The sequence below is a fragment of the Campylobacter sp. IFREMER_LSEM_CL1085 genome (assembly GCF_025772235.1).
Lineage (GTDB): Bacteria > Campylobacterota > Campylobacteria > Campylobacterales > Campylobacteraceae > Campylobacter_D > Campylobacter_D lari_D.
In genome coordinates, this window is record NZ_JAKMRU010000001.1 from 1 (window position 1) to 57,671 (window position 57,671).

At 29.2% G+C, this 57,671-nt stretch carries 59 protein-coding genes and 1 pseudogene (1 of these 60 running past the window's edge); 28 read left to right on the forward strand and 32 right to left on the reverse strand.

Features of this window, described 5'->3' with window-relative positions; translation table 11 throughout:
* The 4 genes and pseudogenes from L8W56_RS00005 to argS form a co-directional block, all read left to right on the forward strand.
* Nucleotides 1-358, forward strand: a pseudogene (locus L8W56_RS00005) (highly acidic protein); the annotation flags it as partial.
* Nucleotides 355-969 (forward strand): guanylate kinase, encoded by a 615-nt coding sequence (gene gmk, locus L8W56_RS00010; protein ID WP_220566902.1) that lies wholly within the window; start codon nt 355-357, stop codon nt 967-969. The pseudogene L8W56_RS00005 and the gene gmk, both read left to right, overlap by 4 nt.
* Nucleotide 970: 1 nt before the next feature.
* Complete coding sequence (locus tag L8W56_RS00015) at nt 971-1,210, forward strand: twin-arginine translocase TatA/TatE family subunit (RefSeq protein ID WP_133318671.1); 240 nt, start codon at nt 971-973, stop codon at nt 1,208-1,210.
* 6 nt (nt 1,211-1,216) lie between these two features.
* Nucleotides 1,217-2,815 (forward strand): arginine--tRNA ligase, encoded by a 1,599-nt coding sequence (argS, locus tag L8W56_RS00020; RefSeq protein WP_412175533.1) that lies wholly within the window; start codon nt 1,217-1,219, stop codon nt 2,813-2,815.
* Here the strand turns inward: argS and L8W56_RS00025 are convergent.
* The 6 genes from L8W56_RS00025 to L8W56_RS00050 all read right to left on the reverse strand — a co-directional run bounded on the left by L8W56_RS00025 (nt 2,812) and on the right by L8W56_RS00050 (nt 6,563).
* Nucleotides 2,812-3,330: a threonine/serine exporter family protein gene (locus tag L8W56_RS00025; protein ID WP_133318673.1), complete on the reverse strand. Its 519-nt coding sequence runs from the start codon at nt 3,328-3,330 to the stop codon at nt 2,812-2,814. The two genes, argS and L8W56_RS00025, sit on opposite strands and share 4 nt — an antisense overlap.
* A complete protein-coding gene (locus tag L8W56_RS00030) occupies nt 3,327-4,103 on the reverse strand; it encodes a threonine/serine ThrE exporter family protein (RefSeq protein WP_220566900.1) in 777 nt (258 codons plus the stop codon). Before L8W56_RS00030 ends, L8W56_RS00025 begins: the two co-directional genes overlap by 4 nt.
* A gap of 127 nt (nt 4,104-4,230) precedes the next feature.
* Nucleotides 4,231-4,836, reverse strand: a complete 606-nt coding sequence (locus tag L8W56_RS00035; protein WP_263659019.1) for a DedA family protein — start codon at nt 4,834-4,836, stop codon at nt 4,231-4,233.
* A gap of 50 nt (nt 4,837-4,886) precedes the next feature.
* Complete coding sequence (locus tag L8W56_RS00040; protein WP_263659020.1) at nt 4,887-5,315, reverse strand: trehalose-6-phosphate synthase; 429 nt, start codon at nt 5,313-5,315, stop codon at nt 4,887-4,889.
* Nucleotides 5,316-5,363: 48 nt separating this feature from the next.
* Complete coding sequence (locus tag L8W56_RS00045) at nt 5,364-5,846, reverse strand: peptidylprolyl isomerase (protein WP_133318677.1); 483 nt, start codon at nt 5,844-5,846, stop codon at nt 5,364-5,366.
* A gap of 9 nt (nt 5,847-5,855) precedes the next feature.
* Nucleotides 5,856-6,563, reverse strand: a complete 708-nt coding sequence (locus L8W56_RS00050; RefSeq protein ID WP_263659021.1) for a YebC/PmpR family DNA-binding transcriptional regulator — start codon at nt 6,561-6,563, stop codon at nt 5,856-5,858.
* An 80-nt stretch (nt 6,564-6,643) separates the two neighbouring features.
* Here L8W56_RS00050 and L8W56_RS00055 point away from each other — a divergent pair, with 80 nt between their 5' ends.
* The 4 genes from L8W56_RS00055 (at nt 6,644) to L8W56_RS00070 (ending at nt 10,082) form a co-directional block, all read left to right on the forward strand.
* Nucleotides 6,644-7,189, forward strand: a complete 546-nt coding sequence (locus tag L8W56_RS00055; RefSeq protein WP_263659022.1) for a GNAT family N-acetyltransferase — start codon at nt 6,644-6,646, stop codon at nt 7,187-7,189.
* On the forward strand, nt 7,190-7,381 hold the full coding sequence (locus L8W56_RS00060; RefSeq protein WP_263659023.1) for a cation transporter: 192 nt from the start codon (nt 7,190-7,192) through the stop codon (nt 7,379-7,381).
* The gene (locus L8W56_RS00065) at nt 7,371-9,491 is read left to right on the forward strand and encodes a heavy metal translocating P-type ATPase (RefSeq protein WP_263659024.1); all 2,121 of its coding nucleotides are present in this window, start codon (nt 7,371-7,373) and stop codon (nt 9,489-9,491) included. Before L8W56_RS00060 ends, L8W56_RS00065 begins: the two co-directional genes overlap by 11 nt.
* A gap of 66 nt (nt 9,492-9,557) precedes the next feature.
* A complete protein-coding gene (locus L8W56_RS00070) occupies nt 9,558-10,082 on the forward strand; it encodes a DUF2165 family protein (protein ID WP_263659025.1) in 525 nt (174 codons plus the stop codon).
* A 45-nt stretch (nt 10,083-10,127) separates the two neighbouring features.
* Here L8W56_RS00070 and L8W56_RS00075 read toward each other — a convergent pair whose 3' ends face one another.
* The 5 genes from L8W56_RS00075 to alaS form a co-directional block, all read right to left on the reverse strand.
* Nucleotides 10,128-10,700, reverse strand: coding sequence for a sulfite oxidase heme-binding subunit YedZ (locus L8W56_RS00075; RefSeq protein ID WP_133318682.1), 573 nt, complete (start codon nt 10,698-10,700; stop codon nt 10,128-10,130).
* Nucleotides 10,700-11,593, reverse strand: coding sequence for a protein-methionine-sulfoxide reductase catalytic subunit MsrP (msrP, locus tag L8W56_RS00080; RefSeq protein WP_133318683.1), 894 nt, complete (start codon nt 11,591-11,593; stop codon nt 10,700-10,702). Before msrP ends, L8W56_RS00075 begins: the two co-directional genes overlap by 1 nt.
* 84 nt (nt 11,594-11,677) lie before the next feature.
* On the reverse strand, nt 11,678-13,609 hold the full coding sequence (locus L8W56_RS00085) for a PBP1A family penicillin-binding protein (protein ID WP_263659135.1): 1,932 nt from the start codon (nt 13,607-13,609) through the stop codon (nt 11,678-11,680).
* Nucleotides 13,609-14,151 carry a septum formation inhibitor Maf gene (gene maf, locus L8W56_RS00090; RefSeq protein WP_263659026.1) on the reverse strand — a complete coding sequence of 181 codons (543 nt, stop codon included), beginning with the start codon at nt 14,149-14,151 and terminating at the stop codon, nt 13,609-13,611. The genes L8W56_RS00085 and maf overlap by 1 nt, the downstream gene beginning before the upstream one ends.
* Nucleotides 14,151-16,688, reverse strand: a complete 2,538-nt coding sequence (gene alaS, locus L8W56_RS00095; protein ID WP_263659027.1) for an alanine--tRNA ligase — start codon at nt 16,686-16,688, stop codon at nt 14,151-14,153. Before alaS ends, maf begins: the two co-directional genes overlap by 1 nt.
* A 108-nt stretch (nt 16,689-16,796) precedes the next feature.
* On the opposite strand from alaS, the gene L8W56_RS00100 reads away from it, so the two are divergent.
* The 3 genes from L8W56_RS00100 to hemH are packed head-to-tail and all read left to right on the forward strand — an operon-like array spanning nt 16,797 to nt 19,635.
* The gene (locus L8W56_RS00100; protein ID WP_263659136.1) at nt 16,797-17,873 is read left to right on the forward strand and encodes a DegT/DnrJ/EryC1/StrS family aminotransferase; all 1,077 of its coding nucleotides are present in this window, start codon (nt 16,797-16,799) and stop codon (nt 17,871-17,873) included.
* Nucleotides 17,870-18,727, forward strand: coding sequence for a Gfo/Idh/MocA family protein (locus tag L8W56_RS00105; protein ID WP_220566887.1), 858 nt, complete (start codon nt 17,870-17,872; stop codon nt 18,725-18,727). The genes L8W56_RS00100 and L8W56_RS00105 overlap by 4 nt, the downstream gene beginning before the upstream one ends.
* A gap of 2 nt (nt 18,728-18,729) precedes the next feature.
* A complete protein-coding gene (gene hemH / locus L8W56_RS00110; protein ID WP_220566886.1) occupies nt 18,730-19,635 on the forward strand; it encodes a ferrochelatase in 906 nt (301 codons plus the stop codon).
* Between the two features lie 27 nt (nt 19,636-19,662).
* Here the strand turns inward: hemH and L8W56_RS00115 are convergent, their stop codons facing one another.
* The 18 genes from L8W56_RS00115 to sstT all read right to left on the reverse strand — a co-directional run bounded on the left by L8W56_RS00115 (nt 19,663) and on the right by sstT (nt 35,560).
* A complete protein-coding gene (locus L8W56_RS00115; protein ID WP_263659137.1) occupies nt 19,663-19,896 on the reverse strand; it encodes a BspA family leucine-rich repeat surface protein in 234 nt (77 codons plus the stop codon).
* Between the two features lie 289 nt (nt 19,897-20,185).
* The gene (locus tag L8W56_RS00120) at nt 20,186-21,994 is read right to left on the reverse strand and encodes a peptidoglycan D,D-transpeptidase FtsI family protein (protein WP_220566884.1); all 1,809 of its coding nucleotides are present in this window, start codon (nt 21,992-21,994) and stop codon (nt 20,186-20,188) included.
* A gap of 3 nt (nt 21,995-21,997) precedes the next feature.
* On the reverse strand, nt 21,998-22,294 hold the full coding sequence (gene fliE / locus L8W56_RS00125) for a flagellar hook-basal body complex protein FliE (RefSeq protein WP_133318690.1): 297 nt from the start codon (nt 22,292-22,294) through the stop codon (nt 21,998-22,000).
* Between the two features lie 5 nt (nt 22,295-22,299).
* Nucleotides 22,300-22,794, reverse strand: a complete 495-nt coding sequence (gene flgC / locus L8W56_RS00130) for a flagellar basal body rod protein FlgC (RefSeq protein WP_133318691.1) — start codon at nt 22,792-22,794, stop codon at nt 22,300-22,302.
* A 10-nt stretch (nt 22,795-22,804) separates the two neighbouring features.
* A complete protein-coding gene (gene flgB, locus L8W56_RS00135) occupies nt 22,805-23,236 on the reverse strand; it encodes a flagellar basal body rod protein FlgB (RefSeq protein ID WP_263659028.1) in 432 nt (143 codons plus the stop codon).
* A 92-nt stretch (nt 23,237-23,328) separates the two neighbouring features.
* Nucleotides 23,329-23,970, reverse strand: a complete 642-nt coding sequence (gene aat / locus L8W56_RS00140) for a leucyl/phenylalanyl-tRNA--protein transferase (protein ID WP_263659029.1) — start codon at nt 23,968-23,970, stop codon at nt 23,329-23,331.
* Entirely contained in the window at nt 23,945-26,074 is a 2,130-nt protein-coding gene (locus L8W56_RS00145; protein WP_263659030.1) for an AAA family ATPase, read from the reverse strand. Before L8W56_RS00145 ends, aat begins: the two co-directional genes overlap by 26 nt.
* The gene (locus L8W56_RS00150) at nt 26,071-26,364 is read right to left on the reverse strand and encodes an ATP-dependent Clp protease adaptor ClpS (protein WP_220566880.1); all 294 of its coding nucleotides are present in this window, start codon (nt 26,362-26,364) and stop codon (nt 26,071-26,073) included. Before L8W56_RS00150 ends, L8W56_RS00145 begins: the two co-directional genes overlap by 4 nt.
* Nucleotides 26,348-26,965: a TlpA family protein disulfide reductase gene (locus L8W56_RS00155; RefSeq protein ID WP_263659031.1), complete on the reverse strand. Its 618-nt coding sequence runs from the start codon at nt 26,963-26,965 to the stop codon at nt 26,348-26,350. The genes L8W56_RS00150 and L8W56_RS00155 overlap by 17 nt, the downstream gene beginning before the upstream one ends.
* 12 nt (nt 26,966-26,977) lie before the next feature.
* Nucleotides 26,978-27,433 (reverse strand): SsrA-binding protein SmpB, encoded by a 456-nt coding sequence (gene smpB, locus L8W56_RS00160; RefSeq protein WP_039668585.1) that lies wholly within the window; start codon nt 27,431-27,433, stop codon nt 26,978-26,980.
* On the reverse strand, nt 27,433-28,188 hold the full coding sequence (locus L8W56_RS00165; RefSeq protein WP_263659032.1) for a 4-(cytidine 5'-diphospho)-2-C-methyl-D-erythritol kinase: 756 nt from the start codon (nt 28,186-28,188) through the stop codon (nt 27,433-27,435). The genes smpB and L8W56_RS00165 overlap by 1 nt, the downstream gene beginning before the upstream one ends.
* Nucleotides 28,185-28,412 (reverse strand): carbon storage regulator CsrA, encoded by a 228-nt coding sequence (csrA, locus tag L8W56_RS00170; RefSeq protein WP_012661763.1) that lies wholly within the window; start codon nt 28,410-28,412, stop codon nt 28,185-28,187. Before csrA ends, L8W56_RS00165 begins: the two co-directional genes overlap by 4 nt.
* Nucleotides 28,406-29,224: a tRNA pseudouridine(55) synthase TruB gene (truB, locus tag L8W56_RS00175; RefSeq protein ID WP_263659033.1), complete on the reverse strand. Its 819-nt coding sequence runs from the start codon at nt 29,222-29,224 to the stop codon at nt 28,406-28,408. Before truB ends, csrA begins: the two co-directional genes overlap by 7 nt.
* Nucleotides 29,221-31,284, reverse strand: coding sequence for an ATP-dependent helicase (locus L8W56_RS00180; RefSeq protein ID WP_263659034.1), 2,064 nt, complete (start codon nt 31,282-31,284; stop codon nt 29,221-29,223). The genes truB and L8W56_RS00180 overlap by 4 nt, the downstream gene beginning before the upstream one ends.
* A complete protein-coding gene (locus L8W56_RS00185) occupies nt 31,281-31,727 on the reverse strand; it encodes a hypothetical protein (RefSeq protein WP_133318700.1) in 447 nt (148 codons plus the stop codon). Before L8W56_RS00185 ends, L8W56_RS00180 begins: the two co-directional genes overlap by 4 nt.
* Entirely contained in the window at nt 31,720-33,441 is a 1,722-nt protein-coding gene (locus tag L8W56_RS00190; RefSeq protein ID WP_263659035.1) for a M3 family oligoendopeptidase, read from the reverse strand. The genes L8W56_RS00185 and L8W56_RS00190 overlap by 8 nt, the downstream gene beginning before the upstream one ends.
* A gap of 4 nt (nt 33,442-33,445) precedes the next feature.
* Nucleotides 33,446-34,324 carry an aspartate carbamoyltransferase catalytic subunit gene (locus L8W56_RS00195; RefSeq protein WP_220566872.1) on the reverse strand — a complete coding sequence of 293 codons (879 nt, stop codon included), beginning with the start codon at nt 34,322-34,324 and terminating at the stop codon, nt 33,446-33,448.
* Nucleotides 34,325-34,333: 9 nt separating this feature from the next.
* Nucleotides 34,334-35,560 carry a serine/threonine transporter SstT gene (sstT, locus tag L8W56_RS00200; RefSeq protein WP_263659036.1) on the reverse strand — a complete coding sequence of 409 codons (1,227 nt, stop codon included), beginning with the start codon at nt 35,558-35,560 and terminating at the stop codon, nt 34,334-34,336.
* 129 nt (nt 35,561-35,689) lie between these two features.
* Here sstT and metK point away from each other — a divergent pair, with 129 nt between their 5' ends.
* Nucleotides 35,690-36,883 (forward strand): methionine adenosyltransferase, encoded by a 1,194-nt coding sequence (metK, locus tag L8W56_RS00205; protein ID WP_133318704.1) that lies wholly within the window; start codon nt 35,690-35,692, stop codon nt 36,881-36,883.
* 10 nt (nt 36,884-36,893) lie between these two features.
* Here the strand turns inward: metK and L8W56_RS00210 are convergent, their stop codons facing one another.
* Nucleotides 36,894-38,216 (reverse strand): apolipoprotein N-acyltransferase, encoded by a 1,323-nt coding sequence (locus L8W56_RS00210; RefSeq protein ID WP_263659037.1) that lies wholly within the window; start codon nt 38,214-38,216, stop codon nt 36,894-36,896.
* Here L8W56_RS00210 and yajC point away from each other — a divergent pair.
* From yajC to hpf, 13 genes are all read left to right on the forward strand, one after another.
* The gene (gene yajC, locus L8W56_RS00215) at nt 38,186-38,461 is read left to right on the forward strand and encodes a preprotein translocase subunit YajC (protein ID WP_039618686.1); all 276 of its coding nucleotides are present in this window, start codon (nt 38,186-38,188) and stop codon (nt 38,459-38,461) included. The two genes, L8W56_RS00210 and yajC, sit on opposite strands and share 31 nt — an antisense overlap.
* The gene (secD, locus tag L8W56_RS00220) at nt 38,454-40,034 is read left to right on the forward strand and encodes a protein translocase subunit SecD (RefSeq protein WP_039628546.1); all 1,581 of its coding nucleotides are present in this window, start codon (nt 38,454-38,456) and stop codon (nt 40,032-40,034) included. The genes yajC and secD overlap by 8 nt, the downstream gene beginning before the upstream one ends.
* The gene (secF, locus tag L8W56_RS00225; protein WP_133318706.1) at nt 40,034-41,005 is read left to right on the forward strand and encodes a protein translocase subunit SecF; all 972 of its coding nucleotides are present in this window, start codon (nt 40,034-40,036) and stop codon (nt 41,003-41,005) included. The genes secD and secF overlap by 1 nt, the downstream gene beginning before the upstream one ends.
* A 2-nt stretch (nt 41,006-41,007) precedes the next feature.
* On the forward strand, nt 41,008-41,349 hold the full coding sequence (locus L8W56_RS00230; protein ID WP_133318707.1) for a DUF6394 family protein: 342 nt from the start codon (nt 41,008-41,010) through the stop codon (nt 41,347-41,349).
* An 8-nt stretch (nt 41,350-41,357) separates the two neighbouring features.
* On the forward strand, nt 41,358-43,787 hold the full coding sequence (gene leuS, locus L8W56_RS00235; RefSeq protein WP_263659038.1) for a leucine--tRNA ligase: 2,430 nt from the start codon (nt 41,358-41,360) through the stop codon (nt 43,785-43,787).
* Nucleotides 43,784-44,281, forward strand: a complete 498-nt coding sequence (lptE, locus tag L8W56_RS00240) for an LPS assembly lipoprotein LptE (protein ID WP_133318709.1) — start codon at nt 43,784-43,786, stop codon at nt 44,279-44,281. The genes leuS and lptE overlap by 4 nt, the downstream gene beginning before the upstream one ends.
* Entirely contained in the window at nt 44,282-45,649 is a 1,368-nt protein-coding gene (locus L8W56_RS00245; RefSeq protein ID WP_220566866.1) for a hypothetical protein, read from the forward strand.
* 1 nt (nt 45,650) lies between these two features.
* On the forward strand, nt 45,651-46,820 hold the full coding sequence (locus L8W56_RS00250) for a Mur ligase family protein (RefSeq protein WP_220566865.1): 1,170 nt from the start codon (nt 45,651-45,653) through the stop codon (nt 46,818-46,820).
* Nucleotides 46,807-47,718 carry a M23 family metallopeptidase gene (locus L8W56_RS00255; RefSeq protein ID WP_243705623.1) on the forward strand — a complete coding sequence of 304 codons (912 nt, stop codon included), beginning with the start codon at nt 46,807-46,809 and terminating at the stop codon, nt 47,716-47,718. The genes L8W56_RS00250 and L8W56_RS00255 overlap by 14 nt, the downstream gene beginning before the upstream one ends.
* Nucleotides 47,646-48,050, forward strand: coding sequence for a bactofilin family protein (locus tag L8W56_RS00260; RefSeq protein WP_220566863.1), 405 nt, complete (start codon nt 47,646-47,648; stop codon nt 48,048-48,050). The genes L8W56_RS00255 and L8W56_RS00260 overlap by 73 nt, the downstream gene beginning before the upstream one ends.
* Nucleotides 48,040-50,979 (forward strand): DEAD/DEAH box helicase, encoded by a 2,940-nt coding sequence (locus L8W56_RS00265; protein ID WP_263659039.1) that lies wholly within the window; start codon nt 48,040-48,042, stop codon nt 50,977-50,979. Before L8W56_RS00260 ends, L8W56_RS00265 begins: the two co-directional genes overlap by 11 nt.
* Nucleotides 50,976-51,656, forward strand: coding sequence for an endonuclease III domain-containing protein (locus L8W56_RS00270; RefSeq protein ID WP_263659040.1), 681 nt, complete (start codon nt 50,976-50,978; stop codon nt 51,654-51,656). The genes L8W56_RS00265 and L8W56_RS00270 overlap by 4 nt, the downstream gene beginning before the upstream one ends.
* 78 nt (nt 51,657-51,734) lie before the next feature.
* Entirely contained in the window at nt 51,735-52,253 is a 519-nt protein-coding gene (gene hpf, locus L8W56_RS00275) for a ribosome hibernation-promoting factor, HPF/YfiA family (protein ID WP_133318716.1), read from the forward strand.
* A gap of 33 nt (nt 52,254-52,286) precedes the next feature.
* On the opposite strand, the gene L8W56_RS00280 is transcribed toward hpf, so the two are convergent.
* Nucleotides 52,287-54,830, reverse strand: a complete 2,544-nt coding sequence (locus tag L8W56_RS00280) for a hypothetical protein (protein ID WP_263659041.1) — start codon at nt 54,828-54,830, stop codon at nt 52,287-52,289.
* Nucleotides 54,831-54,992: 162 nt separating this feature from the next.
* On the opposite strand from L8W56_RS00280, the gene groES reads away from it, so the two are divergent.
* From groES to L8W56_RS00295, 3 genes are all read left to right on the forward strand, one after another.
* Complete coding sequence (groES, locus tag L8W56_RS00285; RefSeq protein WP_039626536.1) at nt 54,993-55,253, forward strand: co-chaperone GroES; 261 nt, start codon at nt 54,993-54,995, stop codon at nt 55,251-55,253.
* A 13-nt stretch (nt 55,254-55,266) separates the two neighbouring features.
* On the forward strand, nt 55,267-56,904 hold the full coding sequence (gene groL / locus L8W56_RS00290) for a chaperonin GroEL (RefSeq protein WP_263659042.1): 1,638 nt from the start codon (nt 55,267-55,269) through the stop codon (nt 56,902-56,904).
* A gap of 128 nt (nt 56,905-57,032) precedes the next feature.
* On the forward strand, nt 57,033-57,602 hold the full coding sequence (locus L8W56_RS00295; RefSeq protein WP_263659043.1) for an NUDIX domain-containing protein: 570 nt from the start codon (nt 57,033-57,035) through the stop codon (nt 57,600-57,602).
* Nucleotides 57,603-57,614: 12 nt separating this feature from the next.
* On the opposite strand, the gene L8W56_RS08805 is transcribed toward L8W56_RS00295, so the two are convergent.
* A protein-coding gene (locus tag L8W56_RS08805) for a CZB domain-containing protein (protein ID WP_412175096.1) crosses the window boundary here: on the reverse strand, nt 57,615-57,671 show its 3' portion. 405 nt of this gene lie beyond the right edge of the window; 57 of the gene's 462 nt are visible here — the last part of the coding sequence; its start codon lies off the right edge, out of view — the gene reads right to left on this strand; it ends in the stop codon at nt 57,615-57,617.

Sequence of the window (57,671 nt, forward strand, 5' to 3'; positions counted from 1 at the left end):
TATAGAGGAAAATATAGAGGAAAATATAGAGGAAAATATAGAGGAAAATATAGAGGAAAATATGAGCGAAATTTTAGACGATACACAAGATGAGTTTGCAAATTTAAATGAAAATGATATTATGTTGGCTTTAGGCGAAGAGCTTGCTCCAGCTATTGTAGAAAAGAAAGAAGAAAATAGATTAAGCACTCAAGAAAAAATAGAAAATTTACAAGAAGATGAAATGGTAAATGAGCTTAGTAAGAGTATAGCTCAAACCATTACTTCAAGTATTACTGATGATACTTTAAAAGCAGCCTTAAAAGGTATGAAGATGAATATAAACATCAATATAAGCTTTGATGAGGATAAACATTGAGCGGTCAAATTTTAATTATTTCAGGGCCAAGTGGAGCAGGTAAGAGTACCTTGCTTCAAAAACTTTTTAAAGAAAAAGATAATATTTATTTTTCTATTTCAAGCACAACAAGAGCTCCTAGGGAAAATGAAAAAAATGGAGTAGATTATTTTTTTATCAGTGAAGAAGAATTTAAACAAGGTATAGAAAAAGGTGATTTTTTAGAATGGGCTTTAGTGCATAAAAATTACTATGGTACATCGTTAATTCCTGTAAAAAAAGCATTGCAAGAGGGTAAAAGTGTCATTTTTGATATAGATGTGCAAGGCTTTTGCATAGCTAAAGAAAAAATGCCTAATTATATTACTTCTGTATTTATCACAACTAAAGATAAAAAAGAACTTGAAAAAAGATTGCTTAAGCGAAATACTGATAAAATAGAAGATATTAGCAAAAGATTAGAAAATGCTAGTGATGAAATGGCTTATTTGGATCGATATGATTTTTTAATCATAAATGATGATCTAGAAAAAAGTTATAGGGAGCTAGAAGCAGTTTTTGAAGCTTCAAAATTAAAAAGTACAAAACATGATTTAAAACAAATTCAAATTCAATGGAATAAAGGAGAATAAAATGCATATGCCAAGTGGAACCCAATGGTTAATTATATTACTTATTGTAGTATTACTTTTTGGTGCTAAAAAAATTCCAGAGCTTGCTAAAGGTTTAGGAAAAGGTATTAAAACTTTTAAAGATGAAATGAATACTGATGATGATAAAAAAATCGTTCAAGAAGATGCACAAAAAATTGAAAAAATCAACGAAAAAGATGTGCTAGTAAAAGAAAATAATGAAGAAACAAAAAAAGCTTAAGGCGATATGTTGAAAACTTTAGTTTATAAAGAAATTAAAGAGAAACTAGGAAGAGATTTTATCTTAGAAAATCCTAAGAATAAAAATTTAGCCCATTTTGCTACACCTTTGGCTTTTTCTTTAGCTAAAGAATTAAGGCAAAACCCTATAATAATTGCTAATGATATTGTTGCTAAGTTAAAAGATTGTGATTGTTTTGAAAGTGTAGAGGCTTTAAATGGTTATGTAAATTTTAAGCTTTCAAAGGCTTTTTTAAATTCTTTGTCTACGCAAGCTTTGAGTGATAGTGAAAATTTTGCAAAAGATGAAAAAAAAGAGCAGAGTTTTTTACTTGAATATGTTAGTGCAAATCCAACAGGACCTTTACACATAGGGCATGCTAGAGGGGCTATTTTTGGTGATACTTTAACTAGGGTTGCTAGACATTTAGGATATAAATTTGATACAGAATATTATGTTAATGATGCGGGTAATCAAATTTATCTTTTGGGTCTTTCTATATTGCTTGCAGTAAAAGAGCATTGTTTAAAAGAGCAAGTTCGATATCCTGATGAGTATTATAAAGGTGAATATATCGTAGATGTAGCAAAAGAGGCTTTTGCTGAATTTGAAAAAGATTTTTTTATAGAAGGAAATATTCCACAATTAGCGCTTTGGGCTAAGGATAAAATGCTAAAAATTATTAAGCAAAATTTAGCCGATGCTAAGATATTTATTGATACTTATGTGAGTGAAACAAGCTATTATAGTGAATTAGAAAATACTTTAAAAGCCTTAAAAGAGCATGGTGGTACTTATGAGCAAGATGGTAAAATATGGCTTGCATCAAGTGCTAAAGGTGATGAAAAAGATCGTGTGATTATTAAAGATAATGGAAAAGGAACTTATCTAGCTGCTGATATAGTTTATCATAAAGATAAAATGAGTCGTGGTTATGATAAGTGTATCAATATATGGGGGGCTGATCATCACGGCTATATTGCTAGAATGAAAGCTGCTATGGAATTTTTAGGTCATGATAGTCAAAATCTTGAAATTATCTTAGCACAAATGGTTTCACTCTTAAAAAATGGCGAGCCTTATAAGATGAGTAAAAGAGCAGGAAATTTCATTTTAATGGGTGATGTTTTAGAAGAACTTGGTAGTGATGTGCTAAGATATATTTTTATCAGTAAAAAATGTGATACGCATTTGGAATTTGATGTAGATGAGTTTAAAAAAGAAGACAGCTCTAATCCTGTGTATTATATTAATTATGCTCATGCGAGAATTCATCAAGTATTTGCCAAAGCAGGTAAGAGTGTAAATGATGTTATATATGCTAAATTTGAGAGTTTAAATGAAGATGGTATGAATCTTTTGTTTGAAAGCTTAAATTTAAAAGCAGTACTTAATGATGCATTCGAATCAAGAGCCTTGCAAAAAATTCCTGATTATTTAAAAAATTTAGCCTCTTTATTTCATAAATTTTATAATGAAAATAAAGTTGTTGGCTCAAGCAATGAAGATGAGCTTTTAAAACTTTTTGCCATATGTGCCTTGAGTATTAAAACAGCTTTTGCACTCATGGGAATAGAGGCAAAGAATAAAATGAATCACGATTAATTTTGATCGTGATTTTTGCTTTTTTTAATACTTCTTGTCATCATAAAGCTTTGTTCAAAAAATAAAAGCAAGGTTATGCTTACTCCTACTGCTAGAGCTAATGTTACCGAAAGTGTTGTAAAGAAATAATCAAAAAAATGAATCAAAAAATTAGTTTTTTCGCCAATATCCTCTGAGCGTATAAAAGAAATCAAATACAATATAGCTTTGTATGCGTAAATTCCGGGTATCATAGGGATAAGAGCAGGAAAAGCTATAATTTCAGCAGGTGTTTTAAAAATCTTAGCCAAAAACAAACCAAGACAACCTATGCTAAAAGAAGCTATAAAGGTCGCAATAGCTAAAGTTTGAAAGCCAAAATACCCCATTAGAGTAAAACGCATACCATGTGCTATGGCGGCTAATATGGCTGAGAGTATGAGTGTTTTAAAGGGCGGATTACACACATAAGCAAAACCAAATCCTGTTAAAGCTGCAAAAAACATATCCCAAAGTATAGAAGAATAATCAATCATCTTAAAATTCCAAAGTCACTAATGCTAAGAGTGGTATAAATTCCAATAGCAATACAGCATACCAATATCGCCACACTAATAATACGACTAAAACCCATAAGTATGTGATCTTTTAAAATATCTATAATTGAGTTTATAAAATAAACTCCAGGTATTAAATACAAGATACTAGAACCCAAAGCAATATTTGCTTCTTGTATAAGCTTTAAATCCACTCCAAAAAACACAATAAAAGAAGATAAAAAAGAGCAAAAAATATATTGAATTCTTAAATCAATTTTTATTCTAGTGAGTAAAACTCTCAAACTAAAACCCACCAAAGTAGCTAAAAATACAAATAAACATCCATAAAAATCTCCCCCAAATAGCTTACAAAAGGCCGAATTTGCTGCTGAAACTAAAAATAAATTAGCTAAAAAAGGATTTCTTTTGGTTTGTTTGAGTTTTAAAAGAGAAATTTTGGCTTCTTCTAGGTTATATTTATGATCATGAATTTGCCAACTTAATGCACTAAGTTCTAAAATAAGTTTAAAATTAATATGGTTGTGTTTGTTAGGTATGATGTAGGTTCTTTGTATAGAGTTATCATCTTTATCAAAAATATTTAGCGTAGTATGATGAAAGAAAAAATTCATATTAATTTCATAACCATACGCATTAGCTATCCTTCCAACGCATTTTGCTACTCTTGCTGTGTAAGTTCCTGCACTTAGAAAAACGCTAATATATTCGATTAAAAAATTAGTTAAATTTTGAATTGATGGTTTTTGCATAAATATTCTTTAAAATAGTTTTTAAAGATTTTATCAAAATTAAAATATAAAATCTTATAAATTTAAAATATTTTTGTAAAAATATTAAAAACATATGCACTAGGTAATTTAAGGAAGTTAATAAAATTTAAGTGTGATTTTTCTTTTTTTGTATATAAATATAGATAGTTAAAAGCATACTTATAAAAATAATACAAGCAATAATAACAAAATGTAGATATTCTTTAAGTAAGTCTTCATTTTTACCTAAAATATAACCTAATATAAGTAAAATTAAACACCAAATTCCAGCTCCTAAACTAGTATAAAATATAAATTTTTTCAAATTCATTCTTGCAAGTCCAGCAGGTAAGGAAATGTATTGACGCAATCCAGGGATTAATCTACCACTAAATGTTGATATTTCACCATGTTTATTGAAAAAGGCTTCAAACTGAGCAAATTTTGTTTCATTAACTCCAAAATATTTACATATTTTTAAAATAACATTACGCCCTAAAAAATAACATAAGTAATAATTTAATAAAGCACCCAAAAGAGCTCCAAAAGTCCCACAAAGTAGACATAGCCAAAAGTTAAGTTCGTTTTGATGAGCTAAATATCCAGCAGGTATCATCACTACTTCACTAGGAAAAGGAAAAAAGGAGCTTTCTATAAACATAAGAAAGATAATCCCCCAGTAACCCCAATCTTTTGTAAGAGTAAGTAAAAAATCTATAATATCACCAAGCATAAATACCCTTTAATTTTTTAAACTAATGATATAAATTTAGTTTTAATGTTTTAAAAATATAGCATGGCTTTTGCACAAATGACTATTAAAATACATAAAATCAAAGCAATCAAGTGAGATTTTAAAGGATCTTTTCTTTTTAAAATTCTTATAAAAAACAAAGAATAACAAGTTAAAGCTAACATTGTTATTAGTAGCAAAAGCTTGATAAATAAAAATACTCCAAAATTGCTTGCAAAAAAATCCCAAAAAGAATTAAATTCATAAAAACTTAAAAGATAAAAACCACTCAATAAAAGTAAGATAAAAATACTAGCAAAAATAAAAATACTTGATTTGGCATAGGCTTTTTTAATTTTATCGCAATCTTCTTTGCTTTCGTGTTTATAAGCAAAGCAATAAACACAAACATCAAAAAATACATAGGCTATAAAAAATATAGCACAGATAAGATGAATACAAATAAAAATAAAATGCATAACTAATCTCCTTAAAAAATCATAGCACAATTTTAAGGAGATGTAAAATTAAAGTTTTTCTAAAATTTGGATAGTTTTGATTTTATCTCCTGCTCTAATGCTATCTAGTACTTCTAAACTTTCTTTGTCTTCAGGATTGATTTGTCCAAAGATAGTATGCACTCCATCTAAATGAGGTTGTGGGCTGTGACAAATAAAAAATTGTGAACCACCTGTATCTCTACCAGCATGAGCCATAGATAAGCTACCTCTTAAGTGCTTGTGTTTTTGATCGTCACATTCACATTCTATCTCATAACCAGGGCCACCTGAACCTATACCATAAGGACAACCACCTTGTATTACAAAATTTGGAATCACGCGGTGAAAAACAAGCTCATCATAAAAACCTTCATTGGCTAAGTTGGCAAAATTACACACAGTTTGTGGTGCTTCATCGGGAAATAATTCTAATTTCATATCACCTTTTTCGGTGCTAATGATAGCAAAATTGTATTTTTTTGCATCTTTTATGTCGATTTTTTTAAGCATTTTTTGCTCCTATTCTATGTTGGTATAAACTGCTTGTACATCATCATCATCTTCTAATTTATCAAGCAATTTTTCAATATCAAGAAGTTGCTCTTCGCTAAAGCTTACGGGGTTATTAGCAAGATATTCAAGTCCTGCTTTTTTAAGCACTAAGTCTTTTTTTTCTATGGCGTTACTAAGTTCACCAAAAGCAGTGTAATCACCTATAATTAGTAATTCTTCTTCATTTTGTTCAAGTTCTTCAAGTCCCGCATCAATGAGTTCAAGTTCAAGTTCTTCTAGATCTCCATCATATTTTTCAAGATGAAAAACAGCTTTATGTGAAAACATAAAAGTCAAAGAGCCATTTTGTAAAATTTCTCCACCATTTTTGCTAAAAATTGCTTTTACATTAGCCACTGTGCGTGTAGGATTATCACTCATACACTCAACAATGATTAAAGCCCCATGTGCTGCTTTTCCCTCATAGTGGATATTTTTAATATCAGCACTATCTTTTCCACTTGCTCTTTTAATAGCTGCATCGATATTGTCTTTTGGCATATTATTAGCTTTTGCAGTAGCTATGGCACTACGAAGCTTTGGGTTCATATCAGGATCAGCTCCGCCTTCTTTTGCTGCTACTTGTATAGCCTTTGCAAGTTTTGGAAAAAGTTTGCTCATTTTATCCCATCTTGCTTCTTTAGAGGCTCTGCGATATTCAAACGCTCTTCCCATAAATTCTCTCTTTCTTATATTGTTTTAAAGTTAAAAGTATAAACTAAGAAGTCTAAATTTGATTTTAAAGGAGCAAAAGAGTGATCAGAAAAGCTAGGAAAGATGATGTTAAAAAATGCATACAATTGCTTGCTTTGGCAATGGATCATTTTATATATAAACTTAGTGGCTATAATGATCATCAAAAAGCCATAGAGGTTTTAGAAAATTTCTTCACTCAAGAAAATAATCGTTTAAGCTATGAAAATATATATGTTTATGAAGAAGATAATGAAATTTTAGGTGTGATTTGTTTTTATGATGGGGCTTTGGCAGATGAGCTAGATAAGCCTTTAAATGAGCATTTAGAATTTTTAGGAATTAATGAAAAAGTTTTAAAAGAATGCGATAATGAGTTTTATTTAGATAGTATTTGCGTAGATGAAAAGGCAAGAGGGAAAGGCATTGCTAAGAAATTGATTGAATATGCCTTCGATGAATCTTTGAAAAATGATAAAAAACTTTCATTAATCGTAGAAGATGAAAATATAAATGCAAAAATGCTTTATGAAAAAATGGGTTTTAAATTTATAAAAAATAAAATTTTTCACACTTATAAATATGAATACAGAGAAAAAGGAGAATAAATGATTATAAAAACTAAAAATATTAATTGTCAAAGTTGTGTAAATTTAATCAAAGCTTCATTGGAAGATGAATTTGGTGCTATGCAAATAAGTGTTGAAAATAAAAGCATAGAGATTGATTTAAAAGCAGAGCAAGTTGAAGAGTTTAAAAAACAATTGCAAGATTTAGGTTTTGAGACAGATGAAGCATGAATTAAAGTTAAAAATAGGCAATATGACCTGTGTTAATTGCTCTAATGCTATAGAAAAAGTTTGTGCAAAAATTGATGGGGTAGAAGATGTAAGTGTTTCTTATGTCAATTCTAGTGGAGTGTTTTTGCTTAAAGATTTATCTTTAGAAGCAAAGATCAAAGAAAAAATTAAGGCTTTGGGTTTTGAGATATTACAAGAAGAGCAAAATTTATACGAATTTAAACTTAAAGAGCTTAAAAATATGAAAACAAAGCTTATTGTGAGTATAATTTTAAGCTCTATTGTGATGTATTTTGAAATGTTTGTTCAAGGAAATGTTTCTGCTTTAATTCAAATGTTTTTATCTATGATAGCGATTTTTTATTATGGAAAAGGTTTTTTTATCCACGCTCTTAAAGGATTAAAACATAAAAATTTAGATATGAATACCTTGATATCCTTAGGTGCTTTTACTTCTTTTATATATTCTTTTTTTGTGTATTTTGAGGTATTTAGTAAAGATGGTTATTTGTATTTTAGTGGCGGAGCGATGATTGTAAGCTTTGTTTTATTAGGTAAATACTTAGAAGAAAAGGCTAAATTTAAATCCTTAGAATATCAAAACAAACTAAAAAATATAGATATTAAAAAAGCTAATATAATCTTAGAAGATGCAAGTATAAAAAGCATACCTAGTGCTTTTGTAAAAGAAAATGATGTGATTTTAGTAAAAGAGGGTGAAAGCGTTGTTGTTGATGGGGTGATTATAGCAGGCGAGGCTGAGGTTGATGTGAGTTTTTTAACAGGAGAATTTTTACCACTTTTGAAAAAGCAAAATGATGAAATTCTAGCAGGAAGTGTGTTGATTAATGGAAGCTTAAAGATTAAAGCTAGTAAAAAGGCGATTGAAAGCTCATTAGAACAAATTAAAGATCTTGTTTTTAAAGCAGGCAATATCAAAACACCTTTAGCAAATTTAGCTAATAAAATTTCAGCTTATTTTGTAGCTTGTATTATTGTTTTATCGCTTTTTGTGTTTGTTTTTTGGTATTTTAAAGAAGGAGTCAACGCAGCATTTTTACATGCTTGTGCCACTCTTTTAATCTCTTGTCCTTGCGCTTTGGGCTTAGCAACCCCTATAGCCATAGTTAGTGCTTTAGCAAATGGTGCAAGAAATTTTATCTTAGTAAAAAATCCAGCGGTATTAGAGAATTTAGCTAGTATAAAACTTGCTATTTTTGATAAAACAGGCACTTTAAGTCAAGATGATTTAAGTGTTTATAAGCATGATCTAACTCAAGAAAATTTTCAAAAACTCACGCAAATTGAAAATTTAAGCTCACATCCAATCGCAAAGGCTTTTACTAAAAAATTGAATGTAAATTTAAATTTACAAGGAAAATTAAGTGTTTTAGTGGGTAGTGGTTTGCTTTATGAGGAAAATGATGATAAATATTTAATAGGCAATGAAAAATTAATGCTTGAAAATAGTGTTGATATACAAAAAAGCAAGCAATTTTTGCAAGAATTTGAAGATCAAGCACCTATATGTTTGTATTTTGCAAAAAATAATATTTGTCTTGGTGGGGTTTGTTTAAAAAATGAACTTAAAAACGAAGCTAAAAATTTGATAGCAAATTTAAAACAAAAAGGTATAAAAAGTATTATTTTAAGTGGTGATAATAAAAAAAGTGTTACTAAAATAGCAAATGAACTTAATGTTGATGAATATTATTCTGATTTAAAACCTGAGCAAAAACTTGATTTCATAAAAGAAAAAATCAAAAAAGAAAAAGTTCTTTTTATAGGAGATGGTATCAATGATGCTCCTGCTTTAAATTTAGCTAGCGCAAGCATAAGTTTTTCTAAAGCAAGTGAGCTTGCTAAAAAAAGCGGAGATTTGATTTTGATAAAAGATGATTTATCTTTAATAGCTTATTGTTTTGAGCTTTCTCAAAGAACTAAAAATATCATCAAACTTAATCTTTTTTGGGCTTTTGTTTATAATGCTTTATGTATTCCCATTGCGGCAGGTCTTGTGTCATTTATAAGTCTTAGTCCGCATTTGGCAGCTTTAGCAATGTGTTTTAGTTCGGTAACGGTTGTAGTCAATTCTTTAAGATTGCGTTAGATATTTCAGTTTTATTTAATATTTGTTGTATTATATTAATATAATTTTAACAAAAAGGAGTATTTAATGAATTGCAATTGTAGTTTTTCTATGATGAGTGTAATAAGATATTCTAAAATGATTATCTTGCTTACCGTTGCCTCTTTGGCTGCTATTGTTGTTTTTGGTAATATAACTGATTATAATTCAAATTTTCAGTTTGTAAAACATGTTATGAGTATGGATACTAAGCCTGATTATTTAGGTAATGCTATTATTTATAGGGCTATTACAAATTCTACGATCCATCATATTGCCTATATCTTTATTATTTGTTTTGAAGCTTTTATTATGCTGACTGCTTTAAAAGGTGCTTTAGATATGTTTAAAGCAAGAAATTTAGATGCAAAAACTTTCCATGAAGCTAAAAAAATTGGAATCATTGCTTTAACTTGTTGTTGTTTGTTATGGTTTTTTGGTTTTCAAGTGGTGGCTGCAGAGTGGTTTGGCATGTGGATGAGTAAAACTTGGAATGGTTTGCCTGATGCTACTAGATTAGTAACCTATATGCTTTTAGCGTTAGTTTATATTAGTATTAAAAACGATGATTAAATCACAAACTCTCTGTTGAGGGTTTGTGGAAAATATAAAATGTTTTTATAATGATTGAGCTTGTAAATATTTACTTCTTCTTTTTTTGTAATTATTCCATAATTTAAAGAACAAAAAAATTAAAGCTAGGCTCAGTGCTAAAAAATGTGGAATTTGCGGTATTTTTGCAGATAAAAAATAATGCCAAGATACTAGTAAAAAGCAAAAATAGCCAAGTTTTCTTATCTTACTTAATTTTTTAAAAAGCTTAAATGAGCTTATAAACATAAGTGTGAGTATAAAAAAGCTTATAAAACCACTAAATTCTAAATTTTTACTAAAAGTATCTTTGAAAAAAAGCATTAAATCTAAATTTTTACTAAAAGCAAAGTAATTAAAAAAGTGAATCAAAACCCAAAAAAATGCATAAAAACCTAAAAATTTAGGGTAATCTTTTGTGTGTTTATACTTTAAAAGTGAAAAAAATAGGCTTAATCCAAAAAAGATTAAGCCAAATACACCACTATAAAAATATACAGATTTTACAATATCAAATTCTTGCATGATTTGATAAACACTAAAAACAATACTTAAAACAAAAGCTAAAAATCCACTGATATTATAAACTTTTTTGCTCATTAAAAATTAACCTTTAAATCCATATCTTTATACAAATGCGCTACTTCTTTTTCATAGCCATTAAACATTTGCGTAGGCTTAGTGAAAAAATCTCCCAAAGGACGCTCGTTTGCTTGAGACCATCTTGGGTGCGAGACATTTGGATTAACATTAGCATAAAATCCATATTCTCTAGGGTTTGCTAACTCCCATGTGCTTTTAGGTTGTTCTTTGGTAAATTCTATTTTTACAATAGATTTTATACTTTTAAAGCCATACTTCCATGGAACTACAAGGCGAATCGGTGCTCCATTTTGTCCTAATAAAGGCTTTTTATACATGCCCACAGCCATAAGTGTTAGTGGGTGCATAGCCTCATCTAATCTTAAGCCTTCTACATAAGGATAATCAAGAGTTGGAAAAAATGAGGCTTGATCGGCAAATTGATTTTTATCAAAAAGAGTGGTAAATTTTATAAATTTAGCCTCACTTTTAACTTTACATTTTTCTATTAAAGCACGCAATTCAAAACCAACCCAAGGCACCACCATGGACCAAGTTTCAACACAGCGAAATCTATAAATTCTCTCTTCTAATGGAAAAGCCAATAAATCTTGCATAGTTAAAGTCAAAGGTTCTTCAACTTCCCCGCTAACTTCTATTTTCCAACCATTTGTGTTGAAATTTTTTGCAAGCTCAACAGCTCTTTTTTTATCAGTAGAAAATTCATAAAAATTAACATAATTAGTTGCAATTTTTTCTTCACTTAAATTTAATTTTTCATTGTTAGGATCAGGAAAGAAATTTAATGCCATTAATTCAGATTGAACTAAAGCTGAACTAACTAAAGCTCCAGCACCTAGTTTTAAAAAATGGCGTCTTTTGTTATATAATTGTTCGTTTGTGATATTCATGAAGCATCCTTTATATATTTTGTGATATTAAAACATATAAAGGAAAATAGAAGGATAATTTTTATTATTTTATAAAAAATATTTTTAAAAAATTACCTCATTATTTTCAGATAGAGCAGGGTTGTTTTTTGGAAATGGAGAAGTATTGGTGTAGTACTCTCTTTGTTTTTCATAAATTCCTTGATAAACCCCTTTTGGGATGATAAATTTTCTAGCACTATCAGGATAAAGTTCTAAGTATTTTGTTAAAAATTCTTTAAAAACCGGCGCAGCAGTTCTTGCACCACCTTCTATTTGTTTCATAGGCTTATTATCATCATTTCCATACCAAATGATAGCTTCTATTTCAGGAGTTAAGCCACAAAACCACGCATCTATACTTTTATTTGAAGTACCTGTTTTTCCAGCTATTTCAATCCCTTCTACTCTAGCATTACGCCCAGTGCCTTTTTTTACAACATTTTGCATCATATCATTGACTAAAAAGGCTTGTTCAGGTTCGCTGATTTTTCTTTCTCCGGAATTAAATTCTACTACTATTTTACCATTTTTATCGATTATTCTTTTAATGAGTAATAAGTCTTTTTGCACACCATAGTTTCCAAATACCGTGTAAAGTTTAGCATAATCATAAATGGAAATTCCAAAGCTACCCAAAACTATAGATAAATCAACTGGTATGTTTTCAAAGCCCATAAATTGAAGCTTATCGTGGATTACATCAAGTCCTAGGGCAAGAGCTAAATTTATGGTAGCTAGGTTTCTTGAGCCAGTTAGCGCTTCTTTTAAACTTATGAGTCCTAGAAATTTTCCACCATAATTTTTAGGTTTCCAATCTTTCTCATCTTTTTTAGTACTTTCAAAAATTCTTGAAATATCAGCAACCTTACTCATAGGAGAATAGCCCATGTCAATGGCAATTTGATATAAGAAAGGCTTAAAAGAACTCCCCGGTTGTCTTAAGCTTTGAGTGGCGCGGTTGAAATTACTTTTTGTGTAATTTACCCCGCCAACTAAGGCTAAAATGTCTCCATTTTGATGATTTGCTACTATCATAGCTCCATTGAGTGTGCTTAAATTTGCATCTTTATCTCTTTTAACTATTTCATCATAGCCAAATTTTAAAGCTTCTCTTGCAATATTTTGCACATCAAGATCAATGGCAAGCTCTATTTTGTAGCCACCACTTTTTAAGTCTTTAATCCCGCTTAGTTGTTTTAAAACTTCTTGAGTAACATAAGGGGCTGCATTTTGTGTTAAAGTATCATCATATACTTTTGGAATTTCTTTTAAGGCGTTTTCATACTCTTCTTTAGAAATCCAACCAAGATTATACATTCTTTGTACTACGCTATTTGCTCTAGCTAAAGAAAGATCTAAATGTCTAGTAGGATCATAAGTACTTGGAGCCTTTGGCATACCTACCAAAATAGCAATCTCTTTCAAACTAAGCTCATCTAAATTTTTTCTAAAATACCCAAGCGCAGCAGTTTTTACTCCATAATATCCATGTCCAAAGAAGATGAAATTTAAATATCTTTCTAAAATTTGCTCTTTAGTTAAAGTATTTTCTATCTTATATGCAAGCAAAGCTTCTTTTAGCTTTCTGCTCAAAGTACGCTCAGGAGTTAATTCTGTATTTTTTATGAATTGTTGAGTAAGAGTGGAAGCTCCTTCCATAGTTTTTCCACCGCTTCTTATGATTTTAATAGCTGCTCTAAAAATTGCATCTATATTAACCCCGCCATGTTCAAAAAAGCTAGTATCTTCAATGGCTACCAAAGCTTCTATAAGTCTTGGTGGAAGTTCTTCATAAGGAGCATAAAAGCGGTGTTGCTCGAAAACATTTGCAACTAATTTTCCATTTTTATCAAAAATTTGTGTTGTAAGAGGTGGTTTATAATCTTTAAAAGTGTATTGATTTAAATCAGAATCAGAAAATAAATATGCAATAAATATAAAAACTCCAACCGCACACATTATACAAAAAGAAAGAAATATTTTTAAAATTTTTATCATAAAAATGCTTTCAAAAGTTCTATATTAAGCCCTAGCGCTGTACTTTGATGACCTATGATTTTTTTAATGTATTTTTTATGAAATCCCTCACACATCACAGCTCCGGCTTTACCTTGATAAAGTTTTGACTCAATGTATTCTTGCATATCTTTTAAATCAAATTTATCTAAGATCAAATCACACTTGCTAAGATTAAAAATCTTTTTATCTTCTAAAACTAAAATCATCGCGCTTAAAACGCTAATACTTTTACCACTTTGTAAATTGAGCATATTAAAAGCTTCATTATCGCTTTTAGCTTTAGTAAGAATGATATTTTGAGCACAAACTATGCTATCAGCAAATAAAACATTTTTAAAATCAGGATATTTTGTAAAAAATTGTCTTTCTTTTTCTAAAACAATTTTTTGCACATAAGAGCTTGGATTATCTTTTTTTATTAAACTCTCATCATAATCGATAATAATTTGCTCAAAAGTGATATTTGCTTCTTTTAATAAAGCAACGCGTGAAGGCGAACTTGAAGCTAAATAAAGCATTAAGCAAGACTTTCTTCTATGATTTTTCTAGCATGATCAAGCGCTTGTTTTATTTTACTTGTATCTTTACCACCAGCTGTTGCAAAATCATCTCTACCGCCACCGTTTCCACCAAGCATTTGTGCAATTTCTTTTACCAAAACACCAGCTTTTAACGAAGTGTCTTTAACACCTGCTGCTATGATAATCTTACCTTCTTTTTCTTGTAAAAGTAAAATTACAGCTTTGTTAAATTTGTTTTTAAACTCATCTATCATAGTTTTTATATCACCACTATCTATTTTTTGTACACAATATTGAATGCCATTTAGTTCTTTAGAATTTAATTCTGCTTTGCTTGAATTTTTTAATTCATTTTTTAAACTAGCTATTTCATTTTTTAATTTTGCTACATAGCTTAAAATATCATGAGTTTTTAACTCTTCTTTGGCTTGATTAAGCTCTTTTAAATTTTCACTAACATAATCAAGCGCAGCTTTGCTCACCACCGCTTCTATCCTTCTAACCCCAGCACTAACACCACTTTCTTTGATGATGTAAAAACTTCCTATTTCAGAGCTATTTTTCACATGAGTACCACCGCAAAGCTCTTTGCTAGCTCCCAGGGTTAAAACTCTTACTTTTTCTTGATATTTTTCACTAAATAAAGCTATTGCACCGCTTTTTTTAGCTTCATCTAAAGCTAAAATTTCAATTTTGGCTTCATTTGCTTGTATGATGTAAGTGTTTACTAAAGCTTCTATTTGCTTTAATTCTTCTTTATTTAGGGCTTTTGGATGAGTAAAGTCAAATCTTAATTTATTGTGTTCTACTAAAGAGCCTGCTTGGCTAATGTGTGAGCCAAGAATTTCTCTTAAAGCATGGTGTAATAAATGTGTCGCACTATGATGTCTAGCAATTTGTTCTCTTTTTTTAGTATCTATGCAAGCTAACACTTCATCGTTTGTTTTAAGATCTTGTTTTAATTTCACTTGACTAAGATTAATATCAAAGAATTTTTGTGTATCTAAAACCTCATTTTCATTGATAAAACCTATATCAGCACTTTGCCCTCCACTTGTTGCGTAAAATGGAGTTTTTTCAAGCATTAACCACGCTATATCTCCTGCCTTAGTTTCGGTTATGATTTTAAAATTTTCATCCAAAATAGCCATGATTTTAGTTTTTTCTTCATAATTTTCATAGCCACTAAAAGCATTTTTACCAAATTTTTCTAATAAAACTTTAAAGTCCCCGCTAACTGCTTTATCCCCACTTCCTTTCCAAGAAGCCTTAGCTCTATCTTTTTGTTCTTGCATAAGCTCATTAAATTTAGCCTCATCTATACTAAGATTTTTTTCTCTTAGCATATCTTGGGTTAAATCAAGCGGAAAACCATAAGTATCATAAAGTTTAAAAGCTACTTTACCACTAAAAATATCTTTAGTTTTTTTAAGTTCTTCGTTAAAAATTTCTATACCATTTTCAATAGTGCTTAAAAATCTTTCTTCTTCTAGTTTGATTTGTTCTTTAATAAATTCTTTTTTTTCATTTAAGTAAGTATAATGCCCACCCATTAACTCACAAACTACATCTACAAGCTCATACATAAAAGCTCTTTTAAGACCTAACAAATATCCATGTCTTAAGGCACGACGCATAATTCTTCTTAAAACATAGCCCCTGCCTTCTTTATCAAACCCAACTCCTTGAGCAAGTAAAAATACACTTGATCTTATATGATCAGCAATTACTCTATAACTAGCTCCGCTTTCATAAGTATAAGTTTTACCGCAAAGTTTTGCAATACTCTCAATAATAGGCATAAACAAAGAACTATCAAAATTACTAAATTTTCCTTCTTTTATAGCACTAACTCTTTCAAGCCCCATGCCTGTATCAATACTTGGTTTTGGTAATGGAGTAAGCGTTCCATCTGCACTTCTTTCATACTGCATAAAAACTAGGTTCCAAATTTCTAAGAACCTATCTCCATCTCCACCCATATAATCTTCACTAGAATTAAAATGCTCAGCGCCTTGATCATAAAAAATTTCACTACAAGGCCCGCATGGTCCAGTATCGCCCATTTGCCAGAAATTATCTTTATCGCCAAATTTATAAATTCTTTCTTTTTCTATATGCTTTTGCCAAAGCTCATATGCTTCATCATCACTTTCATGAACGGTTACATATAATTTTTCTTTAGGTAATTTTAAAACTTCAGTTACGAATTCCCAAGCATAAGCAATGGCTTGTTCTTTAAAATAATCTCCAAAACTAAAATTCCCAAGCATTTCAAAGAAAGTATGATGTCTTGCCGTATAGCCTACATTGTCTAAGTCATTATGTTTTCCACCGGCTCTTATACAAGTTTGACAGCTTGTTTTACGCGGAGGATTAGGGCGTGGTACTTCTCCGGTAAATATGCTTTTAAAAGGTACCATACCTGCATTAGTAAAAAGTAAAGTTGCATCATCAGGCACCAAAGGGCTTGAAGGAGTGATTTCGTGTCCTTTTGATTTAAAAAATTCTAAATATTCTTTTCTTATATCCATAGATTTTCCTAGCTAGTTTTTTACTTAAAATAATACCAAAAATACTTTAAATTAAGTAAAACTATCTTATAATCATGATTTTAAATTTATAAGGTTAATATAATGAAAATTCCTTTTATAGACTTAAATGCTCAATATAATGCTTATAAAAATGAAATCGATGAGGCTATTGGCGAAGTTTTACAAAGCACCTCTTTTATAGGTGGTGCAAAATTAGAAGAATTTGAAAATAATTTGGCTAAATATGCAGGTGTCAAACATGCAATAGGCTGTTCAAGTGGCACAAGTGCGTTATTTTTAGCCTTAATGGCTTTGGGTGTGGGTAGGGATGATGAGGTAATAGTGCCAAGTTTTACCTTTATAGCTACAGCTGAAATGGTTGCTCTAATCGGCGCTAAGCCCGTTTTTGTAGATATTGATTTTAAAGATTATAATCTTAGTTTAGAAAAAGTTCAAAGTGCTATCACGCCTAAAACTAAAGCTGTAATTGCTGTGAGTATTTTTGGGCTTATGCCTGATATGTTTGCTTTAAAAGAACTTTGTAAAAGTCAAAACATCGCTTTGATAGAAGATAGCGCACAAAGTTTTGGAGCTAGTCAAAAGGGTGTAAAATCATGTGTTATAGCTGATATATCTTGCACAAGCTTTTTTCCGTCTAAGCCTTTAGGTACTTATGGAGATGGCGGGGCGATTTTTACCCAAGATGATGAATTAGCGCAAAAAATAAAAATTTATTTAAATCATGGACAAGTGCAAAGATATAAGCATAAATACATCGGTATTAATGGAAGGCTTGATACCATCCAAGCGGCTGTTTTAAATGTGAAATTAAAATACTTAGATGAAGAGATTAAAAAAAGAGAAGTAATAGCAAAAGTTTATGATGAAAATTTAAAAAATTGTATTTTACCGCCAAGAAAAGATGATTTTGTGAGTGCTTGGGCTCAATATAGCGTGCGTGTAAAGAATAGAGAAAAATTCATGCAAAAATTACAAGAGCAAGGTATACCTACTGCGGTGCATTATCCTTTGGGGCTTCATTTGCAAGAAGCTTTCGATTATCTTGCTTATAAAAAAGGTGATTTGCCAAATACAGAGCTATTAAGTGATGAAATTTTATCCTTACCTATGAGTGCGTTTTTAAAAGAAGAACACCAAATTAGAGTGATTGAGGCTTTTAAATGAAAATAGGGCTTATAGGCCTTGGTAAAATGGGTAAAAACCATTTAAGAGAACTCGAGCGTAATTTAAAAGTAAAAGAAATTCATCTTTATGATCCTTTCTGTAAAGATAAATTTAAACACTTTTTTCATAAAAATTTTGATGATTTTTTAGCACAAAATCTTGATGGTGTTATCATTGCCACGCCTACTCATACGCATTTAGATATAGCTTTAAAGGTTTTTCCTAAAATAAAAAATATTTTGATAGAAAAACCTTTGGCATTAAATGTAGATGAAATTTTAATTTTAGAGCAAAAAGCTAGAGAAAATAAAGTCAGAGTAGGGGTGGGCTTTTGTGAGAGATTTAATCCGGCTATTTTAACTTTAAAAGAAAAACTTTTAGAAGATGAGATTATAAGTATTAACATACAAAGAATTTCTCCTTATCCACAAAGAATAAATGATGTGGGTGTTTTAAGTGATCTTAGTGTGCATGATATTGACTTAGTTAGATTTTTAAGTCAAGAACAAATTTTAAAAGCAAATGTTTATAAAAGCTTTCATCATGATAAATTTGAAGATGAGGTAATGATAGGTTTAAAATTGGAAAATATTTTAGCAAATATCCATGATAGTTGGAATGGACAATGCGTTATAAGAAAGATCACACTTTTAGGTAAAAAACATACTTATGAACTTGATCTTAAAAATTTTGAACTTTTTATTAATATGCAAAAAATTCCAAATTTATATAAAAATTCTCCTTTATATGCTGAGCATGAGGCTTTTTTTGAGTTTTTACAAAATGGGGTTTGCGAAAATTTGGCTAGCATTGAAGATGCTTTGAGGGTACAAGAAATTTTAGAAGGTGTTTGATAGTGAAATATGTCTTTTTTTTAAATATGGGCGGGGTTAATAAACTTGACGAGTGTGAAGTTTTTTTAAAAAATATGTTTAATGATCCTTATATTTTAGGGATAAAAAATGTTTTTTTAAGAAAATTTGTAGCTTTTATGATAAGAAAATCAAGATTAAAAGCTATGAAACAAAACTATGAAAAAATGGGTGGGAAATCCCCACTTACTCAAATCACACAAAGTTTATGTGATAAATTAAATTCTAAAACTAGAGAATATAAATTCGATTTTATTAGTCTTTATGTGCCACCTTTTGCAAATGAGGTTTTTTCAGAATATGATTTTAAGCAAAATGATGAAATTATTTTATTTCCTTTGTATCCTCATCATTCTAAAACCACTGTAACTAGTTCTTTAGAAGTAGTGGAAAATGAGCTAAGAAATATCCAAAACCAAGTTAATGTAAAAATCATTGATGTTTTTTATAAAGATGAACTTTATAATGAAATGATTATAAAGCATATTTTAGAAAAAAAAAGAGAATACGATTATAAAACTTTGATTTTTTCTGCGCATTCTTTACCGCTTTCAGTAATTAAAAAAGGTGATTTGTATGAAAAACATGTGCAAGAGCATGTGGATATTTTAAAAGGAAAACTTAAAAATAAATTTGACCAAATCATTTTATCGTATCAATCAAAACTAGGTCCAGTTAAATGGCTTGAGCCTAACACAAGTGATATTTTAGAAAGTTTAGATCAAAAAGCTTTGATTTATCCTATATCTTTTTGTATAGATTGCTCTGAAACGATTTTTGAGCTTGGAGTTGAATATAGGCACTTAGCAAAAAGCGATTATGAGCTTATTAAATGTCCTAATGATAGTGATGAGTTTATAGAGTTTATTTTAAATCAAGTAAAAATATAGTTTTTATATTAATGTTTTATAGCGGTATTAAAAAAACATATATTTTTTTCTCGGGATATTTTCTAAATTCCAGTTTGATAGTTTTTGATTGAAATTTATACATCCACTAAACATACTTTGTGTGCTTATAACACTATCAATATTCCAATTGTTTAAATCTTGATTAAATTTTGGAGTTTTTGAAAAAGGAATTTTGAAAATAGATTCACAAAAAAATGCATATTCCATCCATAATACATTTGAAACATCCCAGCAATGAATTTTTAAGCTTTTTTGTTGTAGTTATTTAGAGCTTGTTGGATCTTATATCCTAAAAACACTCCTTCAATATTGTCAACATTGCATGTATCTATATTTTTAAGCGGAATATCTGGTAGTATCAAATATTTAAGAGTTTCTTTTGTTTTTGGTTTGTGTATTATCTTTTTTGATTGCAGTTTGAGTAAATACAATATAACTAAAAACACAAGTAAAGTTATAAATAATAAAACCCAATGTTTTAAATAAGCGAAACAAAAAATCAATATAAAAAAAGATTATTATTGTAATTTTATTTTTTAATGTCATTGTTTTTGTTTTCTATTGGTTTTAAATAACTTTCTTTAATCAAAAGATTTACTGTATCTTTAAACATAGGCAAAGCACTTTGTGCAGCATAATAACTATAAGCTTTGGTAGGATGTCTTACTAAAACTCCAATGGTATAGGTATTTTTCTCATCATTTGCAAAGCCAAAAAACGAGGCATTATAGCGATTTGAAGTATAGCCTTTTCTTTCAGCAATCCTAGCTGTACCCGTTTTTCCACCTATAATGATACCTTGAGTTCGTGCTTTTTTACCGGTTCCTTTTTCTATAACATTAATTAAAATTTGCTGCATTTCTTTGGCAGCTTTGCTTGAAAGAATTTTTTCTTTCTTAACTTCATCATCAAGTTTTATTAAACGCCCATCTTGATAAATTTTATTTGCAATTTGTGGGGTGATGTAAATTCCATCATTGTTAAATACATTATAAGCAGCTAAAAGTTGTATAAAAGTTGTTTTCAAGCCATAACCATAACTTAATACAGATTTTTCAACTTCTCTTAATCTTTTTGGATTTGGTATTTCTCCTTTTTGCTCATAAGGAAGATCAATACCGCTTTTTTCTCCAAAACGAAAAATTCTAAGTCCTGAGATGATTTCAAGATTACTTAATCTTTGGGCAATTTTAATCATACCGACATTTGAAGAGTAAGTAATAACTTCTTCCATGCTCATTTTATTTTTTTTATGATCGTCGCGTATGGTAAAACGACCAAGTTTGTATTGTCCACCTTGAGTATCAATGATTTCATCAACTTTGATTTTATCAAGCATTAATGCAGTGGTAAATATAAAAGGTTTTATAACAGATCCTGCTTCATAGCCATATTCTATGGCGCTTGCATTGAGTACAGATAGATCTTTTCCGCGATTTTGTGGATCATATCTTCTTGAGCTAGCAAGTGCTAGAATTTTTCCGCTTTTGCTTTCCATGATGGCAACTATAATTTCATTGGCTTTTAGATCTTCATTTCTTTTATCGATAGCTTTTTCTAAACCTTTTTGAAGTTTTAAGGAAATATTTAAGTATAAATTACAACCATCTATTTTGCGTTGTTCATAAGAATGCAAATTTAAGATAATATTACCACCTATATCTCTTAAACCTTGAATTTTAGCATTTTGCAAAGGATTTAAACATTCATTATAGTATTTTTCCAAACCTTTTATGCCGACATTTTTAAAAATTTCACTTTGCTCATCCATATAGGTTCTTGTGTAGCCTATGATTGGAGTAAGTGAATCTTTTGGCATATATACACGATCTTCTTTGTGTTCTATAATATCAAGCCCTCTTGTCTCCACTCTGCCATTATTATTTGTGAAAGATTTAAAAAAACCTTGAGTATAAAGTTTTTTAGCTAGTTCTTTTAAATAACTTGCGTCTTTTGAGTTAATATCTTGGAGTAAAATAAAATTATAACTTCTTTTTTTCTTTGCAAGCATTCTTTTTTTTATATCTTGCATTTGTTCATCACTTGCGCCACTATAAATTTGAAAAAGAGTTAAAAATAAATCCTTTTTATCGGGATTTAAGCTCCTTAGATCAATTTCAGCTCTATAAATTTGCCTACTAGAAGTTACGGTAAAATTATCGCTTGTGATGATATTACCTCTAAGAGCGGAAAAATATTGTTCTTTTTGAGTGTTTGGTATATGGCGTTTTGAGGTTAGAAAAAAAGTAGAAAGTAAAAATAAGGCCATAAAAAACAGAGCCATACAAAAAGCAAAAGCTACTTTTGAAACCCTATTTCTAATGGTATTTGAAAGCATATATTAAATTTGAGTTCTTGAAATTTCTTTATATGCGTTTATAGCCTTATTTCTAACTTCAAGCATAAATTTCATACTTGATTCAGCTTTGCTAATCGCAATTGCAGCTTGATGTAAGTCTTTGACTTCACCTGTTGCAATGTCTACCATAGCAGCTTCGGCGGTTTCTTGAGTTTTATTAAGATCGTTGATGGAATTTTTTAATAAACTCGAAAACTCATCTCCTATGTTGCTTGTGTTGTTATTATTGTTTTTGTTATTAACATTGTTAAATTGATTTATACCATTAATAGTGTTCATTTATTTTAACCTCTTAGTAAATCTATCGCACTTTGTGCTATAGTTTTGGTGCTAGTAAAGGCACTTACATTAGCTTGATAAGCTCTTGTTGCTTCTATTAAATCGGCCATTTCAATAACAGGATTTATATTTGGATAAGCAACATAACCTTGTTCATTCGCATCTGGATGAGATGGGTCAAATTTCATACGAAAATCTTTATCATCTCTTACAACTTTATCAACTACTACGCTCATTATAGCAGGTTTTGCATCTTTTTGTGAAGCAGGATCGTTTAAAGGATTTTCATATTCTAAAAAATTATTATCTTTAGCTATTTGCTTGTTTAGCAATTCGTTAAAATCAGTTGCTTTAAAAATCACTTCTCTTCTTCTATATGGACCACCTTCTGCTGTTCTAGTAGTATTAGCATTAGCTATATTTGAGCTAATTACATTCATTCTAAAGCGTTGAGCACTAAGTCCATATCCACTAATATCAAAATCACTTAAATAAGCCATTATTTTTCTCCTAGCCTAATTTAGAGCTTGTTTCTATGATGGTTGAAAAAATATTACTTTGTCTTCTTAAAACACCATCTAAAGCAGAAATCATCATAGTATTTTTGCTCATTTCAGTAGTTTCTACATCAAGATCTACTGTATTTGCATCATTTCTTGCCAAATGCCCATCTCTTAAATAAATAGTTGATTTATTAGGGTCTGGAAATTTCCAAGGTTTTTGATGATTTGTATTTGTGCTTGCTAATTCAAGCTCTTTAGTATCTTTTTTTTTGAAAATTTCATTTGCTCTATCAACTAAAGCAGTTTCAAATTCTATATCTCTTGCTTTATAAAAAGGAGTATCAACATTTGCAAGGTTAGAATTAATCATTTGACTTCTTAGGTTTCTTCCTGCTAAAGCATCAACAATAAGTTCTTTTGACTTAAAAGGGCTTATCATAATTTTTCCTTTAAAATAAAGCTTTTATAGACTAAAAGCAAAAATCATTCCAAAATATTTATGCAATTTTATTTATGTATAAGTATATCTTTTTATAGTAAATTTTTGAAATTTTTAAAGCCACTTTCAAGTGAAACTTTTTTTTCTAGTGTTTTCAAAAAATCTTTTTTTGTCATTTCTTTAGCACCCATAAATTTTAAATGCTCATTAGGCACTTGACAATCTATTAAAAAATCATATGGTTTTAAAAGCTCACAAAGTCTTATTAGGGCTACTTTTGAGGTATCTTTTTTAAGACTTATCATGCTTTCACCAAAAAATATTTTACCTATTATAAGTCCGTATAAACCGCCGATTAAAATATCATTTTCATAAACTTCAACACTATGAGCTAAATTTTGCTCAAAAAGCTTTGTATAAACTTGTATAAATTCTTGACTTATCCAAGTTTTTTTTCTTTTTGCACAATGTTTGATAAGCGAGTTAAAATCAAAATTAAGTCTTATTTCATAAGTTTTTAAAGCTTTTTTTATGCTTTTTTGTATGCGCACTTCATCAGGTAAAAGTACCATTCTAGGAGAAGGACACCACCAAGTAACAGGATTGCTAGTCCATGGAAAAAGCCCTAAGCTATAAGCATGAGGTATAAAATCTACTTCTAGTTTTTCACTAATAAAAACAGGCGCATCATCAGGGCTTTTTAAAAGTTTAGAATACAAATTCAATTTTTTCATTTTTGGAAAGTTTGAGTTTTAATTTACCACCATTTTTTAATTTTCCAAATAAAATTTCATCACTTAATCTCTCTCCTAATTCTTCAGCAATAATGCGTTTTAATAATCTTACTCCAAATTCTTTATTATTAGTTTTTTTAGCAAGAAATTCTTTTACTTTTTTATCAGCTTCCATGGTGATGTTGTTTAAATTTTTTGCCATTAAATCTAGTTCTTTTTGAACGATTTGTTCTAAAATTTCTTGACTTAAGTCATTAAAATGAATGATTTTATCTATACGGTTGATAAATTCAGGTGCGAAGAAATCTTTTATGGCTTTATTACTTTTTTCTTTATCGCTGCTTAAAAAACCAAGCTCATTACTTTCTTTGAGACCTAAATTTGAAGTCATAATGATAATAGTATTTTTAAAATCAGCTTTTAATCCACTATTATCTGTTAAACTTGCATTATCAAAAATTTGTAAAAAGGTATTAGTTAAATCAGGATGAGCTTTTTCTATCTCATCAAATAAGACTACGCTAAATGGATTTTTTCTAATGCTGTTACTAAGCAAGCCACCATCTTCATAGCCCACATAACCTGCTGAAGTTCCTATGAGTTTGCTCACATCATGTTTTTGCGAGTATTCACTCATGTCAAATCTTTCAAGATTAAGGTTTAAAATTTGTGCTAAATTTTTTGCAAGTTCGGTTTTACCAACTCCACTTGAACCGGTAAATAAAAACACGCCTTTTGGGGTATTTTTGCCTTTTAACCCCGCATAGCTTTGTTTTAAAATAGAACACAAAGCTTTAATGGCTTCATCTTGTCCAAAAATATTTTGCTTTAAGTTTTGCTCTAAATTTTTTAAGATTTTACCTTGATCACTTTCATAAATTTTATGAGAATGTGTCATTCTTGCTAAAGTATTTTCTAAATCTTTTATTTTTACTATTTTTTTACTTTTTTTATCTTCTAAAGCAAAGCTTGCGCCAAGTTCATCAATTAAATCAATTGCACTATCGGGTAAAAATTTATCATGTAAAAATTGTTTTGCTAGTTTTATGCTTGTTTGTAAAATTTCATCACTAATTTTGATTTTGTGAAAATTTTCATATTTGCTTTTTAAGCCTTGCAAGATCAAAAAACACTCTTCTTCGCTTGGCTCATCTATATCAATTTTTGCAAATCTTCTACTTAGAGCTTTGTTTTTATCAAAGGTATTTTTGTATTCTATGAAAGTAGTTGCACCTATGCATTTGATGTTGCCATTACTTAATGCAGGTTTTAATAAATTTGACATATCTGCATGACTTTCATTGCTTGCGCCGGTTCCTACTATGGTGTGAATTTCATCTATAAATAAAATAGCATTAGGGATATTTTCTAATTCTTTAATGATATCTTTTAACCTTTTTTCAAAATCACCCCTATATTTTGTCCCCGAAAGCAAGCTTGTCATATCAAGGCTATAAATTTTTGAGTTTTTTAAATGTTTTGGTACTTTTTCTTCAGCTATAGCTAGCGCTAACCCATCTATAATGGCACTTTTACCAACACCTGGTTCACCAACTAAAATAGGATTATTTTTCTTACGACGGCTTAGAATTTGCATCATTCTTTCAAGTTCAAATTTTCTACCTATAACAGGATCTATTTTGCCTTTTTTTGCAAGCTCAACTAGCTCTATGGTATGGGTTTTTAAATTTTCAAATTCAGCATTTTGTAACAATTCTTTTATTTTTTCTTCTTCTATTAGGTGTTTTTTTAAGATATTATAAGAATAAGCTTTTTCTTCTTTGCAAAGTGCGATGATAAAATCAATCACACTTATTTGATTTTTTGCATTTAGCTTGTGTAATATATTTTCCAAGATCACAGAAAAAATAGGTTCTATTTCTTTTTTTAAAATTTCATTATTTTTAGCTAGATAATTTTTTAATTCATTTTCAAAGCCTTGTAAATCACCATCTCCGATTTCTTCAAGTAGATTTTTAAAATCATCGCTAAGCTTAACTAAAGCAAAAAGCAAATGCTCACAAGTGATAAATTCATGATGATTGATAAAGCTTAAATGTCTTGCATTTGGTATAAATGAGTCAATCAATTCTTTATATTTCATTGTTCTTCTATCCTTGTTTGGAGTGGAAAATCATTATTTTTTGCTGCCATGTCAACTTGCTGTTTTTTGCTAAGTGCAATTTCTTCTGTGTATATGCCACAAACTCCGCTTCCTTGATGATGGATTTCAAGCATAATTGCACTTGCTTTTTCAAAATCATGATGAAAAATATTCATTAAAATTTCAATTACAAAATCCATGGTGGTAATATCATCATTTAAAAGCAAAACCTTAAACATTTTAGGTTCTGCTAGTTTTTGTTGTTCTAAAATTTCATTTTTTAGACTCATTTAATATCCTAGTAATATCTTCTTGCATAGTTTGAGTAGAAACTTTTCCAAGATAATATTTCACATAACTTTTTGAGTCTTTATTCCAAAAATCTGTTAGATCTTGATAATTTCCATCTTTTAAAACTACTTTAAAAGGAAGTTGTTCCATGCTTTGATAGTTGATATCTTTTAATGCTTGTGCAACAATTCTATCATTTTCTTTAGAATTGCTTAAGAAATAATACGCCCCATATTTAATGGCAAAATCTTTTACAGCTTGATCGCTAACATTTTCAAAATGACTTAGTCCTATGATGATAAAATTGTCAGCATTTTTTTGCCACAAACTTGTTAGATGAGTGGCTTCTTCTTGACAAGGTGTGCAAAAGGTTCCAAAAAAATCAAACATTAAAATTTTACCCTCTTCACCTTTTACTACAAAACCATTTTGTGTTCTTACTAGGGTTTTCTCGCCACCATTGACACTTTTTAAAAGAATTTCATCACCCATTTTATACTCAGCAAATGCAAATTCATTTTCGATTTTTTCTTCACTTGAGCAAGCACTTATTAAAAATGCAAAAGCAAATGTAAAAAATAAATAAGTAATTTTTTTCATCAAAATCCTTTTTTAATAATGATTTTTCATAGCAGCTCTTGCTTCAAGATCTGCTTGTTTTTTCTTTAAGCTTTCTCTTTTATCGTGTAAGTTTTTTCCTTTGGCTAAGGCTATTAAGACTTTTGCTTTATTTTTTTCATTAAAATAAAGTTCTAATGGCACTATAGTAAAGCCTTGGGTGCTAATTTTACCAAAAAGCCTATCGATTTGCTTTTTATGCATTAAAAGTTTTCGCGCACCTTTTTCATCATGCTTATAAAAAGAATGTGTAGTGCTAAGATGAGAAATATGAGCATTAAGTAAGAAAATTTCACCTTTGATAATACGCACAAAAGAATCTTTCAAATTTGCTCTACTAGCTCTTAATGCCACTACTTCAGAACCTTTTAAAACAATACCTGCTTCAAATTTTTCCAAAATTTCATAATCAAAAAAAGCTTTTTTGTTTTTTACTATAGTTTTTTTCATCATTTAGCCTTAAAAACTCCACTTCCACTTCCACTTAAAAAATAAGCCTCATTAAGAAAAGTTTGCATTTTAGGATAAATTTTTACACAAGGAGCAAATAAGTCGTTTAAATCAGTATTTTTATACTCTAAAATTTCACTTGTTTTGAGTGTTTTAAGTGTTTTGGCTAAATTTAAATTCGCTGTTAAATCATATGAACTTTCATCAAATGCTTTATATACTTTTGCACTTGAGCATTCAATAGCTGGAAAAGTAAAATCAAGTTGGGCAAAATCATCTTCAAAATATTCTACAATCTCGCCACACCCGCTAACATTTGCACTATCATATCCGCTTAAAAAAAAGATTAAATCAGAGCCAAGGTTTTGGCAGATTTGTTTAAGTTGTTGTTGATTGAGTTTTAAATTTAAAGTTTCGTTGATCATTAATAAAAATACAACCGCATCGGTACTGCTTCCACCAAGGCCTCCACCTATGGGAATGTTTTTGATAAGCTTTAAACTTTTGTCTTTAAAAAATTCATTTAATTCATTAGAAAATCCTAAATTTTCTAATTCTTTATAAGCTTTGTGTATGATGGTATCTTGGGTAAAATTTCCAGTGATTTCAAACCCTTCTTTGGTTTTTTCATCACTAAAGTTTAACTCATCAAAAATATCTTTTAATAAAACAAAGCGTGATTGTAATAAATGATAAGATCTTGAGTCAATTCCTATGATTTTTAAAAAAATATTAGCTTTTGCGTAAGCTTTCATTTTTTAAGCTTTTTACTCAGATCGTCAAGTTTTATCGTTTCATCACTAATTGCATGTAAATTTTCACTTTTTACTTGCTCGATAAGCTCTTTGCGTAGTATCATTAAAGACTTTGGAGCTTCGATGCCTATTTTAGCATAGCCTTTGCCTGTTTGAACTACTTTGATTTCTATATCATCTCCGATTTTTATACTTTCATTTTCTTTTCTTGATAAAATTAACATTTTAATACCTTATTTAAATAATATTGCACTTGATTATCTTGGATAGAAATGATAGAAAAAAAATCTTTTTCTTCTAAAATATAGCTACCTTCTTCTTGAATTTCCAAATCGTCCAAAAATATTTTTTGTCCATTGTGTAATTTTTGGGGGTATTTTATCGTATTTTTTCTAAGATTTAAATAAGCTAAAGGATTTAACTCTTTTTCATTCTCATAAAAAAACCTTCCCTCGCTTAAACGCTCTAATGAGCTTAATGTGGCTTTAATACCAAGTTTTCTAGCAAATAATTCACAATAAGAGCGTATATAAGAACCCTCACTAACTGCTATTTCTATGGTTAAAAAGGGGTGGTTATAGTGTAAAATTTTAGTATAAAAAATTTCCATAACGCAGGATTTTAAATTGACTTCAAAACCTCTTTTTGCAAGCTCATAAGAGCGCACTCCATCTATTTTTTTTGCACAAAATGCGGGTGGGGTGTAGGTGATTTTACCTAAAAGTTCATTTTTAATTTGTTCTAAAATTTGCTCATCAAAAGCATTTATAAGATTGATTTCTTTGATATTTTGATTATCAAGGCTTAGTGAATGCACGCCTAGCCAAAGTGTTGCTTTATAAACTTTTGGATTTTTATCAAAAAAACGAAAAAGTTTTGTGTATTGATCAAAGGCTATGAGTAAAACACCTTTTGCAAAAGGATCAAGTGTTCCTGAAAAACCTGCTTTTTTATTTTTATATTTTTTCTTGAGTTTGCCTAAAAAAGTATTAGAACTCATACCACTTGGTTTGTAAGCTACAAAAAGTTTATTCATATCACTTTTTCCACAAAACTTGACATTATCATTCTTTCTATGCCTCCAAAATTAATCGTGAGTTTTTCTTCAGCACCTATTTTACTTACCCCAGTGACTCTGCCTATGCCAAAAATTTTATGTTTGATTAAATCGCCTTTTTTGTAGCAATTTTTTTGATGATCTAGTGTTAATTCTTTTTTGATTACATTACTCTCACCAAAAAATCTACTTTTTTCTAATCTTGTGCGACTTCCCTTATAAAATCTAGAATTAGCATAACTTAAATAAAGTTTTTTCTTGGCTCTAGTGATTGCTACATAGGCAAGTCTTCTTTCTTCTTCTATATTGCTTGATTCGCTAGTGAGTGGGAAAAATCCTTCTTCTAAACCTATGATAAAAACATAATCAAACTCAAGTCCTTTGCTTGCATGAATACTCATAATACAAATACTTTCTTTATCAAGTCCATCTTGCTCATTAAGTAAAGAAATTTCATTTAAAATATCATCTAAGCCATTATAATTTCCATGAGTAATTTTATCTTTTAAATTAGCATAAAGTTCATCTATATTTAAAAGTTTATCTTCGCCCTCTGGATTATCTTTGTAAAATTCTTTGATTTTAAATTCTTCTTCTAAGGCTAAAATCATTGCAAGCAAATCATCTTTTTCTTTGATTTTGTGTATGCTTAGTATGAATTTTTCTAATTCTTTGTCCGTTTTTTTACTAAAAAAACCACTTCCTTGCAAAGCACATAGGCTTTCAAATAAAGACAAATGATTTTCTTTGGCATAATTTTCTAGCTTTTCTAAACTTGCATTACCAAAGTTTCTTTTAGGGCGGTTGATAATGCGTTTAAAAGAATAATCATCATTTAAATTTGAAAGCAATCTTAAATAAGAAATAATATCTTTAATTTCAGCTCTTTCATAAAAACGAATTCCACTTAGCAATTTAAAAGGAATTTTTTCTTTGCTAAAAGCTTCTTCAAGAGCACGAGATAGGGCATTTACTCTATAAAGTATGGCTATTTCACTAGGATTAATCCCTGAGTTTAAAAGTTTTGAAACTTCTCTTGCAACCTTAAAACTTTCAATTTTTTCATCATCATTTTGTAAAATTGTAATTTCTTCGCCCTCATCTTTGGTACAAATCAAAGTTTTTCCTAGTCTTTTTCTATTATGCTCTATAAGCTCATTTGCAGCTTGCAAAATAGCGCTAGTTGAGCGATAATTTTGCTCTAGTTTTACTAATTTTACATTGTTAAATTGTTCTTTGAAATTTAAGATATTTTCTATTTTAGCCCCGCGCCAACCATAAATACTTTGATCATCATCACCCACCACGCAAATGTTTTCATGAGACACGCAAAGTTTTTTTAGAATTTGATATTGTAAGGCATTGGTATCTTGATACTCATCTACTGTTATATAGGTATATTTTTGACTTTGCTCTTGTGCAAATTGTTCATCTTCTAAAATTTTATTAGTTAGCATGAGTAAATCATCAAAATCCATGAAATTATTTTGGATTAAAAAATGCTCATATTGCTCATATAAATGAATGATTTCTTCGTAATTTTTGTTTTTTTCATCTTTTAAAAATTCTAATTCTTTGCGTATTTCTTGAGCGCTTTTGCTTTGATTTTTAAAATTTGAAATATAAGCACCTATGCTTGCTAAAGAGCTTTGCAAATTTTCGCTAGCTAAATCTTTTAATATTTTCTTTTTATCATCTGTATCAATAATGACAAAATTATTTGCTCTATTAATTCTTTCGCTATAAAGTCTTAAAAATAACAAACCAAATTTATGAAAAGTACATAAAAGGGGATTATGTAAATTTTGATCTTGTAAAAGTGCTAAGGCTCTTGTTTTCATTACATTAGCAGCTTTATTTGTAAAGGTTAGCGTGAGGGTATTTTGCGCAGGAATACCTACATGATCGATTAAATAGGCAAGTCTAGTGGTAATGGTTTTAGTCTTTCCGCTACCTGCACCTGCTAGTATTAGCATAGCTCCATCAATATGCATGATAGCTTCTTTTTGGCTATCATTTAAACCTTCAAAAAAACTCATTTTTTAAATAAATCTTTATTGTTGGGATTGTTTAAAAAAGCATTCATGGATTTTTCTTTTAACTTTTGATCATTTTGCTTTTTAAAATAGTTTGAAAAATTGACAAAAATGATATTATCTTCAACTTGAATTTGAGTAATTGCCCCTAAATCCACTTTCACAAAGGTTGCAAAATCATCAGGTCCAAAACCTGCGTGAAATTCTATATGCTCATTTGTTAAAACTATGGATTTAAAAGTATAACCACCAAGTGCAAAAAGACAATAAGGATTTTTGCTCACTACATCTAATTCTGGTGGTAAAGGAGGTTCGAGTGTAACAAATTTAGTATTTACAATGATATTAAACTCAATATCTTCTTGGATTAAAATTTGCAAACATTCATAAATGCTTTTTTGCATTAAAGTTATAAAATTTTTATTATTTAAAATTTTATCAATCATTGCTTAGCCTTAAAAATTCATCTACTAGTATCCTAACTTGCTCTAAGCCTATATTCCAAAATTCATCACTTTCTATATCAAAGCCAAACATAGCTACAAGTTCTTTTGGGCTTTTGCTTCCCCCGCTACTTAAAAACTCAATATAAATTGAAGTAAAATTAGAGCATTTGCCACTTTTATATAGACCATAGAGTGCTAAAACTAAAAGTTGTGCATAAGCATAAGCATAGCAGTAAAATGGAGAGTGTATAAAATGTGGTATATAAGAATACCAAAGGCCATAATTTTTGGTTAAAACTACGCTATCTTGAAACATTTTTCTTGATTCTTCAAGCCAAATTTCACTTAGTTCTTGCGCGCTTAGCTCTTCTTTTTTAGCATGAAATCTGCGTTCAAAAGTAGTAAAATTAATTTGTCTATAAAGAGTAGCAAAAATATCTTCAATTTTTGCTGCATATAAAGATAAAAGCTCTTCTTTGTCTAAATTTTCTTTAATATAATCAAAAATCAACATTTCTGCAAACACTGAAGCAGTTTCTGCTGTAGTTAACGGTGTATCTTGATTTAAAAAACTTACTTTATAAGAAAGTTTTTGATGTATAGTGTGGCCTAGCTCATGTGCCAGGGTGAAAAGATCGCGTCTTTGGTTGGTATAGTTTAAAAGTATGAAAGGATGACTTAGCGGCGTGCTTGAGTGAGAAAATGCTCCACTTTGTTTAAATTCTTTAGGATAGATATCAATCCAGTTATTCTCAAAAGCTTCTTTTGCTATCATATAAAAATCTTTAGAAAATTTTTCAAAGGCTTTTAAAACTATATCCTTTCCTTGATCAAAATCAACTTGCATTTCTTTTCCAATAGGCGCATAACGATCATAATCTTTTAACTTTTTATACCCTAGAATTTTTTTCTTTGCATTATAAAATTTAGAAACAATATCAAAGCTATTCTCGCTAGCACTAATAAGCGCATCAACACTTTTTTTAGAAATTTGATTTCTTATATGTCTTGGAGTTTCAGGACTTTCATAGGCTCTTAACTCACAAATACTAGCAAGTTCGCTTTTAATCATATTAAAAATATATATTAAAAGCTTGTTTTGTTTTTTTAAGGTTTTACTAAAGCATTTTGAAGCTTTTTTTCTTATACTTCTATCTTTATCATAAAGCTTGCTTAGAATTTCTTCCTCGCTTAATTTTTGCCCTTCAAAATTAAATTTTAAAGCACTAAAGGTTTCATCAAATAATCTTGCAAATGCATTTGAACCTGTACTTGATAGAGTTAGGATAACTCTTTCTTCTTTTTTAGAAAGATTGTGTTTTTTGTGTTTGATAAGATTATTTAAATAAAACTCATAATCTTTGCAAAATGTGATGAAAGTTTTACTTTTTTCTTCTTTTAACTCACAAAATTCAAGTTCAAAAAATAAAAGATTTTCTTCTATTTTTTTACTTAAATTTTCATATTTTGCATAAAAGGCACCTTTGGTAGTATCTTGAGCAAAATTTAAATACACATAGGTTAGTATGTGAGAAAGTTTTAAGATTAATTCTTCATAGTTTTTTAAAGCTTGCAAGAATTGCTCATTGCTTAAACTATGAAGATTATTTTCATATTGTTTTTTAAATTCACAAGCTTCATCTTGAATTTTTTGTAAAAAAAGATTTAATTCTTGCTCATCTTTAAATAATATATTTAAGTTCCAATTTTGCATGATTTTAGCTTTCTAAAATGAGTTTTTTTAATACAGCCATTCTAATGGCAACACCATTTTTAACTTGAGTTAAAACCTTACATCTTTTATCAGCCATTACTTCATCGCTAATATCGATATTTCTATGTACAGGACCAGGATGTAAGATAATGAGATTTTTATCTTTTATTAAATCTTTGCTAATACAAAAATCATTTGCATAATCTTTAAGCGATGCATAGGTTGGAATATTGTGTCTTTCAGTTTGTGTTCTAAGACTCATGATAATATCTACATCATCAATAACTTCTTTTAGTTTATTTGTTTTTTTAATAGGATAATTTGGCATAAAATGAGGCGGGGCTACTAGGGTAATGTCTATACCAAAACGAGGTAATAATTCTAAATTTGAAGCAGCAACGCGTGAGTTTTTAATATCTCCTGCTATTGCTATTTTTTTACCTTTAACATTATAATCAAAATGCTCCATTATGGTAAAAAGATCAAGCAAAGCTTGGGTAGGATGAGCGTGTTTACCATCACCTCCATTAACTATAGGACAATGAGTATAATTTGCTAAAGTATGAGGTACACCTGAGTTTTTGTGTCTAACTACAATAGCACTTGGTGCCATTGCATCTAAATTCGCAGCAGTATCAAAAAGTGTTTCACCTTTGCTTGAACTACTTCTTGAAACATCTAATTTTAAAACTTTAGCACCTAGTCTTCTTGCGGCTGTTTCAAAGCTTGATTGAGTGCGTGTTGAATTTTCAAAGAAAATTGTTGTAACACTTTTTCCTTCTAAAAATGTACGCGGTTTTTCATCCAAAAATTCTTTTGCTTCTTTAAATAAAGCCAAGATTTCATCATTGTTAAAATCTTTTGTAGTAATTAAATGCCTCATAAGTCCTCCTTAAATTTTTAAATTAAGCTCATTATCTGAACAAATAGCACTAAATAAAACATCTGTTGAGCTATTTAATGCAGTTTCAACACTATCTTGGATAACCCCTATGATAAAACCAACCGCAACTACTTGCATAGCTATGTCATAATCAATATTAAACAAAGAGCAAGCAAGTGGTATAAGTAAGAGTGAACCTCCAGCAACCCCGCTAGCTCCACAAGCTGCAAATGCAGCTAAAACACTCAAAAGCATAGCTTGTAAAAAATTTATTTCAATACCTACTGTGTGAGCTGCCGCAAGACTTAATATAGCTATGGTTACAGCTGCCCCTGCCATATTAATCGTAGCACCTAGTGGAATAGAAATGCTATATAGATTATTGTTGATATTTAATTTGGAGCAAAGTGCCATATTTACAGGAATATTTGCTGCAGAACTTCTTGTGAAAAATGCAAAAACAGCGCTATGTTTTAAACAAATAAAAATCAAAGGATAAGGATTTTTCTTTGTATAAGCAAAGACAATTAAAGCATTAATCACAAAAGCTACAAAAAACATAGTCAAAACTAAAATTATTAATAATTTAACATAACTTAAAAGTCCTGCTGCTCCTGTTTGGGCAACTGAATTAGCCACAAGTCCAAAAATTCCAAAAGGAGCAAGCTTGACTATAAATTTAACAATTTTTAATACACCCTCGTTTATATCAGTAAAAAGTTGTTTTGCATCATTAGAGCAATGTCTTAGAGCAAAACCTCCACCAATAGCCCAAGCTAATATGCTTAAATAATTTCCTGAAGATAAGGCATGGATCGGGTTGTCTACTACTTGAAATAGTAAGGTTTTAAATACTTCGCCTATATGCACAGGGCTTGTAGTGGAAGCTTTTTCAATATCGGTTAATACTAATTCTACAGGAAAGATAAAACTTATACTAACTGCGCTTAAAGAAGCTAAAAAGGTTCCAAAAATATACAAGAAAATAATGTGTTTTATTTTCTCACTTCCATGATTAAATTCTTTTGTGCAAATGGTTGTTAAAATTAAAATAAAAACTAAAATTGGTGCTATAGCTTTTAAAGCTCCTGTAAATAAAGCACCAAAAATATTTGCAAAAATAGCTAAATCTTTAGAAAAAATACCTACTAAAATTCCTAAAACAATACCTATGCAAATTTGTAAAATAAGATTTCCATCTTTATAGCGTTTGATTGCATAAGAAAATAAACTCATTTCTTACCTTTTTTGTAGTGATAAATTTAAATTTATTCTAGCAAAGTAAAGCTTAAATAAGCTTTTTGATTTTTAAGTTAGCTTGTGTTAAAATAAAGCTAGAATTTTTTATGATAAGGAATATAAAATATGTATTTATTTACTTCTGAAGTTGTTAGTGCAGGACATCCTGATAAATGTGCTGATATTATAGCTGATTCTATAGTTGATGCCTTTTTAACTCATGATAAAGACTCAAGGGTTGCTAGTGAGGTTTTTGTAGCAGGAAATAAAGTAGTAATTGGTGGTGAGATTAAATCAAAATATAAACTAGAAAAACAAGATTATGAAAATATTGTAAAAAAAGCTCTAGCAGATATTGGTTACAATGGAAATCCGCATTTTAGCAAAAAACAATGTTTGCACCCTGATGATTTAGATGTAATGGTATTTTTAAATGAGCAAAGTCCTGATATCAATCAAGGTGTTGATCAAGAAGATGGAGAGATTGGAGCAGGTGATCAAGGTATAATGTTTGGTTTTGCAAGCAATGAAGCAAAAGAATATATGCCAGCAGCTATTTCTTATGCTAGAATGCTTTGTGATAAAGTATATGAGTTTGCAAAAAACAATCCTGATAAACTTGGAGTAGATATTAAAACTCAAGTTACAATTGATTATGCAAATAAAGAAAATTTTGAAAATTGCAAACCTCAAAGTATCCATACTATTGTAGTTTCAGCTCCTTGTGTTGAAAGTATGAAAATAGAAGATTTAAGAGCTTTGGTGATGGATTTGATTTTGGATTCAAATTTACCAAAAGAGCTTTTTTGCCCAGAAAAAACAAGAATTTTAATCAACCCAACGGGAAAATATGTAAATCACAGCTCATTACATGATAGTGGTTTAACAGGAAGAAAGCTTATAGTAGATAGCTTTGGTGGCTATGCTCCAATAGGAGGTGGTGCACAATCTTCTAAAGACTATACTAAGGTTGATAGAAGCGGACTTTATGCTGCAAGATGGCTTGCTAAAAATATTGTAGCAGCAGGGCTTGCTAAAAAATGTATAGTACAACTTTCTTATGCTATAGGTGTGGCTAAACCAACTTCTGTAAGTGTGGATTGCATGGGAACAAATACAAGATTAAATGATGATATTTTAAGTGATTTTGTGATGAAAACTTTCCCATTAACTCCAAATTGGATTAAAAATAAATTCAATCTTGATAAACCAAGTAAAGATACTTTCATGTATGCTGATGTAGCTGCTCGTGGTCAAGTGGGTCAAGCTGATTATCCTTGGGAAAAATTAGACGCACTTGATGAATTTAAGGCATTATAAAATGAAGCTTTTAAGCTTCATTTTGCTTTAAAAGTTTTTCTTTTATCTTTAAAATCAATATCTCTTTTGGCTTAATTACCGCATTTTCTTTTCCATTAACTGCATGATATATGCTTACATTATAATTATTTGCATAAAAACGCATTAGAAAATTTTGTAATTTATACTCACTTGAAAAATTAAACCAAGCATTGTTTGAAATAGCGATGATGATTTTTGAGTGTTTGTAAAGTTTTTCTTTTGTAGCTTCAAAGCAGATAGCATTAGTGATGAGCTGATTATTTAGAGTGTATTGATTTAATTCTTTTCCTTTTGAAAATTCATCAATATTTAAAAGATATTTTTTAAAAAAGTTTTTAAATATAGGAATTTCTTCTCCAAAAGGTACAAGATAATGTTTGTTAAAAACTTGTATGTTGCCATTGTCAAATACATAAGTACTATTGTATAGATGATTAGGTGTAGTGCTTATAGCACCTGTGATGATGATGATTTGTTTTGATAAATCTTTTAAGGCTTGTAAATAACTTGGTGCTTTATTTAATGCAAAAGCAAAAGCAGTTTCAGGAAAAATAATTATTTCTTTACCTTCTTTTATAGTCTTGTTGATTTGATAAAATATATCTTTAGAATGAGTTTGTAAATTTTCTTGTATGAATTTTTGATCTTGGGAGATATTAGTTTGGATTAATTTATAGTCTAAATTTAGCGTTTGCGATTGTTTTTGATTATATTGAGCACCGATTAGAATAAGGATTAGAATAATTGCTATTTTATAATATCTTGAAATATATTTTTCATAATAAAAATAAGCAATCAAAAACATAGCTATAATACCTTGGTAACTTGCATCAAAGATTCCATATACACTTAAAACACCCCAATTTAGCCAATCAAAGCCAAAAGGATGAATAAAACAAAGTAAAAAAATTCCACAAAGTCTTAAAAAATCATATTTAAGAAAAAAACATATAAAAAACAAAAATCCATAAATTAATCCAATTAAGATAATTTCTAAAGGAATTAAATAAGCTAAATTGAAATAAATTGATGATAAACCTATCCACCAAAACCATAAAATTCCTATAAAAAAACCGGTGTAAAAATATCCTGCTTTACTTTTGTTTCTTAGTAATAAAATTAAACCATATATGCTTAAAAACGGTGAGATAAATTCGAAAAGTAAATTTTCAAAAAAAGAAAAATAAATAAAATTTGACAATAAAAGTGCAGAAAAAAAGGCTTTTATTATTTTAAAAGTGGTAGAATTAGAATTTATGAACTTAAAAAAAAGGGGAAGAAATGGCAGAAAACGGAAATATTTGGACTTCATTGTTGCCTCTCATTGTGCTTTTTGCGATTTTTTATTTTTTGGTTATTAGACCACAACAAAAACAAGCAAAAGACCATAAGTTGATGGTTTCATCTTTAGAAAAAGGAGATAAAATCATCACAAATGGTGGGATAATTTGCGAGGTGGTAAAACCAGAAGAGGATTTTATCAAAGTTAAGCTTAATGATGAAAATGTAGTTGTAAAAATTTCTAGAGATTTTATAGCAAAGAAAATTGATGCGTAGTGGAAAAATTACTTATAGAAGTATTATTTTCTTTGTAGTTTTTCTTATAGGGCTTGTTTTTTCTATACCTTCTTTTATGCAAACCCAAAGTGGTGCTAAGATTAACCTAGGACTTGATTTGCAAGGTGGTTTGCATATGTTATTAGGTGTAGAAGTGGAAGAGGCAGTTAAGTCAAAGGTTAAATCCATAGCCTCTTCTCTTAGTTATTCTATCAATAAAGAAGATATTATTGTTGATAAAATCAAAGTAAATGATACTAGTATTGAATTTAGTTTATTGGATGAAAATGATGTAGCTAAGGTTGATTTGTTGTTAAAAGACATTAAAGGCTTGGCTATTACACACGAAAATTTACACTACACACTTTCTTTAACCCAAGAAGAAATTAAATTAACTCATGAGCAAGCTATTTTGCAAGCTGTAGAAACAATTAGAAATAGACTTGATCAATTTGGTCTTGCAGAGCCAAATGTAGCAAGATCAGGTGAGGATAAAATTTTAGTCGAACTTCCAGGTATTAAAACTGCTGCAGATGAGGCTAGAGCTAGAGAACTTATTGCAAAAGCTGCACATTTGCAATTAATGGAAGTAGATGATGTTAGAATGGATCAGGTAAATAATCTTACTCCAGCTCAAGCTGCTGAATATGGAGATTTAATTTTTGAAGATGCAAAAAATCCTCAAATTAAATATCTAGTAAAATCTATACCTATTCTTGATGGTTCTATGCTAACAGATGCAAAAGTAGGTTTTGCGCAAAGTAATAATCTTCCTGTTATTAATTTTACCTTAAATTCAGAAGGTGCTAAAAAATTTGGAGACTATACAGGAAATAATGTAGGCAAACGCTTAGCTATAGTTTTAGATAATAAAGTATATTCAGCTCCAAGAATTAATGAAAGAATAGGTGGAGGTAGTGGCCAAATTAGTGGTAGCTTTACTGTAGAAGAAGCTCATGATGTGGCCATTGCTTTAAGAAGTGGAGCGCTTTTAGCACCGGTTAAAATGCTTGAAAAAAGAAGTGTTGGACCATCTTTGGGTGCTGATAGTATTAAAATGAGTATGATAGCCCTAGCAGGTGCTTCTATATTAGTTATTGCATTTATGGTGATGTATTATGGTATAGCAGGAATTTTTGCTAATATTGCTTTAGTGGCAAATATTTTAGTGATTATTGCTGTAATGGCTATGTTTGGTGCAACTTTAACTTTACCTGGTATGGCAGGACTTGTACTGACTGTGGGTATGGCAGTAGATTCTAATGTTATTATTAATGAAAGAATTAGGGAGTTATTGCGAGAAGGTGCTAGCATAAGGCAAAGTGTTGAAAATGGTTATAAGCATGCAATGAGCGCGATTTTAGATTCTAACATTACTTCGCTTATTACTTCAGTGGTACTTTATGCTTATGGAACAGGTGCGGTAAAAGGTTTTGCGGTGACTTTGAGTATTGGGATTTTAGTTTCGATGATTACTTCTATTGTTGGAACTCATGGTATGTTTGAAATGTTTATGAACCGTATGGAAAAAAGCAATAATACAAGATTATGGTTTGGATATAGGAGACCTTAATGCAATTTTTTAGTCAAAAACATGTTTATGATTTTATGAGAATGAGATTTGCAGCCATCTCTTTGTCTTTTATTTTATTTTTTGGTTCTATTTTTATCCTTTTTACTAAGGGTTTGAATTTTGGTATTGATTTTACCGGTGGAACTTTAGTGCAACTTCAATACGAGCAAAAAGCTCCTTTGGCTGAAATTCGCAAAGCTTTAGCTATCAATGAAAATTTAAAAGGTGCTAGCGTTACTGAATTTGGTAGTGCTAATGAAGTGATTATTCGTTTTTCAGGAAGTAGCGATAGCTTGGGAAGTGACATTGGAGTAAGTATTGCAAATTTATTAAAAGATACAGGTAAATTTGAAGTGCGCCGTGTGGATGTAGTAGGTCCAAAAGTAGGAGATGAACTGCGTAATAAAGGTCTTATGGCGGTTGGAATTTCTTTGATTGCTATTTTGATTTATTTAGCAGTGAGATTTGAATGGCGTTTTGCTATGGCTTCTATTGTGTGTGAAATTCATGATATAGTCATTACTTTAGGCGCTATTGCGTTGTTTGAAATAGATGTAAATTTAGATATTTTGGCGGCTGTTTTAACCGTGCTTGGATATTCTTTAAATGATACGATTATTATTTTTGATAGGATTAGAGAAGGTGTTAAAACAAGTAAAAATTCAAAACTTGATTTAATTATCAATGAATCAGTTTCTGCAACTTTATCAAGAACTACCTTAACAACGGGATTAACTTTGATTACTGTTGTAGTGCTTTATTTCTTTGGTGGATCTATGATAGAAGGTTTTGCTCTAACTATGATAGTGGGTATTGTAGCAGGTACTGCAAGTTCTATATTTGTAGCAAGTCCAGCACTTTTATGGTTTAAATTTAGTGTTACGCAGTATCGTCAAAAAGAATTAGAAAAAGTAAAGAAAAAACAAGAAAAAGAGAAATTAAGAGCGATGTATGAAAAAGGAACGGTGTAAAAATGAATTGGGGTAAGGTTATTTATATCTTTTTTGCTCTAATGAGCTTAACTACAACCGCAGGATTTTTATATGATCAAAATGAAGTTGCATTATTTATTGCAGCTTGTGTGAATTTAATTTCTACTTTATTGAAAATCGGAGTTAGAAATTTCTTAGCAGCTGAATTATTTGCTAGTTCTTTAGTGGCTGATTTGCATTTAATTCCAGCTTTTGCTTTAATACAAATTAATCCAGAGGCTAATGTTATGGTTTATACTTTAGCAATTGGTGCTTTGATAGCTAATATCTTTTCAATGATTTTAGTTATAGTTGATTCAGTAAAAAGTCAAGAAGAAAATTAGGAGTTAAAATGGCATATGAGGCAGGTAAAATAGAAAAAAAATGGCAAAAAATTTGGCAAGAAAAAGAATATTTTGAGCCAAAAGATGATTTTTCTTTACCAAAAAAATACATTTTATCTATGTTTCCATATCCAAGTGGTAGAATTCATATGGGGCATGTGAGAAACTATAGCATAGGTGATGCTATGGCTAGATATTATAGAAAAAAAGGTTTTAATGTCTTACATCCTATAGGTTTTGATAGTTTTGGTATGCCTGCTGAAAATGCTGCGATAAAACACGGTATTCATCCTAAGAAATGGACTTATGAAAATATTGATTATATGCAAAATGAACTTGCTTCTTTGGGCTTTTCCTTTTCTAAAAAAAGAATGTTTGCTACTTCTGATCCTTTATATACTAAATTTGAGCAAGAATTTTTTATCAAAATGTATGAAAAAGGACTTGTTTATACTAAAGAAGCTGAAGTTAATTGGTGTGAGAATGATAAAACAGTCTTAGCAAATGAGCAAGTTGAAGATGGCAAATGTTGGCGTTGTGGACATGAAGTCATTAGAAAAAAAATGCCAGGATATTATGTAAAAATTACCGCTTATGCAGATGAATTATTGCAAGATCTTAAAAAATTAGAAGGAAAATGGCCAAGTCAGGTTTTGACTATGCAAGAAAATTGGATAGGTAAAAGCACAGGACTTAGTTTTGATTTTGATATAGAAGAAAATGATAAAATCAGTGCAAAAAAGATTAATGTTTTTACAACAAGAGCTGAGACTATTTATGGAGTATCTTACATTGCTTTAGCACCTGATCATGAAATAGTAAATGAATTAATTGATAAAAAATTACTAGATCAAGATACTATCATAAAAATTCAAAATATACAAAATCAAACACCCCGCCAAAGACAAGCTGCACCAAAAGAAGGATATTTTTTAAATCTTCATGTAATCCATCCACTAAGTAAAGAAAAAATTCCTTTATGGGTAGCTAATTTTGTTTTAAGTGATTATGGTAGTGGGGCTGTTATGAGTGTGCCTGCTCATGATGAAAGAGATTATGAGTTTGCAAAAACTTATAATTTAGCTATAAAAAAAGTAATTTATAAAGATGAAAATGACGCACAATGCTACACTTTAAAAGAAGGTGTTTTAATCAATAGTGGCGAATTTGATCAATTAGAATGTGATGATGCTAGAGAAAAAATTAGTTTAAAAATTGAATCTTTGGGTATTGGTAAAAAGGTTACCAATTTTAAAATTCGTGATTGGGGTGTTTCTAGACAAAGATATTGGGGTGCTCCTATACCAATGATTAAGTGTAATTCTTGTGGCATAGTTCCTCAAAAAATAGAAAATTTACCTATTACCTTGCCTGAAGATGTGATTATAAATGGAGAGGGAAATCCACTTGATAAGCATGAAATATGGAAAGAGTGCATTTGTCCAAAATGTGGTAAAAAAGCACAAAAAGAAAGCGATACTTTAGATACTTTCTTTGAAAGTTCTTGGTATTTTGCGCGTTTTGCAAGTGATGATAAAACATGGCAAGAAAAAGCGGTAGATGAAAAAAGTGTTAATTATTGGATGAATGTTGATGAATATATTGGTGGGATTGAACATGCGATATTGCATTTACTCTATGCTAGATTTTTCCAAAAAGCACTTAGAGATTTGGGTTATTTAAAAGATGATGAGCCTTTTAATAGACTTTTAACCCAAGGAATGGTCACTAAAGATGGTGCTAAGATGAGTAAATCTAAGGGTAATGTAGTAGATCCTGATTATATTATAGAAAAATATGGAGCAGATAGTGCAAGATTGTTTATATTGTTTGCTGCACCACCTGCTAAAGAACTTGAATGGAACGATAGTGCGCTAGAGGGTGCGTTTAAATTTATCAATAGGCTTTATGAAAAGGCTATGAGTTTAGAATGTGGAAAATTACAAGAAATTGATCATCAAAGTTTAAATAAAGAAGAAAAATATGCTAGATTAAAAGTATATGAAGCTTTGAAAAAATCTTTTGAAGTTTATGAAGAAAGTTTTGCCTTTAATACCTTAATAGCTGCATGTATGGAAGCTTTAAATACCTTAAATGCTATAAATCATAAAGAAGTTTTAAAAGAAGCTTTTTATATTATTTTAAATATTTTAGAGCCTATTATCCCTCATGTTTGTTTTGAGCTTAGCGAGCATTTGTTTAAATGTGAAAATTTTAAAGTATTAAAAATAAAAGAAGAAGTTTTTGTAAAAGATAGTTTTAATATAGCTATTAGTGTTAATGGTAAAAAAAGAGCACAGATTGAAATAAATTCAGAGGCTAAAGAAGATGAGATTTTAGCTTTGGCTAAAGAAAATGTTGCAAAATGGCTAGAAGGAAAAACCATTGTAAAAGAAATTTATATTGATAAGAAATTGGTAAATTTGGTGGTTAAATGAAAAAATATTTAATATCTTTTTTTGCTTTTTTTATTATATCTTGTGGATATATCCCATCATCTCAAATGGCAAGTAGGGTTTTGGGTGAAAATGTATTTTTGAAAATCAATATTAGTAAACAAGATCCCGAAAATAGTGTTTATATAACAGATATTTTAAGAGAAGCTATGCTTAATAAGCTTGGCAGAAAAGTCACAGATGAGCATAATGCAGATAGTTCTATTATAGTTACGATGAAAAAGTTAGAATTTCATCCTATGGTGTATGATAGAAATGGTTATGTAGTTAATTATAAAGCAGAGCTTTACTTGGAATTTCTTATGCGTTATAAAAATGGTAAAGAAGAAGTTGTAAATACCAAGGGAAGTTATAATTTTGATATTAATCCAAATTCTATTATTAGCGATCAAGCTAGATTTGAAGCAATTAAAAATGCATCAAGTGAAGCTTTTGATGAATTTGTTTCTATCATAGCTATTAGGGGTTATAAATAAATGGCAAGTCATATCAATGAGATTGCAAAAGAAACATTGATAAAATTAAAAGAGCGTAAGTTGCATCCAACTCCTGAAAATTATAGTGAGGTGTTTGAAGAATGTGCTAAAAAAGCGGGGGTGATGAGTTTTAATAAAGCAAGGATAGAAAAATATACTAATCTTTTAGATGATATTTACAAGCAAGAGCTAAAAGGAAAAAGTATTCGAACTATTGATGAGTTTTTGATGTTTTTAGTTTCTAGGCTTAATAGGCAAGTAAGTAGAAAATATGAAGATGTTTATGCTTTGCTTGATTTGATTGTGCAACAGCTTAGTATTAGCAAAGATAAAAAAATCAAAGAATTAGCAAAAATTACTCAACACAGATTATCTCAAGCTATGGATTTAGAAACCATATATCTTTTAAGGGCTAAATGGAGAGAGCTTGAAAAATCTTATGAGGATTATGAGCTTTTAAAAAAATTAGAAGAATTTAATATTCGAGCGTTTTTGGATTTTCATACTTTAGTTGAAAAACTCATTGTTATGTTAAAGGAGAGATCTTATGAGAAGCAGGCTGAACTTTTACTAGCTTCTTTGGAGTCTTTGTTTGGAACAAGTAAAGAACTTGAGCAGTTTAAACAAAATTTAAAAGAAAATCCTAAATTAATTGCCAGGAAAGAATTTGCACATGAGTATTATTTAATGTTGCAAAAAAAAGAAGCAACAGATAAATATTATATACAAAAAAACCTTTCTTTTTTTAATCAGCACTTAGAAAGCTTAAATGAAATGGTATCAAAGCTTTATGATAACAGCCAAGAAGATGTGAAATTTATTAATGCTTTAACTAAAGATGAAAATGGTAATGTTCAAATTAATTTTGATACACTAAAAGATAAACTTTTATATGCAAACGAGCAAATAGTGCAAATTAAAACTCAAATTCAAGCTACAAGTGACGATGAGCAAAGAGAGCAGTGGAGTCTTGCTCAAGAACTTAAAAAACTTGATGAAAACTATAAGCTTTATGCTGTTAATTATGCATTATGTTTTTTTAAAATTAATAATATAGAGCATGTTATTAATGTCTATGGTGTTGATAGTTTTAAGGCAATTAGTGGAAAGTTTAAAAAGATACTTAAAGATTTATGTAAAGATATGGGTGAAATTTGGATTTTAGATGAAAGTTCTTATTTGGTTATACTTCCGGGTAAAAATTTAGAAAGTGCTCAGATTTTTATAGAAAAAGCCTTAAAGCTTATAGATGATTATAAATTTATTTATAAAGAAGAAGTGGTTAAACTTATTTTATCATCTTCTTACATAGAAAAAAAAGAATTTCCAGATGGCGATATTTTAAAAGAATTAATCCAAAAAGCTTAGCATGAAATTTCAACAAACACTTTCACAAAAAACTATGTATGTGCAAAAAATTAGTAGATTTTTTATGTTTAGTATGTATGAGAAGTATAAAAAATTTATTCCAAAAACTAAAAATATCCAAATTATTGGCACTAATGGCAAAGGAAGTACGGGTAGATTTTTAGCGCTTTTACTTTTAGAGCAAGGATATAAAGTAGGTCATTATACAAGTCCACATATTTTTGAATTTAATGAAAGATTTTGGTTAAATGGCAAAATTGCAAGCAATGAACTTTTAGAAAAAGCGCATGAAAAACTAGAAAGTGTTTTTTTGGAAGATGTAAAAAAACTTAGTTATTTTGAATACGCTACTTTTTTAGCTTTTTTTATTTTTAAAGATTGTGATTATGTGATTTTAGAAGCCGGAGTAGGTGGGGAGTATGATGCGACAAGTGTTTTTGAAATAAATTTTAGTATTTTTACTAAAATAGGATTTGATCATCAAGATTTATTAGGTAAAAATTTAGAAGAAATAGCAAGAACAAAATTAAAAGCCATGAGTGCCAAAGCTTTAATTAATCATAAGCAAGAAGCAAAAGTATTAAATTTGGCTCAAAAAATAGCAAATTTAAAACGAGCTAGTTTAAGTATCAGTTTGCTAGAAAAAAATAATTTTATTTATCCTTATGTGCAAGAATATATTCAAAAGCACAATTTTGCAACTTTTTTAAAAGATAATCTTTTTTTAGCTTTAGAAGCTTTTTCTAAAATTTGTGCTAAAAATGAAAAAGAATTAATTCAAAGTATCAAAAATCTACCAAAACTTGATTTAAAAGGAAGGTGCGAGCAAATAAGTCAAAATATTTTTATTGATGTAGGACATAATGAAATGGCGGCTTTAGCTTTAGTTGAAATTTTCAAGGAAAAAAAAGTTCATTTAGTTTATAATTGCTTTTTAGATAAAGATTCTTATAAAATTTTAAAGGTCTTAAAACCTATAATAAAAATAGTTGAAATTTATGATTATGAAAGTAAAGATAGACCTTTGGCGGGTTCTGTTTTGCTAGAAAATTTAGAAAAATTAGATATTGTTTATCAAAAATTTGAACAAATAAAAAAAGATGAGTTATATTTAGTTTTTGGTTCTTTTGTATTGGTAGAAAAATTTTTAAGAGGCTATAATGAAAGATAAATTTACGCTAACTATTACAGATGTAAATGGTTCTAGACATTTTTTATTAAGTCAGATTATAAAAAAAGTAATAATTTATTTTACTACTTTTGTTTTTGTTGTTATAGTTTTAGGTGCTTTATATATTAATTATCTAGCAGATAAGCGTTCAGAGCTTTTAAAAGAACAAGAAATATTATCTTCAAAGAATACTAAATTGTTTTCTCAAAATGAGAGTATGCAAAAAAGTTTAGAAGAAAAAACAGCCTTATATGATGAACTCCAAACCCAACTTGCAGATATTGAGGATAATTTAGGCTTAAAACAAGATGAAAGTTTAGATATACCAGAAAGATTAGAAAAAGTCAAACTTACTAATGATCAAGCTTATTTATTTTTAACACAAATTCCAAATGGTCATGTGATAGAAGATAATGGAGTCACAGGTAATTTTGGATGGCGTCATCATCCTATATTAAATAAAAAAGAATTTCATCCAGGTATTGATTTAAGAGCAGCTTTAAAAACTCCTATTTATGCGCCTGCAAATGGAGTGGTTGAATACGCTGCATATAGCAATAATGGTTATGGTTACTCAGTGATTTTGATCCATAATTTTGGTTTTAAAACGGTTTATGCGCATATGACGCGTCAGGATGTTGTCAAAGCAGGGCAATTTGTAAAAAAAGGTGATTTGTTGGGTTATACGGGAAATACAGGTCTTTCTACGGGGCCGCATTTGCATTATGAAGTTAGATTTATTAATAAACTTTTAGATCCTAAGATTTTTATAGATTTAAACCGAAAAAACTATGAACAAATTTTTGAAAAAGAAAGGAGAGTGCCATGGCAATCTTTAATAAAGGCTCTATTGCTGCAGTATCCGAAACTACAGTCATTTCAAACGGAGCAAAAATAGAAGGAAAATTTTATTTTGATTCTATGCTTCATTTAGATGGAGAAATTACAGGAGTAATTAATTCTTCTAATGTGATAGTGATAGGTAAAAGTGGTGTTTTAAAAGGACAAGTTAAGGCAAATAAGATAGTAATCAATGGAGTTTTTGAGGGAGAAATGCAAGTTGATTCTTTAGAAATTTTATCCGGCGGTGTGCTTAATGGTAATATCATAGTTAAACAATTAAGTATTGAAAATGGTGGGAAATTTAACGGAAGTAGTAAAATAATTGAAAAAGAAGAAGAGCTTGCAACTATTGATGTGAGTATAGAAAATTCAGAAAATGCAAGCTAAATTATATGAATATTTATTAAGTAATAAAACTGAGTTAATAATTTGTGAGAATGATAAAGAAGCAGATGAATTAGCTCAAGTTTGCTTATTTTTAAAATTAAAAACTTTTATTTTACCTGATTTTAGAGCAGAATTTGGTAGCGATTTACGCTCTTTTTCTAAAGAACTTTTTGAAATTTGTAAAGTATTAAATGCTTATCATAAAGAAAATGAAAATAAAATTTTAATATCTCCTATAAAAACAATTTTGCAAAAGTTACCAGGTAAAAAGCATCTAAAAAACATTATTCTTAAAAGAAATTCACTTCTTGCTTTAGAGAAATTTAAAGAAGAAATTTTACATAGTGGATATGAGTTTGTAGATATAGTTCAAGATAAGGGTGAAATTTCAATACGCGGGGATATTATAGATATTTTTGCGATTAATGAAGAACAACCTTTTAGAATTTTACTTTTTTCAGATGAGATAGAAAGTATAAGATATTTTGATATACATACACAAAAATCAATCCCTGCTGAACTCTCCAATATAGAAATTTGTCCTTTTTTGAGTGCTTTTAGTCAAGAGCAATATGAAAATTTACAAGAAAAAATTCAAAATTTCCAAAGTCAAAGCATTATAAATGATGTTAATTCTTTAGGTTTTTGGTGTGTTGATGATTTTTGTGATTATTTAGATTTAAATTTTGTAAGCATAAAAAAATTTGATGTAAATGATTTTGAAGAAGATATTAGTAAAATCAATCAAAATATTTTACCCGAACCAAAATTTTATAAAGATTTGGTAAGTTCTTATAATTATGATTTTTTCACTTTTCACAAAGATAAAAAAATTACTATTTTAGCAAAAAATGAAGCTTTGTTTAAAGCTTTAAATTTACAAGAATTTTCAAATATTAAATTAAAAATATCCCAAGAAAGAATTAATTTAAGTACTCAAGATGAGCTTATCATATCTTTAAATAAAAAAGAAAAAAATAAAAGAGTTAGAAAAGCAAGCTTGGTAATAGATGAGCTTAGGGTTGGGGATTTTGTTGTGCATGAAGATTATGGTGTAGCTAAATTTTTAGGTCTTGAGATTATTGCAATAGCGGGAGCAAAAAAAGAATTTGTCGCTCTTGGGTATTTAAATAACGATAAGCTTTTATTACCTGTTGAAAATTTATATATGATTGATAAATATATCGGTGTAAGTGGTGGTGTGCCTTTACTTGATAAGCTTGGAAAAGGAAGTTTTTTAAAAATCAAGGAAAGATTAAAAGAAAAATTATTTGCCATTGCTTCAAATATAGTTTCTTTAGCAGCGGCTAGAGCTTTGATAAAAGCAAAAGAATTAAAAATTTCTCAAGAATTACAAGATGAATTTATCAATAAGGCAGGATTTTTTTACACTAAAGATCAAAGTCAAGTTTGTCAAGAAATCACTCAAGATTTAAAAAGTATGCAGGTGATGGATAGGCTTTTAAGTGGCGATGTGGGTTTTGGTAAAACAGAAGTTGCTATGAACGCTATATTTACTTGTGTAAAAAGTGGTTATACGGCTTTATTTTTTGTGCCAACTACTTTGCTTTCAGCCCAGCATTTTAAAACCTTAAAACGAAGATTTGATTCTTTTGATATAGAGGTTTTTAAGCTAGATCGTTTTACTAGTGCTAAAGAAAAAAAACAAGTTTTAGCATTTTTAAAAGAAAATAAGCCTTGTGTAGTGGTTGGAACACATTCTCTTTTAGGGGTTGAGTGTGAAAATTTGGGTTTAGTCGTGATAGATGAGGAGCATAAATTTGGTGTAAAACAAAAAGAAAAACTCAAGGAACTAAGTAAAAATTCACATATTCTATCTATGTCGGCAACACCTATACCAAGAAGTTTAAATCAAGCTCTTAGCTCTTTAAAGTCATATAGTGTTTTACAAACTCCACCTGAGGATCGTTTGGATGTGCGTACCTTTGTTAGAGAAAGTAGTGATGCTTTGATTAAAGAAGCTATTTCAAGAGAATTAAGAAGAGCAGGACAGATTTTTTATATACACAATCATATAGCAAGTATTGATGGGTGTAAAAAATATCTTTTAGATTTGTTTCCAAATTTAAAAATTTTAATCTTGCATTCTAAAATTGATGCAAAAATTACTGAAGAAGAAATGATTAAATTCGAAAATAAAGAATATGATTTATTGCTTTGTACTTCTATAGTTGAAAGTGGTATTGATTTGGCAAATGCAAACACTATCATAGTAGAAAATTCAGATCGCTTTGGTATGGCTGATTTACACCAACTTAGAGGAAGAGTAGGGCGTAGTGCTAAGCAAGGATATTGTTATTTTTTGATTGAAGATAAGGAAAAAATCACAAAAGATTCTTTAAAAAGACTTACGAGTTTAGAGAGTAATTCTTATTTAGGTTCAGGAAGCGTGCTTGCTTACCATGATTTAGAAATTCGTGGTGGTGGAAATTTATTAGGCGTAGATCAAAGTGGGCATATAGAGCAAATTGGCTATAGCTTGTATCTTAAAATGTTAGAAGATGAGATTAATAAATTAAGTAAAAAAGAAGAAATTAAAGAGAAAAAAATAGATCTAAAGCTTAATATCAATGCTTTTTTAAATAGTGAGTATATTAGCGAAGATCGTTTGAGATTAGAACTTTACAGAAGACTTAGTAAGTGTATGAGTGCTAATGAAGTTTATGAGATAGAAAGTGAGATGAATGATCGTTTTGGAAGACCTGATATCTTCACAAAGCAGTTTTTGGATTTAATCATCATAAAAATTTTAGCTAGCAAACATTATAAATTAGTGAGCAATTATGAACAAAATATTTGTTTTGTAAAAGATGATGAGAGCAAAGAAGTCATTAAAGCAAAAAGTAAAGACGATGATGATGTAATTGAGGCTATTTTGATGCATTTAAGAAAGAGTGAAAAAGCATGAGTGGATATGAAATTTTTAAAGCTTTAGTTAATGCAAATATTGATTATAAAGATTTTGAATGGCTAGAAAATAATACTTTAAGTGAGTTTGAAATTTTAATTTCTGTAGTTTTAACTCAAAATACAAACTGGAAAAATGTATTGAAAGCTTTGACAAATTTAAAACAAGCAAATATTACTAAGATAGAAGATTTATTAAATTTAAATACTCAAGATTTAGCGTTTTTAATAAAGCCAAGTGGATTTTATAATACTAAGGCAAAATATATTAAAAATTTTACTCAAAAATATTTTCAATATTTTAATTCTTTTGAGCTTTTTAAAGAAGAAGTTGATAGAGAATGGCTTTTGGATATTAAGGGTTTTGGTCAAGAAAGTGCTGATGGAATTTTAAATTATATATGCAAAAAAGAAGTTTTAGTAGTTGATGCTTATAGTGCAAAAATAGCTAATTATTTAGGCTATGAGTGTCAAAGTTATGATGAGTTGGCAGATTTTTTAAAAAAAGACATAACTAAAAATCAACAAGAATTGTGTGTTTTATTAAAAAAAGAATGTAAATTATATGAGCTTTATCAAATTTTTCATGCTTTAATTGTTTCTTTTTGTAAAACACACTTTCAAGGTAAAAAACTTTCAGAGGATGGTGTACTTATTCTAGATCCTTTAAAATTTTAAATTTATTTTTTATTTAAAAAGTTATTTTTTTACGATTAAAGTGCTATAATGTATTTAACTTCATAAAAAGGAGAAGTAATGAATACAAGTATAGTTGGAAAGCAATTTGAGCTAACTGAGTCTATAAAAGAGTATGTGGAAAAAAGCTTTGATGCTTTAAGTAAATATGGCTTAGATGTGATTTCTGCGCGTTGTGTTATAAGTGCTGATGAAAGGCATGGAAAGAAAGGATTTTGGGCTGAATTTAGCATTAATCTAGCCGGTATTAATACAGTGGTTGTAAAGCAAAAAGATAAAGATTTATATGCTGCTATAGATTTAGCCATTGATAGAATTTCTAAGGTTTTAAGAAGATTGCATGATAAAAATATTACCCATAAACATCAAGATGAGATAAAAGAAAATTTAGTATTACCGAGCTTGATTGAGGAAGATGAGATAGTTCCAACAGAACTTGAGCTATATAAGCCTTTGGAAATTGAAGAAGCATTGGAAAAATTAAAAGCAAGTAAAGATATATTTTTAGTTTTTAATGACATAGATGCAAAAATGAGGGTGTTATATAAGAAAAAAGATGGTAAATTTGGTTTATTTTAATAAAAATCTAGCCTTTTTTAAAGGCTAGATTTATTAGAAGAGTTTGTTAAAAATTTTATCTATTGCTTGATCTACTTTTTTACCTGTATTTTTAGCACCATCACTAGCATTTCCACCTATTGTATTAACAATAGAATTTACAACACTTTTTGTATCAAGACTTACTTTAGGATCTTGCGTTGTTCCTTTTATAACACCTTTGAAGTTTGCTCTATCAATGACGATATTAAAAGGAATGTTTAATTTGGTACTTTTTGTATCAACCTTACCTTTGCTAATATTTATATTGCTTCTATCAGCCACTAGGTTTAAATTTAAATCTATAAGATTTTTGTTGATATTTATTTTGGCTTCACCGTTGCGATATACATCTTGAGTGATATCTTTTTGTAAAAGTAACATTAAAGCACCTGTGATGAGATTTTTCTTAAGTTGCCCATCGGCTAAATTCATTAGCACTACACCACTTTCTTTTAAAAGATTATAATCAATGCTTAAATTTGATTTTGCTTGGTAATAATCAGGTAAATCTAAGCTTTGAGTTAAATTTGAAAGATCGGTATTTTGCATTTTAGCGTTAAAAATATTATTTTTTAAAGTGGCATTTAATGAGCCGTTAAATATATTTTTACTATTAATACTTGCATCTATTAAAGCGTTTTTAAAATCAAATTTTCCTTCAAAATCAGCCTTGCCTTTTAAGTTTCTATCAACTAAAAATCCTAACTTAGAAAAATCTTGCAATGATATATTATAAGTGCTTATTAGATCCATTTGATTAAGATCAAATTTACCTTTTAATGAATTAATATTTGCAAATGAACTTAAAACTTTAGCGTTAAAATCAATGATTGATTTAGAAATTTTTCCATCAAGATTGATTTTTGCTGAAGTATTCTTTGGAAATTTTTTCTCTAAAAGCTTGGATAATTCTACTTCATTAAAAGAAGAATTAATATTTGCTTTAAAATCACCATTAATATTGTTAAAATCAAGTGACTTTAAGTCAATATCTGCATTTACATTACCAAATGCTAAAACTTTTTGTCCTATCAAAGGAAAAAGTTGTTCTAATTTTATATTATCAATCTTTGCTTGTAAACTTTTTCCATTGGATTTTGCATTGATAAGCCCTTGCATGATTTTAATATTTGCATCAAGATTTTGAATTTGATTTGACTTAAGATCAACTTTGGCATCTAAATTTAAAGGTCCATTGAGATCTTGTTTGGTTAAAGGTTTTAATTTGTTAAGATTATCTATAAAAGCACTGATTTGTACATTTAAATCTTTGTTTGTAAGGTTATATGAACCTTTTAGTTGAGGTATTTTTGCTAAGTTTGAATCAAGTAAAGCTTCATAATCAATCAAAGAATTTTTCGCATTTGCTTTAGCTTGTAAGTTAAAATTTGTTTTTGGAAAATCAAGATTGCTTAGTTTTTTAAATTCCATAACATTTATATTTGCATTGTTTAACCTAGTGTTTAGATTGAAATTTTTAAAATCAAGCCCTTGTGTTTTTAAATCTAAAACTAATTTAGAATTAATAAAGGCAGGTATGGATATGGTTTTTAAAAGTTCTGCTACTTCTATATTAGTTGTATTGATATTAAGATTATTATTTTCTAAAACAGCTTTTAAGCTACCACCAAATCCAAGTAAGTCAGCATCTAATTTTTGTAATTGATTGTTTGCAAAAAGTAAATTACCTTGAATTTGACTTTTACCTTGGAGTTTCATTTTGGCTAGAGATGAAAATTGATTAAAATCATCTATTTTGATATCAAAATCACTAGTTAAGCTTTGTTTTGCTATATCATAAATGCTTTTTTGTATATAAAGTTTGAAGAAGTTGCTTAAAATTTCACTTTTAGAAATAACTTCATTGCTTTGGATTAAAGATCTTATTTCACCCTTTATATAGCTTTGTTTTGGTAAGCTTAGATTAAAATCTTTTTCAATTAGAGTATTGTTGATAGAACTTGTGTAAAAATTAATCAAAGCATTACCATTTGGTTTTAAATTTTTAGCTCGTATATCACTTATAATACTAATTTTTCCTTGAGCATATCTTGGTAGATTAGCAAAATCTAAAATTTGAGCCAAATCTATATTTTTACCAATAAATTCAAGATTTATAGGAGAAAAATCAACAATTTTTGCATCTAAGCTAAGATTAGAATCAAACAAAAATCCATTACCTTTTACTAAAAAATCACTACTTTTACCTATAGCACTACCTTTAAATGTAAAATCTTTATCGCTTTTTAAGCCAAGATTTTGAATATAGTTTTGTTTAAGTCCTAAAAGATAGTTTAAATCAAATCCTAGTCTTAAAGGTGATATACCACCTTCTATGCTAGCAAAAAATTTATCATCAATATTTGCTTTAATGTCAAGTTGTGAAAAACTAATTTTAAAATTTTCAAATTTAACATTCATACCACTTTTTTGAGCAATAATCGTTTCGATTCTTGGCTTTAAAAAAGCATTACCCATGCTTGTAAATAATAATGTATATATAGCTAGAAATGCTATACACACTACACCTAAAAGAATGTAAAGAATTTTTTTCATGAGAAACCTTTATAATGATATATCATATAAATTTAGTGATATAGACTAAACTTATATGATATATTTTACTTAATTTATTGACAATTAACTTTCTTTAATGTATAATTCTATCACTCAAAAACAAAGAGTGCTAAAAATGGCACATTTTAGAAAGGATAAAAAATGAATTTTCAACCTCTAGGAAAGCGTATTTTAGTAAAACGCTTAGAAGAAATGAAAACTACTGCTTCTGGGATTATTATACCAGATAATGCTAAAGAAAAACCATTAAATGGTGAAGTTGTTGCAGTAAGCAAAGAAATAGAAGATATTAAGGTAAATGATAAAGTAATGTTTGCAAAATACGGTGGAACTGAAATTAAACTTGATAATGAAGAGTATTTAGTTCTTAATGTTGAAGATGTTTTAGGGATTATTAAATAAAAAAGGATAAAAAATGGCAAAAGAAATATTTTTTTCAGATGAAGCAAGAAATAAACTTTATGAAGGTGTTAAAAAACTTAATGATGCTGTAAAAGTCACTATGGGGCCACGCGGTCGTAATGTATTAATCCAAAAAAGTTTTGGTGCTCCAACTATCACAAAAGATGGTGTGAGTGTAGCTAAAGAAGTGGAATTAAAAGATTCTTTAGAAAATATGGGTGCTTCTTTAGTTAGAGAAGTAGCTAGTAAAACAGCTGATCAAGCAGGCGATGGAACAACAACAGCAACAGTTTTAGCGCATGCTATTTTTAAAGAAGGTTTGAGAAATATTACAGCGGGTGCTAATCCTATCGAAGTTAAAAGAGGTATGGATAAAGCTTGCGAAGCTATAGTAGCTGAACTTAAAAAACTTTCTCGTGAAGTTAAAGATAAAAAAGAAATAGCTCAAGTTGCGACAATTTCTGCGAATTCAGATGAGAAAATCGGAAATTTAATCGCTGATGCTATGGAAAAAGTTGGAAAAGATGGTGTTATCACTGTTGAAGAAGCAAAATCAATCAATGATGAATTAAATGTAGTTGAAGGTATGCAATTTGATAGAGGTTATTTAAGCCCATATTTCATTACAAATACTGAAAAAATGACAGCTGAATTGCAAAATCCTTTTATTTTGTTATTTGATAAAAAAATTGCCAACTTAAAAGATTTATTACCAATTTTAGAACAAATTCAAAAAACAGGAAAACCACTTTTAATTATAGCTGAAGACATTGAAGGCGAAGCTTTGGCAACTTTAGTTGTAAATAAATTAAGAGGTGTTTTAAATATTTCAGCAGTTAAAGCTCCTGGCTTTGGCGATAGAAGAAAAGCTATGCTTGAAGATATTGCTATTTTAACAGGTGGTGAAGTGATCTCTGAAGAGCTTGGAAGAACTTTAGAAAGTGCTAGTATTCAAGATTTAGGTCAAGCATCAAGCGTGATTATTGATAAAGACAATACAACTATTGTAAATGGCGCAGGTGAAAAAGCAAATATTGATGCAAGAATTAACCAAATCAAAGCTCAAATTGCTGAAACAAGTTCAGATTATGATAGAGAAAAATTACAAGAAAGATTAGCTAAATTAAGCGGTGGTGTAGCGGTGATTAAAGTTGGTGCGGCTACTGAAACTGAAATGAAAGAGAAAAAAGATAGAGTTGATGATGCATTAAGTGCTACAAAAGCTGCAGTTGAAGAAGGTATAGTAATAGGTGGTGGTGCTGCATTAATCAAAGCAAAATCAAAAATCAGCTTGAGTTTGCAAGGCGATGAGGCTATTGGTGCAGCTATTGTAGAAAGAGCATTGAGAGCACCTTTAAGACAAATTGCTGAAAATGCTGGATTTGATGCTGGTGTAGTTGTAAATACAGTAGAAAATAGTAAAGAAGAAAATACTGGTTTTGATGCTGCAAAAGGTGAATATGTAAATATGCTTGAAAGCGGTATTATCGATCCTGTTAAAGTAGAAAGAGTAGCCTTGCTTAATGCGGTATCAGTAGCTAGCATGCTTTTAACAACTGAAGCTACAATTAGCGAAATTAAAGAAGACAAACCTGCTATGCCTGATATGAGTGGCATGGGTGGTATGGGAGGCATGGGTGGTATGATGTAATAACCGCCTTTATATTTTTTAGCTTTCTTTATAGAGTTGCTTTTTGTAGCAACTCTTTTAAATTCTTTCATTTTTTTTCATACTCGTTTTATTTTGTTATAATAGATGTAAAATTATAAGGATTTTACATGAAAAATTTACAAGAAGAGCAATTTTCTAACTCAAAATATATTAAACCTAAAAGATATACTTATATAGGTAAAGATAACAAAAAATACACTTGGGATTTTATAGAAGCATTAGATAGTGTTTCTGTTTTTTTATATCATACTCAAAAAGATTCTTTTGTTTTTGTAAAGCAATTTAGAATTCCTTTATGGGATTATCAAAAACGCAATAACTTAAATTTAAACGAGATGGGGTTTAGTATAGAACTTTGTTCAGGGCTTGTTGATAAAGATTTGAGTTTGGAAGAAATAGCTAAAGAAGAATGTATTGAAGAACTAGGTTATGCTCCTAAGGTTGTAGAAAAAATAGGGGAATTTTATACAGGTTTTGGTTCAGGTGTTAGTAGACAGTTTTTATTCTATGCTGAAATTAATGAAGATGATAAAATTGGTAATGGTGGTGGAATTGAGGGGGAAGATATCCAAGTAGTATGGATAAAAAGAAAAGATTTTGAAAAGTTTTCTAAAGAAAATCCTATAAAAACTCCTTTACTTGAGTATGCGTATTTATGGTTTAAGGGTAAGAATTAATCTTACCTCTTTTTATTTTTCCTCTTTATTTTCAATATTTAGATCTTTTTCATCAAGCATTTCTTTAAA

Excerpts from the sequence above, each read along its gene's own strand:
- groES (WP_039626536.1), top strand. The coding sequence starts at position 54,993 with ATGAATTTTCAACCTCTAGGAAAGCGTATTTTAGTAAAACGCTTAGAA.
- L8W56_RS00040 (WP_263659020.1), bottom strand. The coding sequence starts at position 5,315 with ATGCATTTTATTTTTATTTGTATTCATCTTATCTGTGCTATATTTTTT.
- sstT (WP_263659036.1), bottom strand. The coding sequence starts at position 35,560 with ATGAGTTTATTTTCTTATGCAATCAAACGCTATAAAGATGGAAATCTT.
- groL (WP_263659042.1), top strand. The coding sequence starts at position 55,267 with ATGGCAAAAGAAATATTTTTTTCAGATGAAGCAAGAAATAAACTTTAT.
- alaS (WP_263659027.1), bottom strand. The coding sequence starts at position 16,688 with ATGGATATAAGAAAAGAATATTTAGAATTTTTTAAATCAAAAGGACAC.
- L8W56_RS00035 (WP_263659019.1), bottom strand. The coding sequence starts at position 4,836 with ATGCTTGGTGATATTATAGATTTTTTACTTACTCTTACAAAAGATTGG.
- L8W56_RS00145 (WP_263659030.1), bottom strand. The coding sequence starts at position 26,074 with ATGAAATATAAAGAATTGATTGACTCATTTATACCAAATGCAAGACAT.
- leuS (WP_263659038.1), top strand. The coding sequence starts at position 41,358 with ATGGCATATGAGGCAGGTAAAATAGAAAAAAAATGGCAAAAAATTTGG.
- flgB (WP_263659028.1), bottom strand. The coding sequence starts at position 23,236 with ATGATAAGCCCTTTTAAGTCAAAAGAACTTATTGTTGATGCTTTAGCA.
- secD (WP_039628546.1), top strand. The coding sequence starts at position 38,454 with ATGCGTAGTGGAAAAATTACTTATAGAAGTATTATTTTCTTTGTAGTT.
- secF (WP_133318706.1), top strand. The coding sequence starts at position 40,034 with ATGCAATTTTTTAGTCAAAAACATGTTTATGATTTTATGAGAATGAGA.
- aat (WP_263659029.1), bottom strand. The coding sequence starts at position 23,970 with ATGAAAAAATTGAATTTGTATTCTAAACTTTTAAAAAGCCCTGATGAT.
- L8W56_RS00030 (WP_220566900.1), bottom strand. The coding sequence starts at position 4,103 with ATGCAAAAACCATCAATTCAAAATTTAACTAATTTTTTAATCGAATAT.
- smpB (WP_039668585.1), bottom strand. The coding sequence starts at position 27,433 with ATGAAAAAAACTATAGTAAAAAACAAAAAAGCTTTTTTTGATTATGAA.
- L8W56_RS00180 (WP_263659034.1), bottom strand. The coding sequence starts at position 31,284 with ATGAGTTTTTTTGAAGGTTTAAATGATAGCCAAAAAGAAGCTATCATG.
- L8W56_RS00190 (WP_263659035.1), bottom strand. The coding sequence starts at position 33,441 with ATGCAAAATTGGAACTTAAATATATTATTTAAAGATGAGCAAGAATTA.
- L8W56_RS00060 (WP_263659023.1), top strand. The coding sequence starts at position 7,190 with ATGATTATAAAAACTAAAAATATTAATTGTCAAAGTTGTGTAAATTTA.
- L8W56_RS00150 (WP_220566880.1), bottom strand. The coding sequence starts at position 26,364 with ATGAGTCTAAAAAATGAAATTTTAGAACAACAAAAACTAGCAGAACCT.
- L8W56_RS00065 (WP_263659024.1), top strand. The coding sequence starts at position 7,371 with ATGAAGCATGAATTAAAGTTAAAAATAGGCAATATGACCTGTGTTAAT.
- metK (WP_133318704.1), top strand. The coding sequence starts at position 35,690 with ATGTATTTATTTACTTCTGAAGTTGTTAGTGCAGGACATCCTGATAAA.
- yajC (WP_039618686.1), top strand. The coding sequence starts at position 38,186 with ATGGCAGAAAACGGAAATATTTGGACTTCATTGTTGCCTCTCATTGTG.
- L8W56_RS00015 (WP_133318671.1), top strand. The coding sequence starts at position 971 with ATGCATATGCCAAGTGGAACCCAATGGTTAATTATATTACTTATTGTA.
- L8W56_RS00250 (WP_220566865.1), top strand. The coding sequence starts at position 45,651 with ATGAAATTTCAACAAACACTTTCACAAAAAACTATGTATGTGCAAAAA.
- L8W56_RS00025 (WP_133318673.1), bottom strand. The coding sequence starts at position 3,330 with ATGATTGATTATTCTTCTATACTTTGGGATATGTTTTTTGCAGCTTTA.
- L8W56_RS00195 (WP_220566872.1), bottom strand. The coding sequence starts at position 34,324 with ATGAGGCATTTAATTACTACAAAAGATTTTAACAATGATGAAATCTTG.
- csrA (WP_012661763.1), bottom strand. The coding sequence starts at position 28,412 with ATGTTAATTTTATCAAGAAAAGAAAATGAAAGTATAAAAATCGGAGAT.
- flgC (WP_133318691.1), bottom strand. The coding sequence starts at position 22,794 with ATGGCTTATTTAAGTGATTTTGATATTAGTGGATATGGACTTAGTGCT.
- L8W56_RS00155 (WP_263659031.1), bottom strand. The coding sequence starts at position 26,965 with ATGAAAAAAATTACTTATTTATTTTTTACATTTGCTTTTGCATTTTTA.
- L8W56_RS00105 (WP_220566887.1), top strand. The coding sequence starts at position 17,870 with ATGAAAATAGGGCTTATAGGCCTTGGTAAAATGGGTAAAAACCATTTA.
- L8W56_RS00045 (WP_133318677.1), bottom strand. The coding sequence starts at position 5,846 with ATGCTTAAAAAAATCGACATAAAAGATGCAAAAAAATACAATTTTGCT.
- fliE (WP_133318690.1), bottom strand. The coding sequence starts at position 22,294 with ATGAACACTATTAATGGTATAAATCAATTTAACAATGTTAATAACAAA.
- L8W56_RS00165 (WP_263659032.1), bottom strand. The coding sequence starts at position 28,188 with ATGAAAGCTTACGCAAAAGCTAATATTTTTTTAAAAATCATAGGAATT.
- L8W56_RS00295 (WP_263659043.1), top strand. The coding sequence starts at position 57,033 with ATGAAAAATTTACAAGAAGAGCAATTTTCTAACTCAAAATATATTAAA.
- truB (WP_263659033.1), bottom strand. The coding sequence starts at position 29,224 with ATGAATAAACTTTTTGTAGCTTACAAACCAAGTGGTATGAGTTCTAAT.
- maf (WP_263659026.1), bottom strand. The coding sequence starts at position 14,151 with ATGCTTTATTTAGCTTCAAGTTCGCCTTCACGCGTTGCTTTATTAAAA.
- L8W56_RS00185 (WP_133318700.1), bottom strand. The coding sequence starts at position 31,727 with ATGATTGATAAAATTTTAAATAATAAAAATTTTATAACTTTAATGCAA.
- L8W56_RS00280 (WP_263659041.1), bottom strand. The coding sequence starts at position 54,830 with ATGAAAAAAATTCTTTACATTCTTTTAGGTGTAGTGTGTATAGCATTT.
- argS (WP_412175533.1), top strand. The coding sequence starts at position 1,217 with ATGTTGAAAACTTTAGTTTATAAAGAAATTAAAGAGAAACTAGGAAGA.
- L8W56_RS00260 (WP_220566863.1), top strand. The coding sequence starts at position 47,646 with ATGGCAATCTTTAATAAAGGCTCTATTGCTGCAGTATCCGAAACTACA.
- L8W56_RS00245 (WP_220566866.1), top strand. The coding sequence starts at position 44,282 with ATGGCAAGTCATATCAATGAGATTGCAAAAGAAACATTGATAAAATTA.
- L8W56_RS00210 (WP_263659037.1), bottom strand. The coding sequence starts at position 38,216 with ATGAAGTCCAAATATTTCCGTTTTCTGCCATTTCTTCCCCTTTTTTTT.
- L8W56_RS00050 (WP_263659021.1), bottom strand. The coding sequence starts at position 6,563 with ATGGGAAGAGCGTTTGAATATCGCAGAGCCTCTAAAGAAGCAAGATGG.
- L8W56_RS00120 (WP_220566884.1), bottom strand. The coding sequence starts at position 21,994 with ATGCTTTCAAATACCATTAGAAATAGGGTTTCAAAAGTAGCTTTTGCT.
- hpf (WP_133318716.1), top strand. The coding sequence starts at position 51,735 with ATGAATACAAGTATAGTTGGAAAGCAATTTGAGCTAACTGAGTCTATA.
- L8W56_RS00265 (WP_263659039.1), top strand. The coding sequence starts at position 48,040 with ATGCAAGCTAAATTATATGAATATTTATTAAGTAATAAAACTGAGTTA.
- L8W56_RS00230 (WP_133318707.1), top strand. The coding sequence starts at position 41,008 with ATGAATTGGGGTAAGGTTATTTATATCTTTTTTGCTCTAATGAGCTTA.
- L8W56_RS00270 (WP_263659040.1), top strand. The coding sequence starts at position 50,976 with ATGAGTGGATATGAAATTTTTAAAGCTTTAGTTAATGCAAATATTGAT.
- msrP (WP_133318683.1), bottom strand. The coding sequence starts at position 11,593 with ATGAATATCACAAACGAACAATTATATAACAAAAGACGCCATTTTTTA.
- L8W56_RS00070 (WP_263659025.1), top strand. The coding sequence starts at position 9,558 with ATGAATTGCAATTGTAGTTTTTCTATGATGAGTGTAATAAGATATTCT.
- lptE (WP_133318709.1), top strand. The coding sequence starts at position 43,784 with ATGAAAAAATATTTAATATCTTTTTTTGCTTTTTTTATTATATCTTGT.
- L8W56_RS00075 (WP_133318682.1), bottom strand. The coding sequence starts at position 10,700 with ATGAGCAAAAAAGTTTATAATATCAGTGGATTTTTAGCTTTTGTTTTA.